The following is a 56,959-nucleotide window of genomic DNA, read 5'->3' as shown; positions in this document are numbered from 1 at the left end:
CGACATGCTGGCGTCCGTGCCGGCGGCCGTCGGCGCCCTGCGGGACCCCGAGGACCAGCGGCGGCTGCGCGGCTGGGCGTCGGCAGTCACCGAGCTGGTCGGCGAGCCCGGCGACCGGATGCTGCACTGGGACCTGCACTACGGCAACGTGCTCGCCGCCGAGCGCGAGCCGTGGCTGGCCATCCACCCCGAACCCCTCGTCGGCGACCCGGGCTTCGACCTGTGGCCGGCGCTGGACACCGGCTGGGAGAGACTCCACGTCGCCGGGGACGCTCCCCGGGCGGTGCGGCGCCGCTTCGACCTGCTGACCGAGGCGCTCGGGGTTCACCCGGGCTCTGCAGCAGATCCAGGCCCACGCGGACGCGGCCGGCGACATCGACTGGTTGGTCCAGACCGACTCCACCGTCGTCCGTGCCCACCAGCACGCCGCCGCGACCGGGCGAAAAAGGGGCAGTACTGGCAGGACGAACCGGATGATCACGCCCTCGGCCGATCCCGAGGCGGACTGACCACCAAAATCCACCTCGCTTGCGACGGCAAGGGCCGCCCGCTCGCAATCCTGCTGTCGCCAGGACAACGCCACGACAGCATCTGCGCACGCCCGCCCCTGGAACGGATCCGCGTTCCCCGCACCGGCCTGGGGCGACCACGCTGCCGGCCCGACCAGGTCATCGCGGACAAGGCTTACAGCTCTCGCGGCTTCCGCACCTACCTGCGCAAACGCGGTATCGCACACACCATCCCCGAGAAGAGGGACCAACAACGGCACCGGCACAACCGCGGCCGCTCCGGTGGCAGGCCGCCAGGGTTCGACCGCGATATCTACCGACGACGGAACATGGTCGAGCGCTGCTTCAACCGGCTCAAGGGCTTCCGCGGCATCGCCACCCGATACGAAAAGACCGCCACCTCCTACGAAGCGGCCGTCACTCTCGCGGCATTCCTGCTTTGGGCGAGATCCGTTTGAAGACGGACCCTAGCTCACTGCCTCACCCGGCTCCACCGTCCCTGTGCTGGTTGACAGGTCGCGCCACCCCGTAGTGATCGCGCAACGTCTGCCCCGTGTACTCGGTGCGGAAGAGACCGCGCTCCTGAAGGACCGGCACCACGTGGTCGACGAAAGACTCCAGTCCGGAGGGGAGCACCGGCGGCATGATGTTGAAGCCGTCCGCGGCATCGTTCTCGAACCAGTGTTGGATCGCGTCGGCCACCTGGTCCGGAGTGCCGGCGAAGCTGCGGTGACCGCGGCCGGCGCCCAGTCGCCCGATGAGCTGACGTACCGTCAGCCCCTCTCGGCGGGCCATGCCGACGATGAGTGCGTAGCGACCCTGTCCGCCCTCGATGTGCCGTTCGACGGTGAGGGTAGCGGGCAGCTCCTCGTCGAGCGGCAGTTCCTCGGGGGACACCTGGAGGATGTTGGCCAACTGCCGGATCGCGTGCTCGGGCTTGATCAAGCGTTCCAGCCGGGCGTCGAGCTCTTCGGCCTCGGCCTGCGTCGCGCCGATCGAGGGGACGATGCCGGGCAGGATCTTGACGGTCTCAGGGTCCCGACCGAATCGGGCGGCGCGCTTCTTCAGGTCGGCGTAGAACGCCTGCGCCTCATCGAGAGTCTGTTGCACCGTGAAGACGGCATCCGCGTGCCGTGCCGCGAAGTCCCTCCCGTCTTCGGAGGACCCGGCCTGCACCAGGAGCGGGTGGCCCTGCGGGCTGCGGGGAACGTTCAGTGCTCCGGCGACCTTGTAGTACGTGCCTTCGTGCGCCGGCGGATGGAGTCGGCTGTTGTCCCCCCAGACCCCCGCTTCCTTGTCTGCCAAGATCGCGTCGTCCTCCCAGCTGTCCCAGAGCTTGCGGGATACCTCCACGAACTCGTCGGCACGGGCGTATCGATCCTGATGCTGGGGAAGATCGTCCAGGCCGAAGTTACGCGCTGCGTGGAGAGTGGCCGTCGTCACGATGTTCCAACCGGCCCGACCACCGCTGATGTGGTCGAGCGAGGCGAATCGGCGGGCCAGGTTGTAGGGCTCGTTGTAGGTGGTCGAAGCGGTGGCGACCAAGCCGATGTGCTCGGTCACTCCGGCCATGACGGTCAGCAGCAGCGTCGGCTCCAGAGCGGCTGACGGCCGACGGCTGATGTCGCCCCACAGCCCGGGGTGGTCGGCGAGGAACAAGGAATCGAGCTTCCCCCGCTCGGCCACACGGGCCAGGTGCTTGTAGTACGCGATATCGGTGTCCGCCACCGGATCGCTCTCCGGCAACCGCCAAGCCGACTCGTGATGGCCGACACTACTCAAAAAGGCATTGAGGTGCAGTTTTCGGGTCACCGTCTCCCCCTTGGGAATTTCACAACGAATGATGACGGCACAGGCAAGGCCCGGCATGTGAAAGTGCTCGCTGAAAGACCAGTCCCTATCGAACTTCGGTCCGGTACGGAACCTCGAACAACAACCGTAGGTCGGAGAGTTCCGAGCGATACTCTTCGCAGCCGATCATCTCCCCGGCCTGCACATACTGCTTGGCGTACTTCTCATGTACTCCACGCAGCCGCATCAGATTTGCCAGCAGAGATTCCGCCCGCCCTGCGGTCTCCACGTCTTCCTGATGGCGGGAGATGGTGTGAGAGACACAGGCGCCCTCGATCAAGGTCTCCAGGTCCCAGGCCGGATAGTACATACCGTAGCGTGAATGCGCCCCGAAGCGGAATGCTTCACGCAGGTACCAGTTCCGGACGGTGACGATGCGCAGCGCGCGGCGATCCTCGAAAAGCGAGGGACTGCATGAGAGTTGGCAATGAGCTTTTTCCAGGACACGTCTCGCGTATGGCGTGTCGAACCGCAGCCTGCTTTTCGCATCCGACGGGATCCCCGGCAGCACCCGCTGTTGTTGCACCGCGGAACTGAGGTGTCTGCAGACGGCGTCATCTGCTGGTCCGTCGCTGGTGCGCTGGGTTTCGGCGGCCACGGCGTAGTCGTGCAGGATGCGGTAAAGGTAGTACTCCGGGAATCTTCCGATCTCCCAGCCGTATTCAGGCAGCCATTGTTCGAGGTCGTCCAGCGAAGTGATCAGGGGGTGGCCTACGGCGTAGCGAAAGGTGTTGATGATGTTGGCTTGAAGGTCCGATGCGGCTTCAGGCCACTGTGGTTCTCCGGTGAGGAAGTCCTCCGGCCCTCGCTCACGGGCGCTCTTCAGTAGTTTGCGTGCCTCTTCCCGTACCTCCGAGGGTGGCACGTCGAAGTCGAGGGAGAAGTGGTCGGCCAGTGTCGGCGTCACGTCGAAGTACGCGTCCGGGCTGGGGTAGACACAAACGTATCCGGCGTCGCTCTCCCCTGCACCGTCGTCCCCGGCAGAGGTCAGTCGTGCAGCGAGGGCCGCTGCGATGGCTTCGTGTGCTTCTGCGGTCGGGTGGCAATAGTCGAAGAAATCGGCCGGGGACAGCAGCTCCGCCAGGTCGATCACCTCGATGTCGAGCTGTGCGGCAAGAGCAGTGATCTTTCGTCTGTACTCACCTTTGATGCGATAGAGATTGCTGTCGCCCTCCACGGCACGGAGCGTATAGCTGCGCGCGAGCTCCTCTTCTTTCCTGCGGGTCAGCACACGGCTCAGGTTGTAGGAGGCGACGGCACCGGACACGCCCCGGTACTCGGCCAACTTCGTGAGTAAGGAAGCCGGTTCGTCCTCGGTTCCTTGCTGGTCGAGCAGGACAGCCAGGTTGTTCAGTGCGATCGGTGCGACACGGCCTTCCCCTCGGGCCAGCTCCCGGTACTTTTCGGCTGCTGCTGCGAAGCGTCCATCTTCGTGGTCGCGTATGGCGTCGATCAGCAGGCTCGACAGCTCGGTTGGCCCGGTGAGGCGGTCAGCCATCCGTGCTTCGAAACCCACGACTTTGTAGAACGCCGCGTTGCTCGCCATCATGGCGGCCGGGAACCGGGTGTTGGCAATGGGATTGATCGCGACGACGCGCGCCCCGCGACGGCGGGCCAGCCGGGCGATGGTCTCAAGATTCTTCCGGAAATCCTCCGATGTGGTGGCGACGGAGTGCCGTTCGTCCCTCTCGTCGAACTCACCTGAGTTCCTCTGCCGGATGCGGACCACCGGGCGGGGGCGGTGCCGGCCGGGCGCCCACCGGTCGAGGTCCTTCCAGGCTCTGTAGGCACCCTTGTAACGTGACTGGGCACCATCGGTGTTGCCCAGATAGAGGATCACCACGTCCCAGCGCCGACGTGCGAGCGTCCGCCGGAAGTACCGGGCCGCATCCGCGCTCGTGAAGCCGGGGACGGCGTGGTTCTCGATTCGATGTGCTGTGCCCAGCAGCGTGTGCAGTACGTACGGGTAAACAGCCTGCGGAGCCCCGATCCCCGCACTGCATGAATCGCCGAGAACAAGAATTCGCACGGCTTGTCTCCCTCCGCTCGCAGTGGAGTGGTGTGCGGAACTGCGCCCTCCTGGACGGGCGGGCTACTTCCGCAGCCGGGACAGCCAGGATTTGGGTCCCCTACGTCCCGTCTCCGCGTCTTCGTCCCGATCGGTGGTGCTGGCGGTGGTCAGCACGACTCGTAGCGCCTCTGCAGCGGTGGCGCTTGCCATCGACGGTCGCCTTTCCCTGTCCGCGGCCTGGGCGGGAGTGAAGGGCACGTGTACGAATCCACCACGGACGTGCGGAAATTCGGTGGCAATGAGGTGGGCGAGACCGTACGCGATGTGATTGCACAGGAAAGTGCCGGCGGTATGCGAGAGCGAGGCAGGTATGCCAGCCTCAAGGACTGCCGAGGTGCAAGTCTTCACCGGCAAGGAGGAGAAGTAGGCCGCGGGCCCGTCAGGAATGATGGGGCTGTCGATGGGCTGGTTGCCTTTGTTGTCCGGCCCCTGCGCGTCGTCGAGGTTGATCGCCACGCGTTCGATGGTGATATCCGGACGGCTGCCTCCTTGGCCGGTGGCAACGACCAGTTCGGGGTCAGCGCGAAGGATTTCCTTGCGCAAGGCCGCTATGGAATCACCGAATACACAGGGCAGTTGGACGACTTCCAGTTCCAGCCCTGGCGGGGGGTCGTCGGCAACCAGCCGGCAAGCCTCCCATGCGGAATTCAGCGAATTTCGGCCGAAGGGTTCAACTGCGGTCAGCAGAATGCGGGAAACGGTAGCCTCCGATGACTAGGAGGGAAAGTGTGTCCCATTTTATCGACCGATCGGAAGAGGAAACAAGGGTGTGACATCCCGCAACAGCAGAAACAACGTTGCCCGCATGCCGCCACAGGCCATGCGGGCAACGCATCGATACGGCTCAACAAACTCGACAGCAGTACGGCGCGGGCAGTCGCGTGTGAGATACACACCGGTCGGTGGCCTCAGGCGTCGTGCCGCAATCCACGTACCGAGGGGACCATGAGGGGGCACAGCGTAAGAAGGATCCACAGGAATCCGCCGACCAACGCCACACGAGAAGCTCCGAAGACGCTCGCCAGCGGAGCGGCGGAGAGTTGTCCCGCCGGGATGGCGATGAAGGACCCGAGATTGTCGTACGAGGAGATGCGCGAAATCATGTTCTTCGGGATCTGCTCCTGCAGCGTGGTCTCCCAGGCGATGCTGTAGAAACCGAGGCTCAGGCCCGCGATGAAAGCGGACGCGGCAAGCCAGTACACGTTCGCCACGAGCCCGAGTGCGATCAGGGGAAGGCCCACCAGCGCCGCACAGGTCTGCGCCACGGGCAACAGGCGTTTGAGAGTAATGCGGTACATCAGCACGGCCATGAGCAGAACGCCGACCGCCTTGACGCTGAGCACGAATCCCCAGGAGGTCTCGCCGATCCGCTCCTTGGCGATCAGTGGTCCCAGCACGGTCCAGATGCCGACCTGCACGTAGTTCGCCACGCCGAACGAAGCGACGATCGTCCACACCCAGGTCCGCGACCTGAATTCGGTCCAGCCCTCTCGCAGGGACACGAAGACACTGGCCTTGCGGGGCGGCGTGTTACCGGTCACCTTCAACCGGGCCATGCAGATCGCCGCGACGAAGTAGGTGGCGGCATCGAAGGAGATGGCCCAGCCACCGCCCGCAGTGGCCACGATCGTGGCCGCGGCTGTCGGCCCCAGTACCTTCGCGGCGTTCTTCGCCGACCCCAGTACGGAATTCGCCCGCTGGATCTGCGGCTTGGGAACGATATCCGGAACGATGCCGCGGAGCGCGGGATTCGTGAAGGCCGCCATCGTGCCGTTGAGGGCTTCCAGCACGATCAGCGAACCAAGGTCGTAGTTTCCCGAGATCAGCAGGAATGCAACGATCGCCTGCGTCAAGGCGGCGCCCAGGTTCGAGAGGAGGAGCACCAGACGCCGCGAGAACCGGTCACCGACTACGCCGCCGGCCAATGTGAAGACGATGAGCGGGATCGTGTTGGCGGTGAGAACGGCACCCATGTCACTGGCGCTGTTCGAGGCGTTGAGCACCGCGAGGGACAGCGCCACGGGAGTCATCGCGCTACCCAGCAGCGAGACAAGCCGACCGGTGAAGAACCACCTGAACGCCGGCAACCCGAATGGACTTCCGACTGCCTCGGCCGGCTCTTCGGCTGTGGTTTCGGTTTTCAGGCTCATTCCCTCATCCTGCTCGATACGGACGGAAACACGGTGGAGAGACGCACGAGCCTACAGCGCCAACTCACACGAGTCACAACGGTATTGACCGTTACATGGGCTGCATTTGACAAGGACGATGAGGTGCCTTCGGCTTGAAATCTTGCAGACCGTATGCCGTCAATACCGGCTTGACCGGTAGGACAGCAAAACCGACCGATGGTTCCACATATGGATCGGGCCCGGCAGGCGCCGGGCCCGTCCAATTCTTCTCACTTAGTGGTCGTAGCTCATGGGGCACCTCCTTCTTTGCCGATCGGGGGGTTGCTCACGGGCGCCGTGCATCTCCTGGAGCTCGCGGGGATCTCCGGGAGGCGACAACTCGCATGCCGTCACCAGCTGCACATCCCGCGCCCGTGAAGTTTGGGTGGCCTGTCGGCTATTGACGGAACGTGACGGGCAGGACGTCCAGGCTGCGCACCGTCGCCGTCCGCCGCCGTACAGGTGCGCCGGCCAGCCTGAGCGGCGCGGGCGCGTTCAGCAGTCCGATCACCAGTTGCTTCACCGCAAGCTGGCCGAACATCGTGCCGAGGCAGGCGTGCGGGCCCCAGCCGAATCCCAGGTGCTGGTTGGGAGAGCGGTCCAGCACGAGTTCATCCGCCCGCGGAAACTGCTCCGGGTCCCGGTTGGCGGCTGCCATGAGCGTGAGCACCGTCTGCCCCGGTTCGATCACCGTGTCGCGGATCGTGGTGCGCCTGGTCGCCACCCGGCTCGTGCCCTGGGCGGGGCCGTCGAAGCGAATCAGCTCGTCCACGCCGGTGTCCAGCAGGCTTTCGTTGCGCAGCTGCTCCAGCGCCTCGGGGTGCTGCAGGAGCGTGAGCGCCACATTGCCGGCGGTCGCATACACGGTTCCGAAGCTCGCGTTGAACGTCACGCTGGTTGTGTTGCGGATGTAATGCTCGGGGACCTTCGCCTTGGCTGCGTTCTCCCTGACGTCGTGCAGTGTGCCCGGACGGTCGTTGGTCTCGAACCAGGAGTCGACCAGAGCGTTGAAGTCCTTGCGGGCCTGGTCCCCGGCCTCGACCGTACTGGGCAGCAGGCCGGAGTCCATCCGGCGGGCGAGCGCGTCCGAGATCTGCACGTACGGTCCCAGTTCGGGCTCGTCGACACCGAGGAGTTCGGCCGTGATGGTCAGCGAGACCGGGGCGGCGACCTCGGTCATCCAGTTGAACTCCGCGCGGTCCGACAGGCGTTGGAAGATGTCCGCGATCTGGCGCTGCGAACGCCGCCCGATGCCGTCGAAGTCCTGTGCCCGCAAGGAGTTGATGAACAGGCCGCGCAGCGAGGTCTGGGCCGGCGGATCCAGGGACTGGATGCTCTGGCGGAACTCCGGAACGTCCTCCCCCACGCGGCGCCGGTCACGGGCGAACAGGCGGTAGTCCCGCAGCACTTCACGGCAGTCGCGGTAGCGGGTCAGCACCCACGACTCCATCTGTTCGTGCCAGAAGACGGGGGTGGTCTCCCGAAGGTGGGCGTAGAGAGCGTAGGGGGACGTCAGCGTGTCGGGGTCGAGAGGGTCGTAGCGAACCTTATGGGTCGTAGGGACGTGCAGAGGGGAATTCATGACTCCACCGCCTCGAAAGGGGCACTCTCATGGATCTTTTCCACGGCGGCCACCACCTCGTCGATGTACTCCTGGCACTCAAGTGGCGACATGCCTTTCACTGCCGCGCAGCCAACACCCGTGGTCGAGGCGTCCGCCATATCGCGCATGGGGCTCCCCTTCTCCAGGCGCATGATGACACTGTCCACACCCGGCAACTTCATTATTTCTTCGGGGCCAACCGTATTCAGTTTGCCTGGCGCGGTAGGAAGTATGGTCCAGCCGTGTGTGTATTCGGTCTCTTCGCGCCACCGCGGTATCGGGTCCCCGGTGATGACACGTGCACTGGCCTCATAGATATCCATTCCTATGACGCGTTCGGTCATCACGCCGACGATCCCACCACCCGGGCGACAGGCGAGTTCGCTGGCCACGAACTGCCCGGGCTCACCGAATGCTTCGAGGTGAAAGACGGCGGTCGTCAGTCCCAACGCGTGCACGGCCCCTAATGTCAGGTCGGCCGCTGCCTCGTATATCTCGCGATTGAGGGCGGGTGTCAGAGCGATCGAGCGAATGGGCTTGCCGTATTTCGTGCACAGCAGAGGCTCACTGTACCTGGAGACCATGAACGCGGAAAGCTCTCCGCCCTCGATAACCCCGTCGAAATGCCACTCGCGGCCCTCGACGAACTGCTCGACCATGGCCCGGCCGCCGTCGATGGAGCCGGCGGCCGCCACGAACTCGTCGACGTCCCGCACCACCTTCACCGACTTGCTCGCCCCTTCGGCAAGCGGCTTCACCACGAGCGGGAACTGCAATCCGGTCTGCGTGAGGCAGATTTCCGCTTCTGCTGCGGAGGCGAGACCGTTGCAGAGCACGTGCCAAGCGGCCGTCGGGACTCCCGCGTCATTCCACCTCTTCTTCTGTACTCCCTTGTCACGGCACGCGAGTGCCTGGGCGGGGGTGAGGGACCGGGCGCCGATCAGCTGGCCCAGGACCGCTGTGGCAACGACCGCCCACTCCGTTGTGGTGACCACCGCGCCGACCGGATCCATCGGTTCGAGGTGGTGAAGAGCCGACCACAGCGACTCCACCTTGCGATAGGAGTCCACCGCGCACATGCGCTCCACCCGGTCCGCCAGACCGACCGCCCTGTCGCGGTGCCCCGGCTCGTACAGCAGGGTTATCTCGTGCCCGTCGGCACGCAGCCCGCGGACGATCTCTGCCCGCGGTCCCACGAGTACGACATGCATAGATCTCCTCCGATGTGCATGTGCTGGGCTCAGTGCCGACCGACGACGGGAATCTCCACGGCGAAGAGCAACTGATTGCGTAGTCGAATCCATTGGCGCTCTTCGCTCGAATACATTTCTTCACGATACCAAGCGGTGACCTTCAAGACGCTGCCTTTTGGTTTTCGGTACCTGGGGAGGTCGCCCCAGTAATAGAGATGTCCCCCCGGTGCCTTGAGCCAGCGCAGGAACCTGGGCAACGGACTTTTAGGTCTACCGGAGTTAACGGCGGTCATCAAGTCCCGCAGGTATGTCACGTGCCGAGCTGCCCGCTCCTCATTCCATTGCGTCGAGCCGTACATGCTCTTGGTCCGCTCAATGTCTTCACCGCCCGGTCGGGCCTGAATGAGGCGGTCACGTATCGCTACGTCCTCGACGCCACCGAGCGGAAAGGTGACGAGTGGCTCCGGCACCAAGGCGTTTCCGGCGGCCCGCGCGTACTCGCGGTCGTGCGGGCTCATGAAGTCGTTGTACAGCCCGTAGACCTCACCGTCGCTGGTTTCGACCGTCCACAGGACTTTCGCAGCCAGTGGTGTGTCCCACCATCCCAGAATATTGGGGCGCCAGGCCCATCCTGCCAGCACCAGGGCCATGAGAGCCACACTGAAAGCCCATGGCCATACCCCGAAATGGATCGGATCGCCGGTGTGGGAAACGGAACAGGCCGCGGCTATCAGCACCACTCCGATCACGATGTTCTCCCAGAACAACAGACCCGACGTCAACGCGACCACACAGTTGAACGTGAGGGCGCCGGCAACGGCGAAGACGAAGAACTTCAGGTTCACGAACGCCAGCAGCCCAGCGAGCTCGACCAGCATGGTTCCGGAGTTCAGCAGCACGGTGACGCGACGCAGAACGCCGATGAGGCGTGCGACTCTGCATGCCGGAACGAAGCGCGCCCACCCCCAGGAGTACGCACTGGCCACCAAAAGATCGGTCCGGTTCTCCAGCATCCAGGACCAGGGGAAGCGTCCCAGTTTCGCTTTGCTCCAGGCGGCCGTGACGTAGTGGCTGAGGTACACGCTGCCCAGGAGCACCGCCAGCGTCGTATTCGACGTCGCAGGAGGTGTGGCGCCGAGCCAGGGCATCACTCCGGCGGCGAGCGAGTAGCAGAAGGTGGCCTTCACCATCCGGAGGCAGACGTTCGAGTGGTGCGTCCACCCACCCAGTCGCCCACACACCAGCACCACGGCGAGGACGGCCAGGCTCGGCCAGTGCAGCGCCGCCACGCCGGCGAAGAGCACCGCCAGCCTGTCCGCACGTTGCCAACCGAGGGTCCGGGCCGCGTCGTAGTCCAGGGTGAGGTACTTCCACAGGACGAGGGCCAATGCGACGGCCGGCACCAGCGCCAGGTCGCCGGTCGGCTCGGAACCAACAACGGAGCCGATCACGCTGAGAAGAGCGACCACGGCGCCCGCCTGGAGCGATTCCGCAGCCCGTGGTGGTGCCTCCGGATACGCACCGTTGAGAGCTACCGCGGGATAGCGTCCAGCGCCCAGCCGCACGGCACACCAGCCGATCAGCGGGGAGACGAGCCAGCGGTACAGGGTCAGGGTCAGGGCGAGTTCAACCGCGGTCCGCTCCGGGTCAGACAGCGGCATCGCGATCCATACGTCCGGGTCGGCCGGCGTCGTCGTCCGGTCGTCTCACATGAGGCATGGCGCCTCGCCTTCCTGGTAGGTGGTACGTGCGTGTGCGGATCGCTCCGGCTCCCACAGGTTTCAGCTGCGGACCGCCTGGTCCACGGGCAGGTCCATATCGGCGAACTCTCCGGCTTGCCGTCGGCTGTCCCTGCGATCCATCCAGGCGAGCAGGGGTGCCGTCATCGTCGTGGTGACCAGCGCAACGATGACCAGCACGGTGAACAGGGCGGGCGAGACAATGCCCGCCTGCAACCCGACGTTCAGGGCGATGAGTTGCATGAGTCCGCGCGCGTTGATCAACACTCCGATCCGTACGGCGATCGGCTGTTTCTCACCCATCAGCCGTGCCGTGCCCCAGCACGCCCCCCACTTGCCGACCACCGACGCCACCACGCACACCAAGGTGAAGGCGGCCAGTCGCCAGTCGGCGAGCAGCGCGAAACGGGTGTTCAGCCCGGAGTAAACGAAGAACAGCGGCAGGAAGACGATGCGTCCGAGCGGCATGATCTTCGCGAGCACCGTGTCGGCTGCCTCATTCCGCGGATAGACCATCCCGAGGCAGAAGGCACCGAACACCGCGTAGATTCCGATGCGGTCGGTGAACCACGCCGCGGCGAACAACGCCATCCCCGTGATCAGCACCCGCTGGTCCTCGTCGACCCTTGGGGTGGCGAGCGCCCTTGCCAACAAGCGCCGCCCGACCAGCCACAGCAGCAGGGCGAACAGCACACCGCCGACGACCGCAAGGGTCACAGGAGTGGCCGAACCAGCATTCATGCCCACGACGATCGCCAGGAGGATCCATGCGAGAACGTCGTCCAGGGCCCCACAAGCGAGCGCAAGTGACCCGAACCTTGTGCCGGCCAGCCTGCGTTCGGTGATGATCCTGGCCATCATGGGGAAGGCGGTGATCGCCAGGGCGACGCCGATGAACGCGGTCGAAACCCACGGGGAGACCCCCGGCTTGAGGATGCCGGCCCAGCTGTTGCCCAGCAGGCTCACACCCACTCCGAGGCCGAGGGGCACCAGGTTCCCGGCCAGCGAGATCGCGCCGACCGCTTTGGTCGATCCGCGCACATTGCGCAGGCTGAACTCGTGCCCCGCGCCGAACATGTAGATCACGAGGCCGATCTGGCCGCCGACGTAGAGCAACGGTCTGATGGCGTCGGGAAACAGTGCGCCCTGCAGCCCCGGCCAGAGCAGCCCCAGCAGCGAGGGCCCGAGCAGCACACCGGCGATCATCTCTCCGACGACCGGTGGCTGGCCGATCTTCACCGCCGCCCAGCAGACGAGTCGGCAGGCCGCCAAGATCACCACTACGGCCAGGAAGAACGCCGGTCCGGCTTCGGACGCACTCATGACCTACCTCCCTCCGTGTCGGTGGTCGCGGGCGTCGTCAGGCAGACCCTCATCGCGTGGCATGCTCGGCCACCGAGCTCTTCAGGAAGTCTTCGAGCGGGACGACATGGGCGTCGGGACGGCGCCAGTCGTTTTCGAGATCGCTCGCAAGGTGGCAGGTGGCGACGAGGTCGCCCGCGCGGTAATGGCGGATCACCGGGTGGAAGTCCGCCCCCTCGCTCGCGTGGAGGATGGTGCCGTCGAACGGCACCTTGTTCTCCGGCGTCGGGCCGTACTCCAGGGTCACCGCGAAAACGTCATCCGTGTCGGCGAATCCCCGGGCGCCCAGTTGGCGGACGGGTACCTCCTCGTAGTAGCGGGCCGGGCCCGAGGCCGGAACGGCCAAGACGTCGGCGAGGATTCCGAACTGCTGCCACAGACCGGAGGATCGGTTGATCCTGTCGAGAATCGCAGCGGCCAGGTCTTCCGTGCGCGGCACGACTTCTTGATGGGGCCACGGCACGCCGTGATGACGCTCCTGGAGGGTCCGGTGCAAGGCCCGTACGCCGTACCGGAATCCGTGGATGAAACCATTGGTGGAATTGCGGTAGTCGAGCTGCTGCGTCAGCGTTCCGGCGAAATACAGTCCTTCCACGTTGGCTGATTCATAGGCTCCGGTCAGTTCCGGGAAGCGGTCATTGATCGCGAGAGCCGGGCGGCAGCTCTCGTCGAAGGGCCCTGCGTCGAAGCGGAATCCGGTGCAGGCGATCACGCGGTCGTACGCGATGGGGCGAACACCGCGGGTGAACCGGAAGTCCACTTCGTAGCCCGCCGCCGTCTTTGCGATCCGTTCGATTCCTACGTTGAGCACCGCGTTCTGGGCCTTGAGCAGGTAGGTGTCCAGGAAGTTGTTGTTGACCGCACGGAGGTGCCCGACGAAATGGCTGTGCCAGGCCAGCCTGAGGGGATTCGGTCCCGCGACGTGGATGACCGCCGCGGACGCGATCAGGTTGTCGGCCGTCTCCAGAGCCGCATTTCCCTTGCCGATGATCAGGACACGCTGGTCGGTGAAGTCGTCGGGATCGACCGACACCGTCGCGTACTGGTCGGCGAGTTCGATCCCGGGAATGTCGGGCAACTTCGGAAGGCTCACGCCGGTCGCCACGATCACCCGTTGCGCCAAGTAGGTATCACCGTGGTCGTCGGTGACGGAGAACCCGTCCTGGTCGCGGGAGACGCGCGTGACCCGGCGGCCGGACTTCAGCCGAAGTCGGAGCTTGGTCGCGAAGTCGGACAGGTAGCGCACGAAGTCGTCCGCCTGCGGGAAGTAGCTCTCGCTGTATCGCGTGAACAGCAAATCGGGGTCATCGCTGAGCAAGGAGTTCCAGTCCACCCGGAGGTTGAGCTCCGGGTCGGAACTTCCGGTGTACCGCTTGTTGTTGGAGATCATCTGTCGATGCCGGGGGTACCTGCTGAAGAACCCGCCGGGTGCCGACCCCTCATCGAGGACCACGTACTCCTGTCCGCCACGCTGCAGGTGATGAGCCATCTGGAGCCCGGCGGGGCCGGCCCCTATAACCAGGTATTCGGTCGTGAGATGTCCCATGATCTCTTCTCCGAACTATCGAGGCATTCACCGGGGAATGCAGTAGTGGACAGCTTCGTGCTCTTCTTGTCCGCGTTGACGGGTCAGTGGTGCCGCACGCGAATCAGATAACTTTGCGCATCGGGCCGAAATTCACGACGCAGCGGATCGTGCAGTATTCGGTACAGGAGTCCGAACGGTGTCAGCACGAGGAAGTAGAAAAGGAACAGGACGCCTCTGCGCATATGCGTACCCCCAGGCCTCAGTAATGTTCACTGCCGTCAGTCGAGAGGAATTTCGGTACGCCAGTCGCCGTTCTCGTGCCAGGCCGGCTGTTCCTCCTTGCGCAGGAGGAACCCACCGATCGCGAGCATGTCGATGTCGGTGCGCATGAAGCATGTGACGGCGTCGGCCGGCGTGTTCACGATCGGTTCGCCCCGGACGTTGAAGGACGTGTTGACCAGCACTGGGCATCCGGTCCGTTCTTTGAAAGCGGACAGCAGGCGGTGGTAGGTGGGGTTGTCCTCCTCGGCCACCGTCTGGACTCGCGCCGACATGTCGACGTGCGTGACGGCCGGAAGGACCGACCGCGGGACGCGGAGCAGGTCGAGACCGGTGGCGTGCGCGGCCGACGGACTGCTGTCCACCCGCTTGCTGTGCTCGATGTCCGCCACCAACAGCATGTAGGGACTGTCCTGTGTGAGCCGGAAGTAGTCTCGGGCGTCCGACGCCAGAACCGAGGGAGCGAACGGACGGAACGACTCACGAAACTTGATCTTGAGGTTCATCGTGGTCTGCATGTCCGGGTCCCGCGGATCGCCCAGGATCGACCGGTTGCCCAGGGCCCGCGGACCGAACTCCATGCGCCCCTGGAACCACCCGACGACCCTTCCGCCTTCGAGCGCGGTGACGACTTCCCGGACCAGTGCGTCAGGCTCCGGCCGGGAGTACCGAAGCTCCTTCGCGTCGAGGTGGCCGCGGATCTCCTCGTCGTCGTATTCGGGCCCGAGCAGGGCACCCGCCATCCCGTCGCGTCCCGTACCGAGGTGCGCCCGGGAAGCGCCGCGTTCCATCGCGGCCGACAGCGCTGCGCCGAGCGCACCTCCCGCGTCGCCCGCAGCCGGCTGCACCCAGATCTCGTCGAACACCTTCTGCTCAGCGAGCTTCCCGTTGGCGACGCAGTTCAGGGCGACGCCACCCGCAAGGCACAACCGTCGCTCACCGGTCAGCCTGCGCACCGTGCGAGCCAGCCGGCCGACGACCTCTTCCGTGACCTGCTGGATCGAAGCCGCGAGGTCGAACTCCCGCTCCGTGAGCGGCCCTTCGGGGCTACGCCGGGGGCCGCGAAAGAGCTCCTCGAAACGGCGGCCGGTCATCACCTGGCCGTGCAGGTACGCGAAGTACCGCATGTTCAGCCGGAAGGATCCGTCCGGCTTGATATCGATGAGTTCCTTCCGGATCACGTCGGCGAAGCGCGGCTTGCCGTACGGCGCCAGCCCCATCAGCTTGTACTCGCCCGAGTCCACCTTGAACCCACAGAAATAGGTGAAGGCGGAGTACAGCAGACCCAGCGAGTGCGGGAAGCGTATCTCGGCGAGCTGTCGTAGTTGGCGGTCCCTCCCGTGCCACAGCGTCGTGGTCGCCCACTCCCCTACGCCGTCGACACACAGGACCGCAGCGGACTCGTAGGGACTGGGGAAGAACGCCGACGCGGCATGCGACTCGTGATGCCGGTGGCAGGAGAGGGCGGGAACCGGGCCGAGGCCGAGCCCGGCAAGCTCTTGCCGCACCGTGTCATCCGCCCGCCGTTTCCAGGAGAGCCAGGCCGGCAGCGCCTCTGAGAAGGCAGCGAAGCCATACGGAACGGCCGTGGCGAACGTCGCCAGAACCCTGCGGAACTTCAGCCGCGGGTCCTCGTAATAGGCGACCGTCGACACATCGTCGAGCTTCGCCCCGCTCTCCTGGAGGCAGTACTTCACGGCCTGAGCAGGAAACGACGGGTCGTGCCGACGCCGGCTGAATCGCTCCTCCTGAGCGGCCGCGATGACTTTCCCGTCCTCGACCAGAGCCGCTGCACTGTCGTGGTAGTAGGAGGAAATACCGAGTACCAAGTGGGGCATCTGACCGATTCCTTTACATGCGGCGAGATGATGACCGAGGCACTTCAGTACAGCGGATACATCGTGGCGTCGCCGCCGTCCTTCTTCTTCTTGCGCATCGACAACCTCTTCAGAAGGCCGCCGAGGATCGGAATCTTATGGAGGACCTTTGACATGACCAGCCTTCCCATGCGTTTGCCGAGGAGCCCGCTCCGGTGGTCGAGTCACCAAGCTGGGAATATACGAGTGGTGCGGTCATATATCGCACGACGCGTATCTCGAAGGCATCAGAACCAGATCAACAGGATCTGTGATGCCTGATCATTTGCTGCACATGGACGCTACTCAGAGCGGTTTTAGCTCGTCAAGCATCGTCCGGTCGAAGGCATTTGTCGGTCGCATGACGATGCCACGTGTCAGGGAATTCGCTCGCCCCGCAGCGATGCGTCATGTCCTGGAGGCGACCGGTTGCCGGCATGCAGCTGCCGCCGTTCTCCCGGCCGCCTTCAAGGATTCATACCGCGCGATGGACCATCGCAGAGCCTTGTTGCTCGGCTCTGTCGGCGAAGTGAAGCCATGCCTTGGCGCACTCCCTCGCCAAGTCGGCAACTGAATCGGCCTGGTGCGGCGGCACATTGGCGATCAAGCGGTCCCACTCTCGTTCACGGACGAAGTGGAGCTCAAGCAGCCTGAGCAGGAACCGGCCCGTCTCGGTCAACCGGAAGGAGGGGTCTTGGCGCAGGGTCTGATACCTCGCCAGGTAGTCGCCGACGGTGACGCCACGCTGGCGGGCGGGATGCGAGGGTGACACGGGTCGGCGGGGAAGCACGGCCGAACTACTGTCGACCGCCCCGCAATCATCAGCAGCGACCGTCGTGCTGGTCCTGCGCTTCCGCTCCGGCAGCCGCCTGACCCGGCCATCGCGACCGACCCTGGCCATGGTCTGAGGAATTTCCTCACTTGACCGCGCTCGCACCGCACCCACCGTCTTGGGCGACAGGCCGACGACGGCGGCAATCCTGCGGTCCGACCACTCCGCGTGGGTCCGCACGACCCGTGCGGCCGCGGCCGTGCGCTCAGCGAGAGTCAGCGGCAGACCGTGCGCGACGTTCGCCTGAACCGCCGCCACGAACGCCTCGTCCTCATCGCCGTCGAAGAACCGGACGTCGATCTGCTGGCGCCCCAGGAATTCGATCGCCATGAGCCGGTGGAGTCCATCGATCACCCGCATGGTGCCGCGATGCACCAGAATCGGCGGGAGACTGTCCACGGATTCGGCCAACGCCCTGGCATGGTCGGCGTTTATCCCGCCCTGCCTCAGTGTGTTGCCGATATTTAAGGAGCTCACCGGCACGGACTGCACAGTCTCCTGTACGTCGTCCCGTGCCGATGAAGCTGAATCCCTGTCGCATGCGTCGTGATTCCAGCGGTCCAAGAGTCCCCCTTCATCAACGATCCGTGCCGGCCGCTCACGCTCCGTGCTGCCGGACGGAGCACATCGGATGCTTCCTGACCTGCAAAGCCGTGCGTGTCAGGTCCCACTGGCAAGCACGGTCATGTTTCGAAACTAACCAATCACCCGACGACCGCGAGTCATTCGCCGACCATCAGTTGATCTACGACAAGTAAAGAACCGACCTTCGCGTAGGTAATTGCACACTCTCACGTGACCGGTCGACGACACGTGAGGCGGAAGGTTTGCTGGCTATATCGGACGCATGGGTCGAATGCAGGTGATGGGATATGGGGTTACCAGCTCGGTGATCACGATGCAGGTGGGGACGACAATCGGGTTCGGCAAAACCCACGAGAGCAGCCGTCGGGATTCCTCCACGTGCCGATCCCGCCTTGGCCGCGGTCGCGGCCGGCACGCGAGGGGACAACCGGGTACGAGCCCCTGCAACATACGGGCCGTCCAGCACCCCGGCCACCGCCGTGGCACGGCATTTCGCGACGGTCGATATTCGCCGTCACTGGTTCGGTGCGCGACCCCGTACGGCGGGTTCCGCCGAACATCTGCATGCGGGCGCCGTCTGCTCGCGGCGATGGCTCCCGCTCCTCCTTCCGCAGGCCCGCCGCGGACCACCTGCATGCGGGCCGTCAAACCACTGTCATGGCGCCCCGACAGCACCGCAGTTGCCCGAAGAGCAGCGGGTGACTCAGGATCAAGCTCACGGCGCCGGCGTACGACCCGAGCACGAGGCCGGCCCATCGGGCGACTTCGATGGAGAGTGCCTTGGAACTGGACAATCTCGATCACGCACTTCTTCGGGCCCTGCAGTTGGACGCCCGCCGCACCAACCGGGACCTCGCCGCGGCCGTCGGGGTGGCCCCCTCGACATCCCTTCAACGGCTCCGAGCTCTGCGACGCAGAGGCGTGATCCGCAGATTCACCGCCGAGCTCGATCTGACCGCGCTGGGCAGGCCCGTCCAGGCACTCGTGGCGGTCCACGTGTACCCGCCCTCCCGCGCCGTCCTTCAACCCTTCCGGGACTGGGTGCACACCGTCCCCGAAGTCATGGGGATCTTCATCACCACCGGCAGCGACGACTTCCTGCTCCATGTGGCGGTGGCGAACACCGACGAGCTCTACTCGTTCGTCGCTGACCGTCTGACCCGGCACAAAGAGGTGATGGAGGTGCGGACCCACATCATTTACGAGCACCTCACCAGGAGAGCCATCGACGCCTCACCGCCGGTCTCCCCTCCCCGTAACAGCGGACCGGCGTAAGGCACGGAATACCCGCCACGCACCCGTACCTACACCGGTACCTACACGCTCCGGTCAGCGCCGGAGGCGCTTGACGGAAAGCCCGAGCCACTGTTCCATTGAGATCGTTTCCCGCTGAGATCTCCATAGGGGAAACCTCGGTCTTCGCCTGAACGGTGGCCTTGAAAGGGTTCTGGCACGTTCTGGCGCTGCGTCGCACTCTCCCCCACTCCTCCCCCTCACCCCTCACCCCTCTTTCCCCGGCATCTCCTCTGCCCTTTCGTGCCCCTAAGGGGCCCATGTGTGGGCAACAGGTGCAGAAAAGAAGGCGACACATGACACAGCAGTCCGTCGATTTCGCCCTTGATTCCGCGGAAATCGAGAAGTTCCACCGCGACGGGTACATCGGTCCGTTCGACCTCTACGACGAGGGCGAGATGGAGCAGAACCTGCAGCGGCTCAGGCCCAAGCTCATCAACACCAAGACCTCCATCTACAGCCAGAAGCAGGCCGTCTCGGGCAGCACCAACCTGGCCAACTACGACCGGCACCTGGACGTCGACTTCCTCGCGGAGCACATCACCAGGCCGGAGATCGTCGACCGGGTGGCGAGCCTGCTCGGCCCGGACGTACTCTGCTGGCGCACCGAGTTCTTCCCCAAGTACCCGGGGGACGAAGGGACGGACTGGCACCAGGCGGACAACTTCTCGAACGTGGCCGGCTCCAAGCATCCACAGATCGTGTGGCCGGAGGATTCAGAATTCGGCGGCACCATCACGGTGTGGACTGCCTTCACCGAGGCCAGTGTCGATACCGGATGCCTGCAATTCGTTCCCGGGTCACACAAGACGATGCACTACGACGAGTCCAAGGTCATGACATACGACCCGGATTCCATCAACAAGGTCGAGAAGGACGGGATCAGGCGGGGCTTCTTCGGATACGACTACCGGCAGCTGCAGAAGGACCCGAATTGGTCCCCTGACGAATCCAAGGCCGTTTCCCAAGTCATGCGGCAAGGGCAGTTCATCATCTTCTGGTCGACGCTGATGCACGCCTCCCACCCGCACAGCGGTCTGACCGACCGCATGCGCCTTGGTTTTGCGTCCCGCTACCTGCCCACGCAGGTGCAGGTGTATCCGCATTCCGATGCGCTGCAGGAGTTCGGCGGCGCGGCCAGCCTCGACAAGTACGGCGCGGTCATGGTGTCCGGCAAGGACAGGTACCGGCACAACACGTTCGTGGACCACACGGTCAACGGCTACCGCTTCCCGGTCCGTTAGGAGGAGTGCCCATGTCTGAGATCGCGAACGACCAGCGGGTGGAGACCTGGCTGATCGGTGTGTGCCAGGAACTCGGGCTGAAGGTGACCACGGCCGAGGACGACTTCTTCGCAGCCGGAGGCACTTCGCTGAGCGCGGTGAAGCTGATCGACCGGGCCGAGGAGGTCTTCGGAGAAGACGCGTTGCCACCCGATGACCTGTTTGCCGAGAGCAGCATCCGCGCCGTCGCCTCGGTCATCCAGCGCAACCAGTCTCGGCCGGCGCCACTCACCGGCTCGTAGGTCCGCTGTGCAGTCTGACCACGATCGCTGGATCCTGACGTGCAAGCAGGCGTCCCGCTCCCCGAGCATCACCTTGATCTGCTTCCCGTACGCGGGCGGCAGCCCGGAGGTGTTCCGGAGTTGGGCAGAGGGATTGCGCGACAGCGTCGAGGTGATCACCGTGAGACTTCCCGGGCGGGGGCCCCGTATCAAGGAAGCGGTCTACGAAAGTTGGGGCCCCCTGCTCACGGACCTCTCCGCAGTGTTCTCTCCCTACCTTGAGCGGCCTCATGCCCTCTACGGTCACAGCTTCGGCGCACGTTTGGCGTACGAAGTTGCCCATCACGCCGGGGCCGAGCACCCCGGCCGGACACGACGCCTCTTCGTCTCCGGATGCCGCAGTCCAGATGCTCCGCAGGCTCGTCCCTATATGCATGATCTGCCGGACGACGCCTTCCGCGACGTTTTGCTGCACATGGGGGGCACCCCTCCTGAGCTTCTCGGCGACGACAGGCTCATGCGGCTGCTCCTGCCCGCAATACGGAGCGAGATCCGGCTCGCCGAGCTGTGGGGCGACCGGCACGGCACCGGGGTGGACGTACCCATCACGGCGGTGTACGGACGTACGGACCCGATCGACAACGAGCCGAGCATGGCCGGCTGGCGAGGCTTCAGCCGCCGCGGCTTCGAGCTGATCGAAGTTGCCGGTGGGCATTTCTTCCCTCTCACGCATCATCCGCAGCTGCTCGACACCCTCAACTCACGACTGGGAGCGTCTGGTGGACCAGCTGAGCTGTGGTGAGAAGGCGCTCTCACTTCACCGCAAGATCAATCGAACGACCGAGCCGTATCCGAGCGACAGGAGTCTCAAAGACCTCTTCGAACACTGCGCCGCACGCCACGCCGACGCCGTAGCCATCATTCACCGCGACCGGCAGGTCACCTACCGGTCGCTGAACCGGCTCGCCAACGCGATGGCTGCACGGTTGCTCGCGGAGGGTGCCCGCCCCCGAGACACCATCGGCGTGTGCATCGGTCGCTCGCCGGAGTTGATCGCCGCACTCCTGGCAGTGCTGAAGTGCGGGGCCGCCTATCTCCCCGTAGACGCCTCCTGGCCCGACGAACGACTGAGCGCAGTCCTCCGTCACTCCGGATGCCGACTGCTCATCACTGACCAGGCCGGGCTGCTCGCACGCCGCTTCCCGGACCAGCAGGTCGTTCCGACGGACATCGGGGAGACAAGGTCCACCGGCACCCACGGCAACCCCCCTACGCGCCCGGGCCCGGACGACCTCGCCTACATCAACTTCACATCGGGTTCGACCGGTCGCCCCAAGGGCGTGCCGATCCGCCACCGCAGTGTCGCCCGCCTGGTCTTCGGCGCCCGCTACGCCCGGCTGGACGAGCACAGCGTGGTGCTGCACGCGGCTCCGGTCTCCTTCGACGCAGCGACCTTCGAGATCTGGGGACCGCTGCTGCACGGAGGTACCTGTGTGCTCTACCCGTCGCCCTTCGTGCGTCTTTCCGAGCTGCGGAGGGTCCTGGCCGAGCACAGGGTCACGACGGTCTTCCTGACCACGGCGTTGTTCAACACCGTGGTCGATGAGGCCCCGGACACGCTGTCCCCTGTCCGGACCATCCTCACCGGCGGGGAAGCGCACTCCGTCACGCATATCGCCAAGGCACTAAAGCACTACGGAACCGACCGGCTCGTCAGCGTCTACGGCCCTACGGAGTGCACCACCTTCGCCACCTTCTACCCGGTGCGTGAGCTGCCCCCGGCCGGTTCGGCACTGCCCATCGGACTGCCCATTCAGAACACCCGCTTGTACGTGGTCGACAACGGGCGGCTGTGCGCGCCCGGTGAGGTCGGCGAAGTGTGGCTGGCCGGTCCCGGCCTCTCCCCCGGATATCTCGGCCAACCCGAATCGGTGCGGGACCGGTTCCTCGTATGCGACATCGACGGCACTCGCGAGCGTCTCTACCGTACGGGCGACCGGGGTCATCTGCTGGAAGACGGCAATGTGGTCTTCCAAGGACGGCTCGACCACCAGGTGAAGGTCAACGGCTTCCGCATCGAGCTCGGCGAGATCTCCCACCACCTCGACCAGGATCCGACCGTCAAGCAGAGTTATGTGACGGTGGCGGAGACCGTGGCCGGCGGGAAGATCCTGGTGGCATTCGTCGTGCCGGCAACGACACATTGCACGCCTTCCGCGGTCCGTGAAACGCTCATCTCACGGCTGCCCGAGTACATGGTTCCTTCCGCCGTGCACGTGTGCAGGTCGCTGCCTCTCACGGAAACCGGCAAGGTCGATCGCGCCGCCCTTTTGACCCTTCATCACCCTTCCGGAGCGTCATCGCCATGAGTCTCAGCAAGCGAGCCCGTCAGTACCAGGAGTGGCTCCACCAGCACGGCCTCGACCTGACCGTCGTCGAACTCCCGGAGTCGACGCACACGGCCGACGACGCGGCCCGGGCGCTGCGGTGCGAGAAGGCCCAGATCGTCAAGTCGCTGGTGTTCCACGCCGTGGCCACGGAGGAGCCGGTACTCGTCCTGGCCAGCGGTCCCAACCGGGTCAATGAGAAGGCCGTGGCCGCGGCGCTGGGAAGCGACATCACCAAAGCCGACGCCGACTTCGTCAAGACCAAAACCGGTTACACCATCGGCGGGGTGCCGCCGCTCGGGCACAAGGAGGAACTCGCACTCTTCGTGGACGAAGACCTCCTGCAATTCGGGGAAACGTGGGCGGCGGCGGGCACACCGCGTGCCGTCTTCAAGATCCCGATGAAGATCACCGACATCCTGCCGCCGCATACCGTGATCTCGGTCAAGTGAAGACCGACCGGACCGAACCCGGCCCCGACGCCTATCTCTCCGCTGACCACGCCGGATTCCGCAAACACGTCCGGGACCTACTGCATGGCGTGGTGTCCCCGCACGCCGATGAGTGGGAGAGCGCTCACCGCATTGCGCGGGACGGCTGGCTGGCACTGGGCGAGTCGGGCCTGCTGTCGCTGGAACACGACGGCGCCGACTTCCTGCGCAGCGCCATATTCCTGGAGGAACTCGGGAGGCTCGGTTACGGCGGCATACGCGCCTCCGTCGCAGTCCACGCCTATATGGCGGTGTCCTACCTGCACTTGTTCGGCACCCAAGAACAGCAGGAAAGGTACCTGCCTGCCGCACGCCAAGGACAACTGATCGCAGCCCTCGCCCTCACCGAGGACACTGCGGGTTCCGACCTACGCCGACTGAGCACCCGTGCGACCCCCGTGGACGGCGGCGGCTACCGCCTCACCGGCGAAAAGCTGTACGTCGCCAACGGCTCCCAGGCCGACTTCCTCATCACGCTGGCCACGACCCGCGAAACGCAGGACAACGGGGGGTTGGCAGGAGCGAGCCTGCTGGCGGTCGACGTGAACGCTTCCGGTGTCAGCAGCACACCAGAGCCGATGCTCGGGTGGCACAGCGCAGACATCTGCCGGGTGCGCTTCACGGATGTCGCCGTGCCCGCCGATCGGCTCGTGGGCCGACGCGACAAGGCACTGCTGCACCTCGTCCGCGCTCTCGACTTCGAACGGCTGGTGGCCGGGCTGCTCGCCGTCGGTGGAGTCCGCCACTGCCTCGGCCTGCTCAAGGACTTCGTACGCGAACACCAGGTCAAGGGCGCGCCGCTTGGCACACATCAGGCCGTGCGCCACCGGATCGCGGACCTGGAAAGCTCCTACGACCTGGTCCGCCACTACGGCTACCGAGCCGCCTGGCTGCACTCCCAAGGAAGGCTCGACACTCATACCGCTTCCGTCCTCAAACTCCAGGCAACCGAACTGGCCGTGACAGCCGCTCAGACGTGTCTGCAGTTCCACGGCGCACGAGGGTACGCAGCCGACGCGGCAGCGGCCCGGCTGTACCGTGACGCCATGGCCGGCCCCATCGCCGCGGGAGCGAGCGAACTGCTACGCGACCTGGTGTACGAGACGGCGTGAGACCTTCCCGGTAGCACCGGGCGGTGTGGTTGCGGTTGGCGATCTAAGCCGACTGGCCGATTGAGGCGTTACGTAGTTGGGATGTCACCGCGCAGCTGTGGCTCGGCGCCGAGGGCCAGGCGCCATGCTCACGCCTGCTCCGCAGGGGCGATCTCGTCGATCAGACCGCGAATCCGCTTCTCGATGTCGTCGCGGATGGGGCGGACGGCCTCGACGCCCTGCCCGGCCGGGTCGGTCAACTGCCGGTCGAGGTACCTCTTACCGGGGAAGACGGGGCAGGTGTCGCCGCAGCCCATCGTGATCACGACGTCGGATGCTTGCACGGCCTCGACAGTGAGCACCTTGGGCACCTCGGCCGAGACGTCTATGCCCACCTCGGCCATCGCTTCGACAACGGCGGGGTTCACGCTGTCCGCGGGGGCCGAGCCTGCGGAGCGCACCTGTACGCGGTCGCCCGCAAGGTGTGTGAGGAACGCGGCGGCCATCTGGGAGCGGCCGGCGTTGTGGACGCAGACGAACAGGACGGAGGGCAGGGCGGCGGCGTCAGACATGGGCGGGGTCTTCCTCGGGCACGAGTGCGGGAGTGGTGAAGAAGCGGCGCGCGTACAGCGCGACGTAGACGAGGCCGATCAGCACCGGCACTTCGATGAGCGGGCCGACTACGCCCGCCAGGGCCTGTCCAGACGTGGCGCCGAACGTGGCGATGGCTACCGCGATGGCCAGCTCGAAGTTGTTGCCTGCGGCGGTGAACGCGAGGGTCGTCGCGCGCGGGTAGTTGAGTCCGGCGGCGCGACCGACCGCCATGGAGCCGGCCCACATGAAGGCGAAGTACACGAGCAGCGGCAGCGCGATGCGGACGACGTCGAGCGGCTGCGAGGTGATCGCGTCACCTTGCAGCGCGAACAGCACCACGATCGTGAACAGCAGTCCGTACAGCGCGAACGGCCCGATCCTGGGAATCAGCTTCGCCTCGTACCAGGCGCGCCGCCTGGCCTTCTCGCCGATCCGACGCGTGAGGTATCCGGCAGCGAGCGGGATACCGAGGAAGAGCAGCACGCTTCGGGCGATCTCCCACACGGACACGTCCCCAAGCTCTCGGCTCCGCTCGTGCAGGGGAGACCCCCACCCGCCGGCCTGCTCAAGGCCGAGCCACCCGGGCAGGACCGACAGGTAGAACCACCCCAGGGCCGAGAACGCGATCACCTGGAACACCGAGTTCAGCGCCACCAGGACGGCAGCGGCCTCGCGGTCTCCACACGCCAAGTCGTTCCAGATGATCACCATGGCGATGCAGCGCGCCAGCCCCACGATGATCAGGCCCGTGCGGTACTCGGGCAGGTCCGGCAGGAACAGCCACGCCAACGCGAACATGAGTGCCGGGCCGACGATTCAGTTCAGCAGCAGCGAGGGCAGCAGCAGGCGGCGGTCGCGGGTGACGGTGTCGAGCCGGTCGTAGCGCACCTTGGCCAGTACCGGGTACATCATCACGAGCAGGCCGAGCGCAATCGGCAGAGATACCCCGGTCACGGTGACTTTGGCGAGAGCGTCCCCCAGGCCGGGAACGATACGCCCGAGGCCGAGGCCGAACGCCATCGCGGCGAGGATCCACACGGCGAGGTACCGGTCAAGGAACGACAGGCGTCCGGCGACCGCCTTGTCAGGTGCGGCGGTCACCCGGTCACCTCGGCAGTCTCTGCGGCGACGGGCAGCGGCTCGCCGGCGGGGCGCGTCAGGATGCCCGCGAGGCGGTCGGTCATCTCGGGCAGCAGCCAGTAGTAGACCCACGTGCCGCGCCGCTCGCAATCGATGAGTCCGGCCTGCCGAAGCAACTTGAGGTGATGCGAGATCGTCGGCTGCGACAAGTCGAACGCAGGGGTCAGGTCGCAGACGCAGACCTCGCCACCGGCACGCGAGGCGATCATCGACAGCAGACGCAGCCGCACCGGGTCGCCCAGCGCCTTGAACACCTTCGCCAGTTCTACGGACTGGCCCTCATCGAGGGGCGCGGTCAGCAGCCCCGGGCAGCACGCACCCGTCTCGTCGGTCCGGCCGAGCACCACGAGCTCTTGTTTCGACATTTCTCTATGTTGACAGTCATCTATTCAAGGCGCAAGCTTGCATCGAAGAATATCAATGTAGGCCGATCGGAGTCACGTCATGTCCCGTGCACAGCTCGCCCTGCGCGTCAGCGACCTCGAAGCGTCGATCACCTTCTACGCGAAGCTGTTCGGCACCGAACCGGCCAAGCGACGCGAGGGCTACGCCAACTTCGCCATCACCGAGCCGCCCCTCAAGCTCGTACTGATCGAGGGCGAGCCCGGACAGGAAACCCGCCTCGACCACCTCGGCGTGGAAGTCGAGTCCACCGACCAGGTAGAGGCGGCCACGACCCGACTCAAGGACGCGGGCCTTGCCACGTTCGAAGAGAACGACACCTCGTGCTGTTATGCCCTACAGGACAAGGTGTGGGTACACGGCCCCGGCAAGGAGCCATGGGAGGTCTACGTCGTCAAGGCCGACGCCGACACGCTCGGCAAGAGCGCCGATCCCCACGTGACCGGTGGCGGCTGCTGCACGAGCGAGCCGGCCGAGGCCACCCCCGCAGCGGCATGCGCCTGCGGAAGCTGACGCCCGCATCCCATATCGTTCAGCAGCAGTTGCGACCAGAAGGCAGCGGGCCAAAGGCACCGCGCTACAAGCGTCGCGAGCGGTCGTACCCCGTCCGTGCCCTTCAGCCCGGTCAACACCGGTCACCAGGGGCACGAGAGGACACCGTCAGACGATGAAGGAAAGCATCAATTTAGGTCAGCGGCTCGCTGAGGACCCAGCAGGCGGATACCGGCACCACGCTGCGGCAGTGGCCGCTCAACGCAGGCGACCGGTACGGCTGTACGACCGGAGGCAGTCGCGACGAACCAGGCCGTACGCGCGTCACCAGTCGGTCATCAGCAGGTGGTTGACCAGCAGGGCGGTAGCCGCCTGAGCGGCCAGCCAGCCGCGGCGGTCGCGGGCCGGCAGCAGCGCGGCGGTCGCCGGCAGCCACCACGTGAAGGGCAGCCAGATGCGTTCGGCCTCCGCCTTGCTCATGCCGGACAGGTCGGCGGCCAGCATGGCGAGCAGGAAGGCGCAGGGCAGCACGACGGCCGCCACCTCCTGCGGGTCGGCGCGCCGCCGCCACTGCCGGAGGGCGCCGGGTGCGGCCGCCAGCGCCCGGCGCAGCCCCGCCGCGGCGGCCACGCCCGCGGGCGCCAGCACCGCGCCCAGATTCCCCCAGATCCAGTACGCGTACGGGCGCACCCCGCCGTACCCCTGGAAGTAGCGGACCCTGAGCAGGCCGTACGCCTGCCACCAGCTGAAGCCCAGGAGGGTGAAGACGAGGACGACGGCGGCGCAGGCGGGCAGGACGTAGAGCAGCGGCCGGGCCCTGCGGGTGCAGAGCAGTACGGCGAGGACCGGGATCGCCAGCAGGATCAGCCCGTACGACAGGTAGACCGCCGCGCCGAGCAGGAGGCCGCTGGCCGAGGCGGCAACTGCCGTCCGCCACCCGCGAGGCCGGGTGGCGGCGAGGGCAAGCAGGGCCAGTGCCCAGGCGGCGACCGCCGTGAAGTAGCCGTCGGCGGACACCCCGACCCAGACCGCGCCCGGGGCCAGGGCGAGGAAGGGCGCGGCCGCCCGCGCCCGGCCTTCCCCGGCCAGCAGGCGCAGGGTCACCAGCACGGCGGCCGCTGCCGAACTGCCCACGGTGATGCAGAAGATCCCGCCCCAGGCGCCGCCGCCCAGGCCGATCCGGTCGAGCCCCACGAAGGTCAGCACGGCCCCGATCGGGTGACCTGCGATGTGAGTCCCCCAGTTGGAGGGCGAGTTGATGAGGATGTGGCCGGTGAAGTCGTGCACGGTGCTGCTGAAGTGCTGGAACCGGTCGACCCCGCGGAGGTACTCACCGGGTCGGGTCAACCGGCCCGCGACGCCGCGCTGCCAGCCGTCGACCAGAGCCAACGACCACGTCCACGCCATGGCCGCCGCCCAGACGGCCCACGGCATCGCCCGCCACCACAGCCGCTCGGCCAGTCGGGGGCCGTAGCCGACGGCCAGGACGGCCACGGCCACCGCGGCCGGGGTGCCGGGGCCCAGGTGCGGACCCCAGTCGGCCATCAGCGGCGGCCAGCCCACGTGCAGGGACGGGCTGCGGCTCAGCAGATACGCCCCGACGCTCGCGACCACCGCGAAGAGCGCGAGGACGGCGCCGCCGGCGGCGAGGTCGAGGCGGCGGCCGCTGCCGGGGTCCGGGCAACCGCTGTCCGGGGCGGCGGGCTCGTGCAAGCAGGGCCGGGGGCGCATGGGTGGCGTGGCGGGCACACCCTCACCGTAGGCTCCGCACGGGTCGGGGGCCCGGATCGGCCCGCCGACGTCAGGCTCTCGTCATGAGCCGGTGCCTCCGAAAGCGCTTCGGAACTGACGGGTGTCTGCGGTGCGCCCGTGATCCTCAGGCAGGTAGTGGCGTCCAGGCGTGGGCGGCCGTGACAGCAAGTCGCCCAAGACTTGGACGTCCCTGTTCCGTAAGGGGTTCAGGTGTTCCACGCCGGCCTTGCCGCGGCTGGGATGGGAGGCATGAGATCACGCTTGTTCCCGCCGGTGTTCAAGGGCAGGTTGCACGACGCCCGCACGGCGACCTCGATCGGGCGGTGGCTCGGCCTCGCCTTCATGGTGTGCTTGGTGACCGGTCTGATCAGCCATGCGTGGCAGCATCCGCCCGGGTGGCTCGCCGATGGCCTGCCGAGCCGCCCGGCGTGGGGCTACCGGCTTACGCAGGGGCTGCACGTCGCCTCGGGCATCGCGGCGATTCCACTGCTGCTGGCGAAGCTGTGGACGGTGTACCCGCGGCTCTTCGTCTGGCCACCGGTGCGGTCGGTGCGGCACGCCCTGGAGCGGTTGTCGGTGGCCGTGCTGGTGGCCGCGGCGGTCTTCGAAGTGGCCACCGGCCTGCTGAACACCGCGCAGTGGTATCCGTGGCCGTTCTCCTTCGTGCCGGTGCACTACGCCGTGGCCTGGCTGGTGGCCGGATCGCTCGTACTGCACCTCGCGGTCAAAGCCCCCGAGATCCGGGCCCACTGGAGTCGGCGGTCAGCGGGCACCCTGGCCCGGCCTGAGGAGGACGGGCCCAGCCGGCGCTCGCTGCTGGCCGCGGTGGCAGGGGCGGTCGGTGCGGTCACCGTGACCACCGTGGGCCAGTCCTTCACCCCGCTGAAGGACCTCACCCTGCTCGCACCCCGCCATCCGGACCACGGCCCGCAGGGTCTGCCGGTCAACCGCACCGCTGCCGCGGCCGGGGTCGGGCTGATTCCGGCCGAGCGCTACCGCCTGACGGTCGCCGGGCCGCAGCCCTACACGCTGACGCTGGATGAGCTGCGGGGTCTGCCGCAGCACGAGGTGGAGCTGCCGATCGCCTGCGTGGAGGGGTGGAGCAAGTCGGCGCGCTGGACGGGCGTGCGGGTCATGGACCTCCTGGAACGTGCGGGCGCTCCGCCGCACGCCCGCGTACGCGTGGTCTCGCTGCAGACGCGGGGCGGCTACCGGGTCTCCGAGATGGGGCATGCGCACGCCCACGATTCACTGACCCTGCTCGCGCTGCGCCTCAACGGCGAGGAACTCTCCCCCGATCACGGCTACCCGGTCCGTCTGATCGCCCCGAACCGGCCCGGCGTGCTGCAGACCAAGTGGGTCGGCCGACTGGAGGTGCTGTCATGAGGGTGAGCGTGGCGCGGGTGCTCACGGGGGCGGCCGGTCTGACGCTGATGGGCGTCGGCGCCTCCCTGCTGTTGGACGTGCCCGACCTGACGGGTGTTCTGGTCTGGCTCGGCGGGGCGGCGGTGCTGCACGACGCGCTGATCGCGCCGTTGGTGCTGCTCATCGGACTGGTGCTGGTCCGCGGCGGTACGCGAAGGCCGGTCCGGGGAGCTCTGCTGGTGGCGGGCGCGCTGACGGCGGTCGCCCTGCCGGTGCTGCTACGCCCGGGGAAACCGGCCAACTCCTCGGTCCTGCCGCTGGACTATCCGCGCAACTGGCTGCTCACGCTGGTGGCGGTGGCGACGGTCACGGCCCTCGTACTGGCCGCGCGCGGGATCTGCCGCAGCCGTGGGCGGCCACGTTCGTAGGTGCGTCCGCGCTCCCGCCTGCGGGCCGTCCTACGGGGGTCCTAGCGGTGACGGCCGCACAGTCAGGTGGCGCTCGGCCTGCGGCGGGAAGGCTTACGAACCCCTGACGCTCCCGCGTCGTACGGTCGCCGGGCGGGCCCGTGGCCGTACGGTCGGTGGCATGTTGATCCTGGTTACCGGAGGTGCGGGCTTCATCGGTTCGCACGTCGTCACCGCCCTCACCGGCGCCGGGCACGAGGTGCGCGTACTCGACGCGCTGCTGCCTGCCGCCCACCGCACGCTCCCGCCGATCCCCGACGGGGTGGACTGGCGGCATGCGGACGTCCGCGACGCGGCGGCCGTGGCCGGGGCCGTGCAGGGTGTGGACGCCGTCTGCCATCAGGCGGCGATGGTCGGGCTCGGCAAGGACTTCGCCGACGCCCCCGCCTACGTGGGCTGCAACGACCTGGGTACCGCGGTGCTGCTGGCCGGCATGGCCGAGGCCGGGGTGCGGCGGCTGGTGCTGGCGAGTTCGATGGTGGTCTACGGAGAAGGACGCTATGAGTGCCGCTGTCACGGTGTCGTACGGCCGGGGCCGCGCACGGTGGCCGACCTGGAGGCAGGGCACTTCGAACCGCCCTGCCCGACGTGCGGTGAGCCGCTCGCCCCCGGGCTGGTGGCTGAGGACGCCCCACTCGATCCGCGTAACGTCTACGCCAGCACCAAACTCGCGCAGGAGCACCTCGCCTTCGCGTGGGCGCGCGCCGTCGGCGGGCGGGTGGCCGCATTGCGCTACCACAACGTGTACGGGCCCGGGATGCCGCGCGACACACCGTACGCCGGGGTTGCCTCGCTGTTCCGGTCCGCGCTGGAACGCGGTGAGGCACCGCGTGTGTTCGAGGACGGTGGCCAGCGGCGGGACTTCGTCCATGTACGGGACGTATCCGGGGCCAACCTCGCGGCTCTGGACGGTCTGACCGGTCTGCCGGAGGGCGCCACGCGGGCGTACAACGTCGGAAGCGGCGAGCCGCACACGGTGGGTGAGATGGCCGCCGCCCTGGCCGAGGCGCACGGCGGGCGGACGCCGGTCGTCACGGGCGAGTACCGGCTCGGCGACGTCCGCCACATCACCGCCTCCTCGCGCAGGCTGCGCGACGAACTGGGCTGGAAGCCGGAGGTCGCCTTCGAGGAGGGAATGGCGGAGTTCGCGACGGCCTCGCTGCGCGCCGGCTGACCCTTTCCCTCCGGCTCCAGGGCTCTCCCCCGCTACCGGGTTGCGGAGAGTTTCGCGCTGGTGGCAGCGAATTCGCGGCCCAGTTCGGCGAGCTCGGCCGTGGGTGCGGCCGCGGGCGGGGGAAACTGCCCTGGTCAGGGCGAGTTCGGTGCCGTGGCGGGTGACACGGCGAGCCTTGGGGTTCAAGGCGAGGGGGCCGGCGCGCAGCCGGGACTCGGGCGGTGCCCTCTGGGCTGCGGCCAGTGCTCCGGCACGGCGCGGCACCGACTGCATCCTGAGCACGAGTTCGCGGGGGCTGAAGGGTTGGGTGATGTAGTCGTCCGCCCCGACCCCCAGGCCGAGGATGCGGTCCTCCTCGTGCCGCGCGCCGTGAGCATGCCCCCGGGATCGGGCCGTTCTCGCGGATGCGGCGGCAGACCTCCAGCCCGTCCATGCCGGCAGCCTCAGGTCCAGCAACACCAGGTCGGGCGGCTGGGCGACGGCGCCGGCCGCGGGGGCGGGACCGTCGGCAGCCACGTCGACGGCGAAGCCCGCCCGGTCCAGGTAGGCGGTGACGACCTCGGAGACGGTGGGTCGTCGTCCACGACGAGTATGCGTTTCACGGCGCCGAGTCTCACACCGGCGTTCGGCCGTCGGTGGGAGCGGCGGCGGACGTCAGCGATCCGTAAGACCATCAAATCCCTTTCGCCCGTTTCGCGTCCGTAGGGTGAGTGGAGTGATCGAAACATCCCCCTCTTCGCCTGCTCCTGTGGACGTGGTGCTGCCCTGCCTCGACGAGGCCGCGGCCCTGCCGTGGGTGCTGGACCGCATCCCCTCGGGCTGGCGCGCGATCGTCGTCGACAACGGCTCCACCGACAGCTCCGCGGACATCGCCCGTGGCCTCGGCGCCCATGTCGTCCGCGAGCCGCGGCGCGGCTTCGGCGCCGCCTGTCACGCGGGCCTGACCGCCGCCACGGCCGACGTCGTCTGCTTCTGCGACTGCGACGCCTCCCTCGACCCCGCGCTCTTGCCCTCCGTCGCCGGGCCCGTCCTCGATGGCGCCGCCGACCTCGTACTGGGCCGCCGCAGACCCGTCACACGCCGTGCCTGGCCACTGCACGCCCGCCTGGCCAATCTGGAACTGGCCCGCCTGATCCGCCAACGCACCGGCCTGCGGCTGCACGACCTCGGTCCCATGCGTGCCGCCCGCCGCGAGTCCCTGCTCGCCCTTGACCTGACCGACCGGCGCTCCGGCTACCCACTGCAGATGGTGGTCCGCGCCGCCGACGCAGGCTGGCGGGTGGCGGAGACGGAGGTACCGTACCGCCCGCGCACGGGCCGCTCGAAGGTCACCGGCACCTGGCTCGGCACCTGGCACGCAGTTCGGGACATGCGTGCCGTCCTCGCCGAGCGGCCCGCCGCTGCCCCGGTGTCCGCGGCGACCACCCCGGGAACCGGAAGATGAGCGCCCGGCCCCCGGCCACCGGGCCCGCCACCCTGCTGGTCATCGCCAAGGAACCCGTCCCGGGGCGGGTCAAAACGCGACTCACCCCGCCCTACACGCACCAGGAGGCAGCCGCTCTGGCCGAGGCCGCCCTCGCCGACACCCTGCACACGGCGCTCAAGGCCCCCGTCCGGCGTCGCGTCCTTGTTCTCGACGGTGTTCCCGGCTCCTGGCTGCCGCCCGGCTTCGATCTTGTGTCCCAGGGCTCCGGCGGCCTGGACGAGCGGATCGCTGCCGCCTTCGGCCACTGCGACCGCGGACCGGCCCTCCTGGTCGGCATGGACACCCCTCAACTGACCACGGAACTCTTTACGGGTGTCGGACGCGACGGCCACGACGCCTGGTTCGGGCCGGCCGCGGACGGTGGGTTCTGGGCGCTGGGTTTCGCAGACCCGGCGCGCGCCGCGGCCCTCGTACGGGGCGTGCCGATGTCCACCGACCGCACCGGGGCGATGCAGCGGTGCCGACTCGTCGAGGCCGGGCTGCGCGTAAGCAACCTGCCGGTGCTGCGCGATGTGGACACCGCCGCCGACGCCGTTGCGGTCGCCGCCTGCTGCCCGCCCGGCTCGCGCTTCGCCGCAACCCTGAACTCGCTCGCAAAGGAGGGGCGGTGAGCGGCATGGCAAGCGGTACGGACCTTGCCCTCGCCGAGTGGACCACGGCCGGTCCGGGCAAGCCGTGGACGGACGACCCCTACGCCCATGCCCTGCGCACCGGCCGTGGCCCGCTCTTCTTGCGCCGCCTGTCACCACCGGCCCATCCGGACGGCACCGGGAAGGAAGAGGACCTGCTGCCGCTGGACGTCGAGCGCTGGTGCGCCGCCCCCGACGCCGCCGACACCGGCGTTCTGCACCGCTGCACCGGCCCCGTTCTCGACGTCGGCTGCGGACCGGGACGTCTGGTGGCCGGCCTGACCGCCCGGGGCATGCGGGCGCTGGGCGTGGACGTCAGCCCGGCCGCAGTGGCCCGGACCAGACAACACGGAGGTGCTGCCGTGCGCCGGTCCGTCTTCGACCGCCTGCCGGGGGAAGGCCGCTGGGGCACCGTTTTGCTGATGGACGGCAACGTCGGCATCGGTGGCGACCCGGTCGCTCTGCTCGTCCGCCTCCGCGCCGTGGTCGCGCCCGGCGGGCGTCTGCTGGCCGAGGCCGCCCCGCACGACGTGGACGAGCACCTCACCGTCCGCGTCGAGGACGCCCACGGTCGGCACGGCCGTCCCTTTGCCTGGGCCCGCCTCGGCACCACCGCCCTGCTGTCTGCCGCCGAGGCCGCGGGGTGGGTCCTGACCGGCCGCTGGACGGCCGAGGGCCGGCCGTTCGTGGAACTGCACCGCCCGCAGCCCGGACATCACGAACACCCCACGGCCACCGGAGGGCCCGAACACCCATGAGCGCAAGTCGCTCCACGCCATGCCCCCGGCCGCCCGCTGGCCGGATACGCCGTCGCCTGGACGCTGTTCGCTGCCGCGATATGGGCCGTAAGCAACGGCCCGGCGGCGCGCCGCGACCGCACTGGCCCTGACCGGAGCGGCCGCCGTGCCGCTGTCGACGCTCGCCGCACGGCCCCACACCATGTTCTGGCGCTGCCGGGCGCCCTGTCCGGGCATCACAGTCCGGTCCGCGTGCTACGCACGATATCGGCGGCGGTCACCCTGGTCGTGCTCGCCTACCTGCCGTACATCGCCGCGTCCGGCACGGCCGTCCTCGGCTACCTGCCCGGCTACCTCCGGGAGGAGGGCTACGAATCCAGTGCCTTGCACCGCTTCGCCCTGCTCCGGCTGCTGCTGCTGCTGCTGCCAGACACCACCACAGAAGTGACCGCCGTCGTGCTGCTCATACTGACCGCCCTCCGTGTGGTGGCGCGGCGACCCGGCCCGCCACTGGCGCGGTGCCCTGGTGCTGACCGGCACCGCCCTGCTGCTGGTCTCACCCAGCTACCCCTGGCACTCGCTGCTCGTCGTCGGCCTCGTCGCGCTCGACGGCCGCTCGGAGTGGCTGACGGTCACCCTCGCCGGCACCGTCCGCTCCGCTCTGTTCACGCTCCCAGCCGGCATGGTCGGCCCGGAGCACCGGTCAGTCGCGCGCCACCGTCAGATCGAGGAAGTGCGTGGCGCAGGAGATGCATGGATCGTGGTTGCGGATCGTGCGCTCGCACAGGGCGGTCGGAAACGTGCACCTGCTCCCATACGTGGACGTGCCGAGCCTGCTCCCGCACGCCGAGTGGACCATCTGCCACGGCGGCCAGAACACCATCATCGAGTCCCTGCTATACGGCGTACCACTGTTGGTGTTCCCAGGCCCGATCTTCGAACGGCGCTTCAACGCGCGCAAGGTGGTGCAGACAGGGGCAGACTTCATGGGTGAACGGGAGAACTTCACGGTGGGATGGCTCACCACGTCCATGAAGGCACAGCAGCAAGCCAGTGCGGCTGCGCATCGACTGGGAGACCGGATCCGCTCCCACACAGGGGCGGCCGGGGCTGTCGAAGCCATGACCAATGCCTGGCGCCTGTAGATACGCTGTGTCAGCACTGCACCCGACCGGCCGGCCTTTCGGCAGACGATCTCAACAAGCCGCACAATCCACCCGGTTTAATCACCAAACAGACTGTCCTGGACGTATCGAACGGTATTCGTCTTCGGGTAGAACAGGCCCAGCAGCATAAAGGTCCTGGGGTGGGCCGCGATGTTTCCGACGAAGAAGTGGACGGCACGGTCGGGGGTGAAGATCAGCTCGTACCAGCGTTCCCGCAGCTTGTCATGCAGGGCGCGCTCGCCGCACCTGTGCAAGAACGTGCGGTACGACGCACCGGCCTCCCAGTCCTTCAGCGCCATGTTGTGCGTAGGGCAGTCGGCATCCCTGCAGCGGAACCGATAACGGAATTCCAGAGGCACCCACTCAAGCGGTGCCAAGTCCTGTTCCAAGAGATCGAGTTGGTCAGCCAATGCAGCCTTGGACGCAGACCAGGGCTCGGCGGCCGTCAGCCGAAAGCTGAAGTGCAGCTTCGAGCGCCAGCCATCTGCATGCCCTTCTCCCTCACCCGTACGAAGAGTGCGCAGGTCGGCACCCATTGTCAGGGGTCCGAGCTGGGTCCCCGGTTCGCCCTGACGATCACCATCAAGGTCGAGAACTTTCCCGGTTTCGCCGACGGCATCCAGGTCTCCGGCCTCGTGGACGCCATCAGCGCCCAGGCCTCACGCTTCGGTGCCGTGGACGGCCTCCGGCCCCGTGGCCCCGCAGCCCTGAGAGGGGGAACATGGGAGTGAGGTCAGCCGCGGGCAGCGGGCCCGCACCCGCGCGGTGCGGGAGGTGAATTTCGATGATGTTCTGGCACGGCCACTACGGCGTGAGCGCTTGGGGCTGGCTGGCGATGTCAGTCAGCATGATCCTCCTCTTCGCGCTGCTCATCCTCATCGTTGTGCTCATCGTTCGCGCACTGAGTCGACCAGGCCCCCTCCACGACGGGCACACCGACCCTCGCGGCAGCCCCGGCCCCGGCCCCGGCCCCGAACAGATCCTCGCGGAGCGGTACGCACGCGGGGAGATCGACGAGGAGGAGTACCACCGTCGACTGACCACCCTCCGCGGGCCCCCGCCCTGGACCCGGGGAAGGCGTAGGGACCAGCCGTGAGGAGAACGGCGGCGGGGCAGCGTGTGCCCTTCGCTGCACCGACGAGCCGGTACCCAACTTCACGTGGCAACGACAGCCACGCGTTCCTGCGGGCCAAACGTCCCGGGCCGATACCGCGACCGAGGCGGTGAATGCGCTCTGTGGCACTGACAGCGGACCACGTCAGCCATTCGCAGACACAACCGCAGCGGGCCTGCCACCCCGCTCTTGAGTCGTTACGGCGGGCACGAGAAAGCTTGGTCAGAGCCCATGCCATACCTCTTCCAGCGGCAGCTCGGCACCGTCCGCCAGGTCATGGCTCCCTCCACGATCCTCCAAATGATCGGACACAGCTGCGAGGAGATCGCTGAGAAGAATCCGGAGTTCGCGGGCACAAGGAGAACCTGCAGCACATGCTCGCCTCCATCCCCCTGACCGAGGACGAACGCGCCGCGGTCGACCCACGGCCAAACCGTCATCGACGCACTCCTCGACCGGCTTACCGACATCCCCACGCACGCAGGCCCCACACCACAGGAACTCGGCCTCCCCACCACCGTCACCATGCGGCCCATCGTGGAGGTCCGCCAAGGCCAACAGGAATGAGCCCTTACTGAGCCGACGCCGCCTGATCCTGACGCATGACATCGCCGATGACGGAGGCGACGTAGGGAAGGTTCCAGTACGTCGAGTGGGTCCACATGCCGGTGCTGGCCTGGTGGCCGACGGGAAGGTCCACTGGAGCGGTGCCGTCGTGCAGTCGGAACACCTTGGAAGCGGCGAAGGCCAGAACGTCCAGCGGCTCCCAGAGATTGGTCCAGCGGTTCAGGGAAGCCGGCAGGTGTACAGGCATGTTGCCTCCGTAGGGAGTCAGTTGCCCCCCTCTGGGATCGCACACATGGAAGAAGGCCGCCTGAGAACCGAACGTGACAAGGGACTCGGTCCACAGGGGCACGGTGGCGGTGGCCATTAGCCGCCTCACCCGACGGCACGTTCACCGTCACCTCACCGGCCTTCACCAAGCCGGTGAAGGCCGAGATGCAAAAGAACAGCTTCGGCGAGGGCAACGGCAAGATCCGCTGCGGCATCAAACCGGGAACCTACCCGGTCGATCTCGGCGGCCACCACGAGCACAAGAGTCTGACAGGCAACCGAGCCCACCTGACGATCACCGTCAAGGACGGCGGCCAGTACTGCAAAGAAGCCTCCCCGCCATCCAGCAAGGTGACGGGCACGAAGGTCGCTGTCGCACGCGGCGGCTTGGTCGTCTGCGCGAGCGCCCTTTTCATCCTCGCCAGGAGGCGCCGTACCACCTGAACGGCTCCCGGAGCCTCACGAGCGGCCCGCCGTATCTCTATCGATCATGAGTCGGTTCTGATCGAACAGGGTGCCTGGCTGGGTGGATGCATGAAGGCAGGGCCCCCGGTGCAACACCAGGGTTGTTGAGCACGTGGGTTTTCCAGTCCACCGTATTCAGACTGCTGGCGACGGTACGGATCAGTACCTCGCCGGCTCCTGGAGTGGTCGTCAACCGGCCACGGTTGAGGGTTCCGCTTGCCCATACCCCACAACCGCCACATTCCACACCCGCCTCGATGCAGCCCGCACCGGACGGTGCTGGACCATCTCCCGGCAGAGCAGCGAGCGTTCGTGATCGAGCAGAGCACTCGGGTCCGTCGGGGACTTGGCCCGGCACGAGCGGACGCAACCGTGTTCCTCACGGCCATGCGTGAGTACGCCAAGTTCTGATACGGCCGCCGCCCCCGGCCCCCGATCCGGTCCATGACCGCGTCGGGGGCGTCTCAAGAGCCCGACCCGCTCGGCGCCGGCGCAAGCATCCTCTCCAACGCGCGCGAGGCCGTATCGCGCCTGTCACCCAAGAGCCGCGCCCTCCTGGCCGACGCGGCGTGCCGCTACGGAGGCTTCTTCGATCTGTCCGACGTCGGCGAGGAGTTCAGGCCGCCCCCGTCCAGGACAGCGAACCCTTGGACCGCGGGTTCGTGCGGTTGACCGCCAAGATGCCCGCCCAGTCCGAGCTCGACGAGGAGCACGGTCTCGCGGCCAAGGAACTCGCGGACCAAATGGTCGCCGGCCAGGTCTCTTACACGCTCCAGCGCGAGGCTTCCTGATCGTGAACCAGCACCGTTGGGTGTATGACCGCGAACCGCTCGGCGACGGCCAGCACGGTATCAAGCCCGGCGTAACTGAGTCGGAGCAGGTCCCACGCACGCTCCAGGTCCTTCTCCGTGCTCAGCTGAAGCTCCAGGTCGCCCGGTGCCGTGGTGGCCAGCCCCGTTGCGTTCCGGGTGGTGAAGCCGGGTCTACCGCGTGGTGAGCAGATCGCCGCGTTGGATGGCCTCGTGCAGCACGTGGGTGATCTCCTCGGGCAGCAGGTTCACGTCGGCGATGGTCTCGGTGTTGAGGGGGAGCTCGTCGAGGAGGTACTCCCCACGGTCGTCCCGCTGGAACTCGGGGCCGGTCTTGTCGTCGAAGTTCCACTGCGTGATGTGGGCGAGGTAGAAGTACTCGGTTTCACCCTCGGGGTTCTCAAGCTGGTGGAGCAGGCGCACGATCTGGGCCTCGCCTGCGATCTCCTCGCGGACCTCGCGCAGGAGCGCATCCTCGCGGCTGGCGTCGCTGTCCTCGACGCCGCCGCCGATGATCACCCAGTAGGGGTCGATGCCGGGGCGGATGCGCTTCATCAGGAGCAGGGTGTTGTCCGGGGTGATCAGGATGGCGCGGACGCGTTGCTTCATCGGGTAGGTCTCCTTCGGGTTTGGGTTGTGCGAGGTGGTCAGTGGAAGAGCCAGCCGCCGTCGATGTGCAACGACTGGCCGGTGATGAACGATGCGGACGGGGCGGCGAGGAAGGCGATGGCGGCGGCGACGTCGTCGGGCTGGCCTCGGCGGGGGACGCACTGGCGGGAGATCTGGTCTTCGGGGCGTGCGCGGTGGCGAGCGGGCAGGGTGTTCTCGGCGCCGACTTGGATAGCTCCCGGAAGGACAGTGTTCACGCAGATGCCGTGGGGGCCAAGTTCCCTTGCCAGGGACCGGGTGAGGCCGATGAGGCCGGCCTTGGCGGTGCTGTAGGCGGTCAGTCCGGGACGTCCTGCACGGGCGTTGACGCTGGAAACGTTGATGATGCGGCCCCACTGGCGGCCGATCATCGCTGGGGTGACGGCATGGCTCATCCGGTAGTGGAGGGTGAGGTTTACGTCGAGCGCGCGGTTCCAGGAGGCCTCGTCGGTTTCGTCCCAGGTCATGCGCGGGTAGACGCCGGCGTTGTTGACCAGGATGTCCACCGGGCCGACCTCGCTGGTCACCTGGCTGACCATCAGTCCGGCAGCGTCCGGCGCGGTGAGGTCGGCGCTCACTTCGATTCCGTCTGCGCCGAGCCGGCGTATCTCGTCGAGGGCGGTGCGGGCCTGGTCGATCTGGGCGTAGTGGCCGATCGCGACGGTGGCGCCGGCGGCGGCGAGTGCGCGGGTGGTGGCCGCGCCGATTCCGGTCGCTGCGCCGGTGACGAGGGCGACGCGGCCCTGCAGGGGGCGGGATGTCAGGGACGGGGCGAGCAGAGGGGTGGTCACGGGTACTCCACGGTCAGGAGGTCGCTGAGCGGGTCGGCGTGCGTGAAGGGGGTGGGGTCTGTCAGGTGCTGGGCCTGGGCGAGTTTGGCCATCAGGAGGAACAGGTCGTTGGGGGTGAGCAGGTGGGGTGGAATGACGCCGAGGATGCGGAGGGTGAGGAAGGGGCGGAGGGCTTGGAGCTGGCGGCCCGTGGGCAGGCCGGCAGCGGTGCCGAGGTCGGTGGTGAGGCGGGCGAGGAGCCGGGTGAGGGCGGTGTGGCGGCCGGGGCCGGTGGGCCACTTGTGGTGCAGGTCCAATCGGCGGTGCCGCGTGGACAGTTCAGCGTGCTCGATGGTGGGGGTGGCGGCTTGGGGCAGGTGGAGGGGCAGCGTCCGGCGGTAGACGTCAGGCTGGTGGGTGGGTACGAGCCAGCCTCCGAGGGCGAGGAGGTACCACAGGAGGTTGGCGATCTCGCCGGCGAGGGTGTTGCGTCCGGCGTGCTCGAAGTCCAGCCAGCAGGCGCCCGCGGCGCTGGCGGCGATGTTGGGCTCGGTCGGGTCGCCCTGAGTGATGGCGGAGGTCCACTGGCCGTCGGAGTGAAGCGCGCTGCGCGCGGCGTTGATCGCGGCGGGCACGTCCAGGAGGAACGCGGTGTCGTTGACGGTGGCGGTGTAGCCGGTGAGCGCCCCGAGGGGAGTTCGCTGGCCGGTGTGTCTGTCGGTGAGGGTGAGGCTGGGATCTTGGTACCAGGTGTCGAGACGGCCGCCGGGGCGGATGCGGTCGGTGTAGAGGGCGGGCACGCAGGCCGAAAGGGCTGTGGTTCGGCCGGTCGCCGTGGCCGCGGTGATCAGGTCGTCGCAGACGGCGTCGATCAGGTCGCCGACGTCTGCGGTTGGGGCCTGCCCTCGGTCGGCGAGGGCGATGAGGTCGCCCAGCATGAGTCGGCAGCGGCCGGAGGCGAAGACGTTCTCGTAGGCGATGACGTCGGTGTCGGCGTCCAGTCGGGTGCGTTGCAGGAGGGTGGGGACTACGAATTGACCGGCGATCTGGCGCCAGCCGCGTTCTTCCGAGTCCGCCTTCGAGGTGGGGAGGCTCTTGCGGAAGGGTCCGGGTGCGGTCGCGGTGTTCATGCGGTCGCCTCGGCGGCCGGCATGGTGGCCATCCAGCGCTCCAGGACAAGCTGAGCGAGGTCCTGGGCAGCGGTGCGGTCGGTGCGTGCCTTGCGCAACAGACCATCGTGCTGGTCACTTTCCGCGGGTGTGAGGGCTGCCAGGGCGTCGGTGTCAGCGGCCTGCTCGGTGCCGTCGAAGCGGAGGAGGACCTTGGCCAGCAGGGCGGTTACCTTGAACAGGGCGCGCTGGTCCGGTGCGCCCTTGAGGAGCTGGCGGCGGATCTCGACGGCCGCCTGCACTCCGGCTTCCAGGCTCGCGGCGACGTCGTCGGCGAGCGGCGGGGCGGGGATTGTCAGGCCCGGGCGGGCCCACAGCGGGAGCAGCGAGCCGGTGCCGAGGAGGGTCATCACGTGCAGCAGGCGCGAGGTGACCGCGCCGGCGCGGCACTCGGCCTGGCTCAGGACGGTCAGGCCGAGTTTGACCTCGCCGAGATCGCTTTGTACCTCGGTCAGGGCCTGGCGCAGTTCGGTGGTGCGGTCGGGCTCGGCGATGACGAAGACGTCCAGGTCGCTCCAGCCGTGCTGGTACTTGCCGCAGGCGCCGCTGCCGGTGACGGCGAGCAGGTCGATCAACGGCTCGGACCCCTTCGTGGTGCGCTCCAGCAGGGCGGTCAGGAACCGCTCCAGCGCGACGGGCAGCCCGAGAGCATTGACCGGGGTTGTGGCCGGAGTGACAGAGGGCCAGGCGGCATGCAGCGCAATCCCGTCGAGTTGGCGCTCCAGCGCCAGGCGGGTGCCGTTGTTGTCGACCACGGTGTCGGCGATCGTGACTATCTCCTGTGCGCCCCGGGATGCCTTCACCGTGTCCCTGAGGGTCACATCGGCGGGGCCGGCCGTCCCTCGGCGGGCCCGCAGCTCGGCCGCGGTGTCGATGTAGGCGACCGACAGCTGGTCGCCTAGCATCCTGCGCAGCTCGCTGGTGACGTCGAACTCGTGGAGGGACTCCAGGGTGAGGCGGTCGAGGAAGTGGTGCGCGGCAGCGTAGCGGTCCAGGCCGTCCAGGAGGAGTTCAGCGCGGACGACGGGAGCGAGGGCGTAAGGGTCGGCGATGCCGGCGCGGTGGGCGGCGTCGTCGATCAGGTAGCCGATCTTGAGACGGGCGTGTGAGTGGCGGGTGCGCAGGTACTCCCCCGCGGTGCTCTTGCCGCTCTCGGACATCCCACCCAGCGCCACGACGCGGACACCGGGCAGGCAGCCAGCCGGTACGAGAGCGGTGTGCGGGTGCAGGAGGCGGCGCAGGTCGTGCTGGACCGCGACGACGGAGCGATCCTTGACGACGATGACGCCGTCGAAGCGGCTCTCGCCGACCAGGCGGTGGATCTGGTGGTGCAGGTGGCGCTGGTAGTCAGCGTAGGTGGGGGTCACGCTCGCCTCGTGGGACAGTGCGCGCGCGGTACCGATCGCCGGGTCTTCATGGTGGAGCAGGACGATCCCGTGCTCGCCGGCCTCGGCGGCCTTCACGTCCCGGGCATACGGCTCCAGTAAGTCGCGGGCCCGGTCGGCGGCTTGCTCGGGGGTAAGGTTCTCGCGCACCGCGGCAGTCGCGGCAACGGACGCCTCCAACATCGGCATGCCCCGGTCCATCAGCCGCAACCCCGCCGTCCTGGCACGCAAGTGGTGGGAGCGCTGGAGGTAGGAGACGGCCAGGACCTCGGCGACCTCCTGCATCGGCCCGGTCTCGAACCACCACCGGCTCGTGTCGTTCTTCTTGATCGCCTCCCACCGGGCGTCGTGTGCGTCCAGCGGCCCGCTCGACGCAGCGGCCGGACCGATCCGGCGTGTGAGGACTCCGAGCTGCTTTGTCTTGCCGGTGTTGTCCGCGCCACTCAGCGCGAGGGTGGTCACCGCGTCATCGCCCATGCTGGGCCCCCGATCGTGTGACGAGCCTGCCCGGTGCCGACTGGCCCGGAGAGGTGAGTACACCCAACCCCCGTTCTTGGAACCAGCGTTCGCGTGTCATGCGGGGGTCATGCGGCCCTCCGCGTTCCGGCACCCACGAAGGTCCTCAGATGCTGAGATAGAGGGGTGGACGCGCTCCCCCAACACCCGCTCGCTATCGCCCGGGACCTGCACGGCCTGTCCCAGAGCGGCCTCGCCGAGAAAATCCGGCAGGCGGCGCGTCGCCGCGACCGCAGGGCCGGCACGACCAAGCAGCAGGTGTCGGTGTGGGAGCGCCCCGGGGGCCGTGTGCCCGATGCCTGGTTTCAGCAGCTGATCGCCGACGTCTTCGGCGTCGGCCACGACCATGTGACCGTACTGGGCTGGCCGTACTGGCTGCCCGGGAATGAGGCGCCCGCAGCCCTGGGTACAGGGGCGACGGTCGCCGCACTCAGAGAGGCCCAACGCCGCGCCATGCTCAACCGCCGCACCCTTGTCGGACTCGCACCCGCTGCTCTAGCGGCGCTCGCACGGGCACGTGCGGTGGTGGAGTCCACGCTGACCAGGGACAAGTCCGCTTGCCCGCGGCGGGCGGCCTCGATCTATTCCACGATTGGCCCAGTGTGTCACTGTTCAAATGGGCCACATGTCTGGGTCACTAGCTGCATAGGCTCGACATCAATGCGGCTGAGACCACGAGCGACCGCTGTAGGGGATCCCGAGTCGACATTGGTGCCTGCTTTGGTTTTCCGGCTCGTACCTCCTGGTCGGCCGGACTGAGTGAGAGGACAAAGATCTGCTGTGAAGGCGTGCGGAGTGTCCGGGGCCGAGAAGGAAGTCGCCCTGCTGGAGTTGCCCGAACCGTCATCTCCCGGGCCCGGTCAGATCCTGGTGGCGGTTGAGGCGGCCGGGGTCGGCCCGTGGGACGAACTGCTCAACGGTGCTGGTTGGGACGTGGGGCTGCGCCCCCCGGCGGCGCTGGGTGTGGAGGGCGCGGGCAAGGTGCTGGCGGTCGGCGCGGGTGTCACCGGGTTTGCCGTAGGCGACCGGGTGCTCGCACACGAGGCTCCGCTGCCCGGGGGAAGCGGCTTCTGGGCCGAACGCGTTCTGATCAACGCGGATCACGCGGCAGCCTGCCCATCGGGGCTGGACGCCGTGCACGCGGCGGCGCTGCCGGTCAACGGACTCACCGCTTGGCAGGCCCTGGAGAAGCTGGACCTCAGCCGAGGACAGCGGCTCCTGATCACCAACGGAGGCGGGGCCACCGGAGCCCTGGCCATCCAGCTCGCCGCGGCCAAGGGCACCGAGGTGTCCACGACCGCGTCTGCTGCCGCCGCAGAGCGCCTGCTCGGTCTGGGAGCGATGGAGGTTGTCGACTACCACGACCCGAACTGGTCGGCCAAGGTACGCGGTGGGTTCGACGCCGCCCTCACCATCGCCACCAGCACGGCGGACGCCGTCCTGCCTTTGGTGCGGGACGGCGGCCGACTGTGCTCCCTGACCTCGGACGCGCCTCCGGAGGAACGAGGCATTACGAGCTGGGACCTCTACGTCGAGCCCAACGCCGCGCAGCTTGTCCAGCTGGCGGAGCAGGCTGCCGCGGGAACCTTGAAACTCGCACCGGAACCCCTGCCGCTGAGCGAGGGACCGGCTGCGTTCGCCCGGGTGGTTACCGGACGGGCCGGCGGTAAGAAGATTGTGCTCACCCGAGCATGACCCGACCGGGCACCGCCTCATCCCGATGCTGAGCCACCGTGCCCGCCGGGCGCGATCGAGACATCGTCGGGCTGAGGGTGGGCGACCGAGGAGGTACTGGCGAGGTTTGCTCACGCCGGGGCCGCGCCGCGGCCGCCACGGCTGGACTTAACCCACACCGCTAACAACGGTTAACACAATGAGCCGAGTTGTCGATGGGTGATCAGGCAGCAGGCGAGCTTGAGGAGCCCTTCGTGTGTGTCAGCCCGTTGTTCCCATCGGATCCGCAGACGTCGAAAGCCGTGCAGCCACGCGAAACTCCGCTCGATCACCCAGCGGTAGGTGCCCAGTCCGGTGCCGTGGCGAGTGCCGCGCCGGGCGATCGCAGGCACGATGCCTCGATCGCGGACCTGGTCGCGGTAAATGTCGTGGTCGTAGCCGCGGTCGGCGAAGAGCGAGTCGGGCTTGCGGTGCGGACGGCCACCCGGCCGCGGACCGGCGGGATCGCGTCGAGCAGAGGCAGGAGCTGGGTGACGTCGTTGCGGTTGCCGCCGGTCGGCCGGCGACGGAAAGGGCCCTGACGTGCGAGGAGTCGACCACGCAGCGGGACCAGTCCAGGCGTGAGGCCGCATTCAGCTCAGCCAGCAGGGCCTCGTGGAGCCGCTGCCAGACACCGGCCTTGTTCCAGTCCCGCAGCCGCCGCCAGCAGGTCATGCCCGAGCCGGGGCCTAGCTAGTGACTTGAGTCAGAGGTTCGTCGTTGGTTGGGTATGAGTCGTCCGGGGCCGAAGATTCCTCCGTTGTCGGTAACTGATGCCCAGCGGGCTGTGCTTGAGGGGTGGGTGCGTCGGCGTAGGACTGCTCAGGCACTGGCTCAGCGGTCGCGGATCGTGCTGGAGTGCGCCGAGGGGCATTCGATCACGGAGGTGTCGCGACGCCTGGGCATCGTCCCGGATACGGTCCGCACCTGGCGGCGGCGTTTCCTGGAGCGTGGTCTGGACGGCCTGTGCGACGAGCCACGGCCGGGTGTTCCGCGGAAGATCACGGATGCGGACGTGGAGCGGGTGATCGTCAAGACACTTGAGGAGACACCGAAGAACGCGACCCATTGGTCGACCAGGTCGATGGCTGCGGCCACGGGAATGTCTCAGTCGGCGATCTCACCGATCTGGCGGGCCTTTGCCCTGGCCCCGCACCGCACGCAGACGTTCAAGCTGTCCACGGACCCACTGTTCATCGACAAGGTCCGCGACATGGTCGGACTTTACCTCGATCCGCCAGAGAAGGCCCTGGTCCTGTGCGTGGATGAGAAATCGCAGATCCAGGCCCTGGACCGGTCCCAGCCGGTCCTGCCGATGGTGCCCGGCGTTCCCGAACGCCGCAGTCACGACTATGTCCGGGCAGGCACCACCACCTTGTTCGCCGCCTTGGAGGTGGCGACCGGGAAGGTCATTGGCTCCCTCCACCGCCGGCACCGGGCCGTGGAGTTCAAGAAGTTCTTGGCCAAGCTCGACAAGGAGGTCCCTGCCGACCACGGCGTGCATGTGATTCTCGGCAACTACGTGACGCACAAGACGCCCGCGGTCAAGAAGTGGCTGCTGGCCCACCCGCGCTTCCACCTGCACTTCACGCCCACGAGCTCGTCCTGGCTGAACCTGGTGGAACGGTGGTTCGCCGAACTCACGCAGAAGAAACTCAAGCGCGGCGTCCACCGTTCCGTCCAGGCACTCGAACGCGACATTCGGGCATGGCTGACCGACTGGAACGAGAACCCGCGACCGTTCGTCTGGACGAAAACAGCCAACGAGATCCTCAACAAAGTCGCCGCCTACTGCCACCGAATCTCTGACTCAGGTCACTAGGGGTCTCAAGTTTTTCGCTGGTCAGCATCCTGCATGGCCTTGAGTGACGTGAGGCACCAGGGTCGCAGGCGGAGGTGCCGCGTCCGGCACGTGATGAATCAGCCTGACGGCAGGTCGTCTGCGGGACAGCACCTCTTGCCAGCTCGGACCTCGTGATCAGCGGGAGAGAGAACCTGCCCGGGTGATCAACCGTGTGTCCCCCGCTCAGGCCGCCGGAGGCTCGGCAGCAAGGCCGTCAGGACGACCGGTCCTGTTCGCGTTGGAGCAGTTCTTCCGCCTGGATGGGCCAGGGCTGGAGGCAGCGAGGGCGAGGCGGTCGGCGACGAACAGGCTCGGCTTCGCAGTACTGCGTTGCTCGGAGTGGATGCTCGGGGTGCTCCCGACACGAGGATCTGGCCGTGGCGTCGAGTGTGGTGGTGCGGTTCGCGGCCGATCAGTTGCGGTCCTGGGCGGAGCGCGCAGCGCCCGGTCCGACGCTTCACGGGATGAACTTCACCTCTGGGAAGGCCGTGCTCGGGCCGTCGAGCAGATGCGTCCGGCGGTGCCGCAGGTGCAGGTCGAAGAACGCGAGCGGGTATGCCTGTTGGATCCGTACCGCCTGGGCCGGGTCGAGAGTGCCGATCATGTCCTGGATCTGCTGGGTGGTCATGCCGAGGATCTTGCCCGCTTGCGGGATCAGCGTCGCCTCGTCGCCGTACGACTTGTGGATGGCCCCGTCGACCTGGATGTTCAGCCGCCAACCGCGAAGGTGTGTCCAGAACTCGGCGACGTCCGGCATTGCGGCCCGGGTAAACGAAGCGGTCATCATCATGAACGGCCGGTCCAGGTCGGTGGTGATGGTCGGCTGCATCGGACCGTCGATGCTGAGCCCGGCGCCAACGCGCTGGTCGGCGAGCATGGTGAGCGCGGTGGCGGTGCCACCCTTCGACCAGCCGAACGCGCCGATGCACCTCGGGTCGAGGGCACCGAGCAGGCCCTGAGGCAGTGGCCTGCCGTCGACGTCGGGGTTGTGCCCGCCGGCAAGGCTTTCGACGGCGTCGAGCACGAACCGGAGGTCCGTGGCGAAGTCCCGGGGACCCAGGAACGGCGGGACCTCTGCCGGCACGGTGAGTCGGCCGTCGGGGAACTCGCTGAACGCGTCGTATGTGTGGTCGACGGTGACCACGGCGTAGCCGTGGCTGGCGAGTTCCTGGACCATGATGGTGTGGTCGCCGCGATGGCTGCCCGAGCCATGTGAGTACACGAGGACGGGCAGGCGGTGCCCCGTTCGGTGTACGGGTGCGCCGATGTGTGCGGCGGTGAGCGGGCCGAGGGCGGGATCGAGGGGGAAGCCGGCGTCCGCCAGAAGCGCCCGCAGCGCCCCCTGGGTCATCCAGGGGGCACGCGGCAGGTCCTTCGTCTTGCAAGCGGGGTACCAGACGCTGGCCATCAACTCGCGATGATGCCCCGGGCCGGCCACAGGATCCGGACGCGAGGTGTCGACGAGGTGGAGCGGCACCGTGCCCACCGGGTGCGGCCCAGTGGGTCTGGGCAGCGTGAGTTGCACTGGAGCGGGGGCGGTGGGAGCCGCCCACGCCTGGCGCGCTGTGCTGATCGGCACGGCGGCCCCGACCCCCGCGGCCAGTGCGGCTGCGAGCAAGCGGCGGCGCGTCAGGTCCGTCTTGGTGACCGGTGTGTTGGTCACGTGTCCTCCCCAGGTTTGTTGGATGGTGTTCGGTTCGCTGGACGTCGGCGGGAGTCGGTCACGGCCCCCGTGGTTTGCAGGAGTCCAGATCAGGACTCCTGGGCTGGGCTGCCTTGCTCGATCTGGTGGATGAGTCGCTTGAGCTGGGTGACCTCGTCCTGCAGGGCGCGGTCGCCTGCCGGAGTGAGGGAGAGCCAGGTACGGGCGCGTTTGCCTTCGTAGCCCTTTTCGATGTCGATCAGTCCGGCCTTCTCCAGGACGGCCAGATGCTGGCTGAGATTCCCGGCTGTCAGGCCGAGGGCCGTGCGCAGGAAGCCGAACTCGACTCGGCGCGCTTGGTGGGCCACGGTGAGGATGCCGAGGCGGACGCGCTGGTGGACGATGTCGTCCAGGCCGGTGACGGGGTGTTGCTCGGGCTGATCGGTCATGAGGCGTCGCGCTGACGGGACAGCTCGGCCAGAGCGAAACCGAGCGCGCCGAGTAGGAGCAGTACGCCGGGTACGCCGTAGCGGGGTACGGCGGACCAGGGCGACGTGAAGGGGATACCCGCCCAGCCGGTGGTGAGCGGCACCAGTTCGATTGCCAGATACACCGCGGTGAGCAGCAGCAGGATGCGGCTGCGTTCCACCCAGGACAGCACCAGCAGCGGCAGCCCGACGGCTGTGGCGTTCCCGGTGAGTCGCTCGAGGAACCTCGTCACCCCGGAGGTGGGGTCGAGGTTCAGTCCCCAGAAGTCGAGTTGTTCGCCGGACTGTGGCGTCCCGTGGCGGAAGCTCCAGATCTCGGTGGCGGTCACCAGACCGACCAGCGCGATCCCGGTGAGGATGTACGGCCGGACCGGGGTGCCGACTCCGCGGTTGCGGGAGCGGCGAATGTAGAAGAGCGCCGTCGCGGAGTAGGCGAGGGCGAGTCCGATGGGCCAGTAGACCGGCGAGCCCTGTGTGACCTGCGTGACCAGGGTGCAGCCGGTGCCTGCCGCAGGGGCGGTCGCCGGGCAGGGCACGGTCTCAACTCTGAAGGTGAAGCGGCCGACCAGGATCCCGCCCAGCGTGAGCACGCCCAGCAGCAGAAGGGGAAACCACGCGCCGCGCTGCGCGGAGCGAACTCGACGGGTCAAGTCATCAAGGCCGGCAAGGACTTCGCGGGGAGTGCCCGACGAGGGCACTGATGCGTCTGTCATGCCGTCAGCTTTGCATTACAAACTAGTTCTGGCAAGAAACCAGCGTGCACTCCAAGGTCAGGGCCTGAGAAACGGGCGGTCCGAGGTCGACATCCACATCCCCGACCTGTACGAACTGCGCGCCTCCGGCCCCGTTCCGAGGCAGCTCCCCACCGACTGACCCGAACGGCAGGTCAGTACTGCCAGGCGAGGCGCAGTACGGCCGGGGCCACACCTCACCTCGGTGGCGATTCGCGCTAGTCCGCCTACGCAACACCGAAGCTCTGGTGAAAGAGATCGTTCGCGGCGCGGATATCAGCCGTCGAGCGGATGCGGACCTCCAGATCGCCGCCGCCATGGTGGCCGAGCCCACTCAGGTCGCGGGTGAAACCGGGCCGCAGCTCGATCTCCTTCGGGTTCAGCGGCAGGGTCACCACCAAAGCGCGCTTCTGCACGACGACCCAAGCGAAGCCCTTGAGCGTGCGATAGGACAGGCACGTCTGCAGGGAGACCCGCTGCACGTCGCCGAGATCAAGCAACGCCGAGTCCAGCTCCCCGAACAGCCTCAGCATTGCCGGCGAGGCGCCCGACAGGTGGTCGACCTCGCTCACCCCTGCTGCCAGCTGCCTCCGCTGGCGCATAGTGGACGGTCGGCTGCCGTGCCGGGAGTGACTGGCGGAGGACTCCTCCAGTGTGAGCGTGAACAGCGCGCCGCCGTCATAGGAGTGGTAGCGCACCAGGTCCATCGACTGCCCCAACCGACGGACGGCATGCCGGTCGTAGCGAGTGAAGTCGGAGGCTATGCAGATCATGCGTGGCCGGCTCCAGTCGATGGCCTCGGCCACCTCGTCACTCAGCACACGCTGGACTAGCGCCTGGAAGTCGTAGGGGTGGTCGAGGAGCCAGTCCAGGTAGAACAGCGCCTGGTTCATGACGCTCGGGCCAGTGTCCTTTTTGTACTCAATGATCACGGGCGAGCCGGTCTCGTCCAGGCCGAGCGAGTCAATGCGACCGCCGTGGCCATCTCCGGTGGGGAACTCAGTGGCCAAGAACCGCACACCGAGCATGGCCTCCATGTTGCGCTCGACCAGCACCTGCAGGTCGCTCTCCAGCGCTACCGGCGCCCCGGCCACCTCGGTAGCACAGCCCGTCTCCACTCGAAACAGCTTCAGATCCACAGCCCCCCTCGACTCAGCGATCAATCGGACCAGGACCTTCTCAAGTCGCCGTTCCGGCAGGCAACCAATCGCGAACCTAATCAATGCAGGGGCCTGCCGATCCGAAGCGGGCATGCGAGTGAGCTGCAGATTTCCTGGTCGCTGAGTCGATGGCCACTCGTCCAGAAACGGAATCCGGGCGTCGCCCAGTCAGGCGTAGGGGCGCACCCTCGCGCCCGTGGTGGCGTTCACACCGGTGTCAGCACCGCCTCGACTCTGGAACGGACCATGAGCGCCATCGACCCCGCCTCTCGAATCCGCCCTGATTGGTGGACCGACGAAACCTTCCTCCAGCTGTGTGCCCTGGAAGATCAGGCCCTTCCAGACCGGGGGCTGTCCCAGGCGGAGCGTGAGCACCCAACTCAGCCCGTGCTGCATAGCCTCCTGCGGGCGATGTGGTCACTGGGGAAGACCGGTGGTCGCTCAGAAAAAGACGCCGGCCTGGAGCGCGTACAGGAGGCGCTACGGGAAGTTGAAGCACACGCTGAGCGCGCAGCTCAGGCAGCCCGCCTGACGCTCAGCCGCCTCGTCAGCCGAAACGAAGACGATGAGCTGGCTGCGACGGACCGGGAATGCGAGAGGAACGACCCGAACTGGGGCCCGCCTGAGACACATCTGACGGAGGCCAGCTTCACCGTGCGCCTGCCTGGCTACTCAGGCGACACTGTCAGCGCAACGATCGGCGTCGATGGCAATGGAGCCATGACGGTGGCGGGCAGCGGGCCGCTTGCGATCACCAACGCGCTCGGAAGGCTCGATGCACGTGCCGTGATCAACGCGATCGAAAACCTGGTAGACCGCCAGCTCACCGCTCCTATCCCGTGCGAGGGCAACCAGCCGTCGCCGAGCTGACACACCCACGACCGGACGCCACAGGCTGCCGAAAGCGGCTGCGTTCGCGCCGACCCGGATGTTCACCCCGCCCCACGCGGGCCAGGACGACGTGATCGCTGGCTGGATCGCGCGCCCCATCGGACAGCCCCTGGATGCATTGACCCGCGTGAACAATCTTGCGAGTCAATGCACCTAGTTCGATTAGATGGACGAGGTCGGGGCTGCCCAGGACACTTCCTGGCCGGATGCGGTCACGGCACGGCGGGCGAGGACGTGGAGACCTCCACCGAAGACGCCGGCGAGGACGTCGAACACCGCACGGAGGAGCAGGGCCAAGACATCGAAGACCCCGCGGATCGGGAAGCGACCGACATCGAGAACGGCGGCAGCCATGGTGGTGGCGGCGGTCGTACAGGGGGTGGCGGTCACGGGCACTACGTCATCATCGACAAGGTGAAGTATCCCGAGACCGCCCAGCACATCGATGAGGCCCAATCCGGAATCTCCTGGCGCGGCGATGAGCGACGCGAACAACAGCAGCCCTCGGATTTGACGATCGACCGCGGCGGCGCCGGTGACAATCGCAAGGCGTCTTTGAGCGGGATACCGACACGAGGCGCTGAGAAACTGGACCGGGACGAGTACCCGCCGGCGATGTTCAAGGAAGGCGGCCTCGGCGCCTCAGTCAAGTACATTGATAGGAGTGACAACCGTGGGGCCGGCAGCTCGATGAAGAACCAGCTCACGGGCCTCGACAACGGCGAGCACGTGACGGTAGTGACCGCATGACCACACCCTTCGATCCCCAGTACCTCGCCGCGCTCACCGCACGAGCCCGCTACCCCCTGGGACCACCCCTTACCGTGAAACTGGATCGCTCCGACGGGGCCTTCGGCGAGCTGGCCGCGCTACTGACGCGCCACAACGGCCTCACCGCTTTCAATGCCGGCCTGCAGGTCTTCCGTGCCGGCACCGAGGGCCTGGGGCCGGACTTGCAGACCTGGAACCATCCGCAAACCTGGAAGCACACTTACGCGGGCCTGGCCGATGGGTTGCTGTGCTTTGCCCAGGACCTCTTCGGCGTCCAGTTCGCTCTCGACAACGAGGGACACGTGGTGCGCTTCGACCCGGAATTCGCCGAACGCACCATCCTTGGTAACAGCCTGGAAGACTGGGCACAGTGGCTCCTGGTCGACCCCGACGTGCACGGCGCCCACGCCTTCGCCACCACCTGGCAGGACCGCCACGGCGCCCTCACACACGACCAACGCCTGATCCCACTGCGCTTCTTCGCCCTCGGTGGTACTTACGAGGACGACAACCTCGCCGTCAAGGAAGCCGCGCAGTGCATGCGCATCCGCGGCCCCCTCGCGCAGACCCTGTACTCGCTACCGGACGGAGCCCACTTCCAGATGACATCCACCCCACCCCCCAGCGACCCCGACCTGCTCTCCCACCACGAACTCGAAGTCTTCGCCGACTACTCCACCCTGCTGATCCAGGACGACGACGCACGCCTGGGCGAACCCGAACCTTCCTGGTTCGAAACACTGGTTGAGAATGGGATCAACACCGCCCCTGGCATCATCGGAATCGGAGCCGCCCGCCCCTTCGACGTTCCCGTCACCGTAGACGTGCGCCGCACGCCGCCATCCGATGACGACACAGAACTGCAGCACGCCGAGCACGTCACCCAGGCTAGCCTCGCGCTCCCCTCCGGACGCCTGCTGATCTCCATGCAGGACTTCGACGACGCGCTACCACGCATCCCCCTCACCCCAGGCACCTACACCGTGCGCATTTACTCCCACGGCCTGCAGACCATCTCCGAGGACGGGTTGGACGGCGAGGACCGATACCACGTAGTGCTATGGCCCACGGACGAAGACCACCCCGCCCAGGTCCTCAAGCGCTACCCCGAACCCCTTCCCGGCGGCTGAAACCCCCCGCCGAACATCACGCTTCTCCGGAAACACCTCCGGCCTCCGACCCCACCGTCGTCGGTCCTTGCCGTGCTCGGTCCCGTGCTGGCACCAACAGCCCAACCACGGAACCCTGTTGGAGTGCCCACGGGGCGGTGGAAACCGAAGGGCCACTGTCAGTACCCGGTGGTAGGAAGCTGGGATGACCCAGACACCTGTCTTCGAAGACCTGCTCGCCCTGGTCCAGGACCGCTCCGCCGTCCTACGTACCAGCGTCGCCGGCTCCCCCGATCTGGATGTCCGCGTCCCCAGCTGCCCCGACTGGTCGCTCCGCGACCTCGTCAAGCACCTTACCCAGGTGCACCGGTTCTGGGCGGCGGCGGTCGTAGCCGGCCCCAGCGAGAAGCCCCCGACCGTGGCACCGGCCGATGACACGCTGTCAGCCGACCTACTGGCCGGTTCGGCCGCAGCCACCCAGGAGCTGATCACCGCCCTGCGAACCGCAGGTCCCGCGTCGGGCTGCTGGACTTGGTGGGGTGACTCCGACGTCCCGATGACGAGCGGTGCCGTGGCTCGCCATCAGGTCCGGGAGGCCGCTGTCCACGCCTTCGACGCCCAGCTGGCTACCGGCACTCCCCTGCCCATCCCTGCGGTTGTCGCACTCGACGGCATTGCCGAGTTCATCGGCGTCGGCCACGTCACCGCTGGCCCCTGGCCGCACGAGCCGGTCCGCATCGGTCTGCACGCCGCCGAGGGCGAGTCGTGGCTGGTTGACCTGACGGCGTCGGGCCCACACCTCATTGATGGCCAACATGAGACGGCCGCCGACCTGCACGGATCGGTGAGCAACCTGTTGCTCACCTTGCACGGCCGCCTCCCACTGGACAGCCTACGAAGCGAGGGTGACCGCGCCATCTTGGAAAACTTCCTGCGCTGGCCGGACCTGGGTTGACCCACAGCTTGAGAGCCCCCTACTGGGCGGGTCTACGCTCTGACCTGCGGCCCCCGCCAGCAAGATCACGAACTACAGCTGGAGTACTACGCCGGCTGGGCGGAGTGTGGTGTCCCGCAAGGTGGGGCCGGGTGTGTCGTGTTTCTCTCTGAGGCACAGCTCTATGACAACAATCGCGACAGGAGGTAGAGCAGGGCGTTCAGGTCGAACACCTGCGGCCGATCGACCATGAGATCGCCACCGGAGTGTGGCCGGACATGACCGAGCACGGCTGGGAACGCTACGCGTGGCCGTCGATCCATCAGTGGGGGATGGCCGCCGACATCCTCGTCATCGCCGGGCCGATCTGGCTGGGTGACAACAGCTCGGTGACCAAGTTGGTCATCGAGCGGCTCTACGCCTGCTCAGGCCGGCTCAACGGCGCCGGTCAGTACGCCTACTACGGGCGTGTGGGCGGCTGCCTCATCACCGGCAACGAGGACGGCGTCAAGCACTGCGCCATGAATGTCCTGTACAGCCTGCAGCACCTGGGATACACGATCCCGCCGCAGGCGGACGCGGGCTGGATCGGAGAGGGCCGGGCCAGGCCCGTCCTATCTCGACCCCGGCTCCGGCGGTCCCGCCAATGACTTCACCAACAGGAACGCCACGTTCATGACCTGGAACCTGTTGCATCTGGCCCGGTTGCTCAAGGACACCGGTGGAATTCCGGCGCACGGTACCAGCGGTCGCAGTGGGGCGCCGGGTGCCGTTTCGGCTTTGAGAATCCCGAATATCGCTAAGTCAGCAAAGAAAGGCTGAAGATGACCGTCGAGACTGTCCCCACTGTGCCTACCTGGGCTGCGCCAATCCGCCCGAGCCAACCGCACCCGGCATGCACGGGCCGGCGCCCCGCTATTGTCCGCACCCCGAGCACAACGCCCTTGGTGCGTTCAGGTAGTTCCGCGCCAAGCGGCAGCAGCGAAAGGAAGACAAGCGCGCGGCAGCCGCGGCCAAGACGGCGGCCACGGAGGATGCGATGGGAGCCGAGGCGCCAGTCGCCGAGCAGTCCTTGCCCGCCGCCTCCAGGCACGCACCTGCTGCCGCGACTGTCAGGCGAGGGCGGCACGCCCGATGGCCTCCAGTCCCTTTCCCTGCACGTCTCCGATGAGGATCCGTGTCCCCTGAGCGGTGCGGGCGACGGCGTACGGGTCCCCGCCGGTCTGCGCTTCGGCCTCGGCGGCGAGACAGACCGACGCAATGCACAGCGGGCCGAGGTGCTCCGGTGGGGGCCGCGGCAGCACGCCCTGGGTCGCCTCCGCCACCGACCTGAGTTGGGTCGGTTCACGCTCGTGCCGCTCGCGGCGGTACGCGAAGAACGTCACGATCGCTGAGACCGACGTCGGGTGGAACCAGAATGTCGACCACTGTGGCGATCAGGATGAGCAGAAGTGGTACCGCCACCAGAGCATGGCTCGCCCGCCACAGCCGGCGATGGGCCCCAGGGAGTCGCCGGAGGTCCATTCCTCCTGCATACACCGGGCGGCCTGGCCTTCTCGACGCCATGCCAGCCGCCGCCCCGTCAATCCGGGCTTCTGCCTTCCTTCTTCCGGGGTCGCGCGAAGGGCCGTCGAGGCCGCCGGCACGGATGCCAGCGGGATGTCTGCGAGGAGTTTCGGGGGCAGGGAGTCGTCCGAACTGATTCGGCCGGATCCGGTTGCCTTGGGGGTGCGGTTGCGGTTGCGGTTGCGGTTGCGGTTGCGGTTGCGAGCAGTGCAGCGCTGACGAGTGTGGCGAGCAAGTCGATGTCGGAGCCCGCTTCGAGCCGGACTGTGACCCATGCAGACGCCGCGGGCAGTTCCAGGGCGCTGGAGTTCCGCAGAGCCGGACGCAGCTTGTTGATCATGTCGTGTGTCAGATGAACATCTACCTTGTTGTCCCCATGGAAATGGACGATTTCCCGGGTGCCGGCACAGAGGCAATGCCGTGCTCCGCAGCCCGCACTCCCCCGCGAGAGTGCCGACCAATCAGCCAGCCGTGCGTTCGCTTGTTCGGCCAGGTTCATGGCTCCAGCTTGCCCGCTCCCTACCGGGAGGCATAGGGGTGGCGGCGACATGGTCTAGATGTGCTGTCCGGGGACGTTGGTGACAGGCGACACGCCTTTCAGGGCGCTTGAAGAAGGTGAGGGCCTTCTGGCTCGGTGGGGATTGCGACATCT

General features: G+C 67.4%; 50 protein-coding genes and 6 pseudogenes (1 of these 56 cut by a window edge). 27 read left to right on the top strand and 29 right to left on the bottom strand.

Going from position 1 to position 56,959, the window contains the following annotated elements:
• Window positions 1-343: pseudogene (locus tag IG62_RS48535) on the top strand (aminoglycoside phosphotransferase family protein) (its annotated part extends 470 nt beyond the left edge of the window); the annotation flags it as partial.
• A pseudogene (locus IG62_RS48530) lies at window positions 330-967 on the top strand (IS5 family transposase); the annotation flags it as partial. The pseudogenes IG62_RS48535 and IG62_RS48530, both read left to right, overlap by 14 nt.
• A 22-nt stretch (window positions 968-989) precedes the next feature.
• Here the strand turns inward: IG62_RS48530 and IG62_RS0111535 are convergent.
• The 11 genes from IG62_RS0111535 to IG62_RS0111480 form a co-directional block, all read right to left on the bottom strand.
• Complete coding sequence (locus IG62_RS0111535) at window positions 990-2,321, bottom strand: LLM class flavin-dependent oxidoreductase (protein ID WP_051797931.1); 1,332 nt, start codon at window positions 2,319-2,321, stop codon at window positions 990-992.
• 85 nt (window positions 2,322-2,406) lie between these two features.
• Window positions 2,407-4,389 carry a GDSL-type esterase/lipase family protein gene (locus IG62_RS0111530; RefSeq protein ID WP_107052951.1) on the bottom strand — a complete coding sequence of 661 codons (1,983 nt, stop codon included), beginning with the start codon at window positions 4,387-4,389 and terminating at the stop codon, window positions 2,407-2,409.
• 63 nt (window positions 4,390-4,452) lie between these two features.
• Complete coding sequence (gene pcp / locus IG62_RS0111525) at window positions 4,453-5,121, bottom strand: pyroglutamyl-peptidase I (protein WP_051797929.1); 669 nt, start codon at window positions 5,119-5,121, stop codon at window positions 4,453-4,455.
• A gap of 218 nt (window positions 5,122-5,339) precedes the next feature.
• On the bottom strand, window positions 5,340-6,581 hold the full coding sequence (locus IG62_RS0111520; RefSeq protein WP_078871945.1) for an MFS transporter: 1,242 nt from the start codon (window positions 6,579-6,581) through the stop codon (window positions 5,340-5,342).
• A 418-nt stretch (window positions 6,582-6,999) separates the two neighbouring features.
• Window positions 7,000-8,184 carry a cytochrome P450 gene (locus IG62_RS0111515; protein WP_030800649.1) on the bottom strand — a complete coding sequence of 395 codons (1,185 nt, stop codon included), beginning with the start codon at window positions 8,182-8,184 and terminating at the stop codon, window positions 7,000-7,002.
• Window positions 8,181-9,416, bottom strand: coding sequence for an ATP-grasp domain-containing protein (locus IG62_RS0111510; RefSeq protein WP_030800647.1), 1,236 nt, complete (start codon window positions 9,414-9,416; stop codon window positions 8,181-8,183). The genes IG62_RS0111515 and IG62_RS0111510 overlap by 4 nt, the downstream gene beginning before the upstream one ends.
• Window positions 9,417-9,445: 29 nt before the next feature.
• Window positions 9,446-11,059 carry a hypothetical protein gene (locus tag IG62_RS0111505; RefSeq protein ID WP_051797926.1) on the bottom strand — a complete coding sequence of 538 codons (1,614 nt, stop codon included), beginning with the start codon at window positions 11,057-11,059 and terminating at the stop codon, window positions 9,446-9,448.
• A 120-nt stretch (window positions 11,060-11,179) separates the two neighbouring features.
• The gene (locus IG62_RS0111500) at window positions 11,180-12,460 is read right to left on the bottom strand and encodes a cation:proton antiporter (protein WP_030800642.1); all 1,281 of its coding nucleotides are present in this window, start codon (window positions 12,458-12,460) and stop codon (window positions 11,180-11,182) included.
• 49 nt (window positions 12,461-12,509) lie between these two features.
• Window positions 12,510-14,045: an NAD(P)-binding domain-containing protein gene (locus IG62_RS0111495; RefSeq protein ID WP_030800640.1), complete on the bottom strand. Its 1,536-nt coding sequence runs from the start codon at window positions 14,043-14,045 to the stop codon at window positions 12,510-12,512.
• Between the two features lie 260 nt (window positions 14,046-14,305).
• Window positions 14,306-16,144: a carbamoyltransferase gene (locus tag IG62_RS0111490; RefSeq protein WP_030800638.1), complete on the bottom strand. Its 1,839-nt coding sequence runs from the start codon at window positions 16,142-16,144 to the stop codon at window positions 14,306-14,308.
• Window positions 16,145-16,637: 493 nt separating this feature from the next.
• On the bottom strand, window positions 16,638-17,477 hold the full coding sequence (locus tag IG62_RS0111480) for a ParB/RepB/Spo0J family partition protein (protein WP_037838178.1): 840 nt from the start codon (window positions 17,475-17,477) through the stop codon (window positions 16,638-16,640).
• An 882-nt stretch (window positions 17,478-18,359) separates the two neighbouring features.
• Here IG62_RS0111480 and IG62_RS0111475 point away from each other — a divergent pair.
• From IG62_RS0111475 to IG62_RS0111445, 7 genes are all read left to right on the top strand, one after another.
• Window positions 18,360-18,854, top strand: coding sequence for an Lrp/AsnC family transcriptional regulator (locus IG62_RS0111475; protein ID WP_199812453.1), 495 nt, complete (start codon window positions 18,360-18,362; stop codon window positions 18,852-18,854).
• 314 nt (window positions 18,855-19,168) lie between these two features.
• Window positions 19,169-20,116: a chlorinating enzyme gene (locus IG62_RS0111470; protein WP_030800631.1), complete on the top strand. Its 948-nt coding sequence runs from the start codon at window positions 19,169-19,171 to the stop codon at window positions 20,114-20,116.
• Between the two features lie 11 nt (window positions 20,117-20,127).
• Entirely contained in the window at window positions 20,128-20,397 is a 270-nt protein-coding gene (locus IG62_RS0111465; protein WP_030800629.1) for a phosphopantetheine-binding protein, read from the top strand.
• Between the two features lie 7 nt (window positions 20,398-20,404).
• Window positions 20,405-21,178: a thioesterase II family protein gene (locus IG62_RS0111460; protein WP_030800627.1), complete on the top strand. Its 774-nt coding sequence runs from the start codon at window positions 20,405-20,407 to the stop codon at window positions 21,176-21,178.
• Window positions 21,156-22,745 (top strand): amino acid adenylation domain-containing protein, encoded by a 1,590-nt coding sequence (locus IG62_RS0111455; protein WP_030800623.1) that lies wholly within the window; start codon window positions 21,156-21,158, stop codon window positions 22,743-22,745. Before IG62_RS0111460 ends, IG62_RS0111455 begins: the two co-directional genes overlap by 23 nt.
• Window positions 22,742-23,215 (top strand): YbaK/EbsC family protein, encoded by a 474-nt coding sequence (locus IG62_RS0111450; RefSeq protein ID WP_030800621.1) that lies wholly within the window; start codon window positions 22,742-22,744, stop codon window positions 23,213-23,215. Before IG62_RS0111455 ends, IG62_RS0111450 begins: the two co-directional genes overlap by 4 nt.
• A complete protein-coding gene (locus IG62_RS0111445; RefSeq protein WP_051797922.1) occupies window positions 23,212-24,366 on the top strand; it encodes an acyl-CoA dehydrogenase family protein in 1,155 nt (384 codons plus the stop codon). Before IG62_RS0111450 ends, IG62_RS0111445 begins: the two co-directional genes overlap by 4 nt.
• A gap of 128 nt (window positions 24,367-24,494) precedes the next feature.
• Here IG62_RS0111445 and IG62_RS0111440 read toward each other — a convergent pair whose 3' ends face one another.
• The 3 genes and pseudogenes from IG62_RS0111440 to IG62_RS0111430 form a co-directional block, all read right to left on the bottom strand.
• Window positions 24,495-24,917 carry an arsenate reductase ArsC gene (locus IG62_RS0111440; protein ID WP_030800617.1) on the bottom strand — a complete coding sequence of 141 codons (423 nt, stop codon included), beginning with the start codon at window positions 24,915-24,917 and terminating at the stop codon, window positions 24,495-24,497.
• A pseudogene (gene arsB / locus IG62_RS41690) lies at window positions 24,910-25,959 on the bottom strand (ACR3 family arsenite efflux transporter). The gene IG62_RS0111440 and the pseudogene arsB overlap by 8 nt, the downstream one beginning before the upstream one ends.
• A 77-nt stretch (window positions 25,960-26,036) precedes the next feature.
• A complete protein-coding gene (locus IG62_RS0111430) occupies window positions 26,037-26,444 on the bottom strand; it encodes an ArsR/SmtB family transcription factor (protein WP_030800615.1) in 408 nt (135 codons plus the stop codon).
• Between the two features lie 79 nt (window positions 26,445-26,523).
• Here IG62_RS0111430 and IG62_RS0111425 point away from each other — a divergent pair, with 79 nt between their 5' ends.
• Window positions 26,524-26,994: an ArsI/CadI family heavy metal resistance metalloenzyme gene (locus IG62_RS0111425; protein ID WP_030800612.1), complete on the top strand. Its 471-nt coding sequence runs from the start codon at window positions 26,524-26,526 to the stop codon at window positions 26,992-26,994.
• Between the two features lie 303 nt (window positions 26,995-27,297).
• On the opposite strand, the gene IG62_RS0111420 is transcribed toward IG62_RS0111425, so the two are convergent.
• Window positions 27,298-28,704 carry a hypothetical protein gene (locus IG62_RS0111420; protein ID WP_030800610.1) on the bottom strand — a complete coding sequence of 469 codons (1,407 nt, stop codon included), beginning with the start codon at window positions 28,702-28,704 and terminating at the stop codon, window positions 27,298-27,300.
• 270 nt (window positions 28,705-28,974) lie between these two features.
• Between IG62_RS0111420 and IG62_RS0111415 the strand changes: the two genes are divergently transcribed.
• From IG62_RS0111415 to IG62_RS0111405, 3 genes are all read left to right on the top strand, one after another.
• Window positions 28,975-30,111: a molybdopterin-dependent oxidoreductase gene (locus IG62_RS0111415; RefSeq protein WP_420711061.1), complete on the top strand. Its 1,137-nt coding sequence runs from the start codon at window positions 28,975-28,977 to the stop codon at window positions 30,109-30,111.
• A complete protein-coding gene (locus tag IG62_RS0111410) occupies window positions 30,108-30,518 on the top strand; it encodes a hypothetical protein (protein WP_030800605.1) in 411 nt (136 codons plus the stop codon). The genes IG62_RS0111415 and IG62_RS0111410 overlap by 4 nt, the downstream gene beginning before the upstream one ends.
• Window positions 30,519-30,678: 160 nt before the next feature.
• Window positions 30,679-31,731 carry an NAD-dependent epimerase/dehydratase family protein gene (locus IG62_RS0111405; protein WP_030800602.1) on the top strand — a complete coding sequence of 351 codons (1,053 nt, stop codon included), beginning with the start codon at window positions 30,679-30,681 and terminating at the stop codon, window positions 31,729-31,731.
• A 333-nt stretch (window positions 31,732-32,064) separates the two neighbouring features.
• Here IG62_RS0111405 and IG62_RS50060 read toward each other — a convergent pair.
• A pseudogene (locus IG62_RS50060) lies at window positions 32,065-32,247 on the bottom strand (DNA-binding response regulator); the annotation flags it as partial.
• A 199-nt stretch (window positions 32,248-32,446) separates the two neighbouring features.
• Here IG62_RS50060 and IG62_RS0111400 point away from each other — a divergent pair.
• The 4 genes from IG62_RS0111400 (at window position 32,447) to IG62_RS0111385 (ending at window position 35,728) form a co-directional block, all read left to right on the top strand.
• The gene (locus IG62_RS0111400) at window positions 32,447-33,175 is read left to right on the top strand and encodes a glycosyltransferase family 2 protein (protein ID WP_037838162.1); all 729 of its coding nucleotides are present in this window, start codon (window positions 32,447-32,449) and stop codon (window positions 33,173-33,175) included.
• Window positions 33,172-33,828: a TIGR04282 family arsenosugar biosynthesis glycosyltransferase gene (locus tag IG62_RS0111395; protein WP_030800599.1), complete on the top strand. Its 657-nt coding sequence runs from the start codon at window positions 33,172-33,174 to the stop codon at window positions 33,826-33,828. Before IG62_RS0111400 ends, IG62_RS0111395 begins: the two co-directional genes overlap by 4 nt.
• A gap of 5 nt (window positions 33,829-33,833) precedes the next feature.
• On the top strand, window positions 33,834-34,604 hold the full coding sequence (locus IG62_RS41685; protein ID WP_051797951.1) for a class I SAM-dependent methyltransferase: 771 nt from the start codon (window positions 33,834-33,836) through the stop codon (window positions 34,602-34,604).
• A gap of 752 nt (window positions 34,605-35,356) precedes the next feature.
• A complete protein-coding gene (locus tag IG62_RS0111385; RefSeq protein ID WP_234326411.1) occupies window positions 35,357-35,728 on the top strand; it encodes a glycosyltransferase in 372 nt (123 codons plus the stop codon).
• A 77-nt stretch (window positions 35,729-35,805) separates the two neighbouring features.
• On the opposite strand, the gene IG62_RS0111380 is transcribed toward IG62_RS0111385, so the two are convergent.
• On the bottom strand, window positions 35,806-36,285 hold the full coding sequence (locus tag IG62_RS0111380) for a hypothetical protein (RefSeq protein WP_199812451.1): 480 nt from the start codon (window positions 36,283-36,285) through the stop codon (window positions 35,806-35,808).
• A gap of 248 nt (window positions 36,286-36,533) precedes the next feature.
• On the opposite strand from IG62_RS0111380, the gene IG62_RS0111370 reads away from it, so the two are divergent.
• Window positions 36,534-36,845 carry an SHOCT domain-containing protein gene (locus tag IG62_RS0111370; protein ID WP_030800571.1) on the top strand — a complete coding sequence of 104 codons (312 nt, stop codon included), beginning with the start codon at window positions 36,534-36,536 and terminating at the stop codon, window positions 36,843-36,845.
• A gap of 589 nt (window positions 36,846-37,434) precedes the next feature.
• Here IG62_RS0111370 and IG62_RS0111360 read toward each other — a convergent pair.
• A complete protein-coding gene (locus IG62_RS0111360) occupies window positions 37,435-37,794 on the bottom strand; it encodes a hypothetical protein (protein WP_158795030.1) in 360 nt (119 codons plus the stop codon).
• Between the two features lie 56 nt (window positions 37,795-37,850).
• Between IG62_RS0111360 and IG62_RS0111355 the strand changes: the two genes are divergently transcribed.
• Both IG62_RS0111355 and IG62_RS48515 read left to right on the top strand, forming a co-directional pair.
• Complete coding sequence (locus tag IG62_RS0111355) at window positions 37,851-38,141, top strand: hypothetical protein (RefSeq protein WP_158795029.1); 291 nt, start codon at window positions 37,851-37,853, stop codon at window positions 38,139-38,141.
• Window positions 38,142-38,809: 668 nt separating this feature from the next.
• The gene (locus tag IG62_RS48515; RefSeq protein WP_234326409.1) at window positions 38,810-38,953 is read left to right on the top strand and encodes a hypothetical protein; all 144 of its coding nucleotides are present in this window, start codon (window positions 38,810-38,812) and stop codon (window positions 38,951-38,953) included.
• 192 nt (window positions 38,954-39,145) lie between these two features.
• On the opposite strand, the gene IG62_RS0111345 is transcribed toward IG62_RS48515, so the two are convergent.
• From IG62_RS0111345 to IG62_RS41675, 4 genes are read right to left on the bottom strand one after another with little or no spacing between them, the layout of a single operon-like run.
• On the bottom strand, window positions 39,146-39,580 hold the full coding sequence (locus tag IG62_RS0111345; protein WP_030800542.1) for an NUDIX hydrolase: 435 nt from the start codon (window positions 39,578-39,580) through the stop codon (window positions 39,146-39,148).
• Window positions 39,581-39,618: 38 nt separating this feature from the next.
• Complete coding sequence (locus IG62_RS0111340) at window positions 39,619-40,410, bottom strand: SDR family NAD(P)-dependent oxidoreductase (RefSeq protein WP_051797919.1); 792 nt, start codon at window positions 40,408-40,410, stop codon at window positions 39,619-39,621.
• Complete coding sequence (locus IG62_RS0111335; RefSeq protein ID WP_030800531.1) at window positions 40,407-41,519, bottom strand: hypothetical protein; 1,113 nt, start codon at window positions 41,517-41,519, stop codon at window positions 40,407-40,409. The genes IG62_RS0111340 and IG62_RS0111335 overlap by 4 nt, the downstream gene beginning before the upstream one ends.
• Window positions 41,516-43,420 (bottom strand): hypothetical protein, encoded by a 1,905-nt coding sequence (locus tag IG62_RS41675; protein WP_030800527.1) that lies wholly within the window; start codon window positions 43,418-43,420, stop codon window positions 41,516-41,518. Before IG62_RS41675 ends, IG62_RS0111335 begins: the two co-directional genes overlap by 4 nt.
• Before the next feature lie 834 nt (window positions 43,421-44,254).
• Between IG62_RS41675 and IG62_RS0111320 the strand changes: the two genes are divergently transcribed.
• Window positions 44,255-45,154 carry an NADP-dependent oxidoreductase gene (locus IG62_RS0111320; RefSeq protein ID WP_030800522.1) on the top strand — a complete coding sequence of 300 codons (900 nt, stop codon included), beginning with the start codon at window positions 44,255-44,257 and terminating at the stop codon, window positions 45,152-45,154.
• A gap of 170 nt (window positions 45,155-45,324) precedes the next feature.
• On the opposite strand, the pseudogene IG62_RS44505 reads toward IG62_RS0111320, so the two are convergent.
• Window positions 45,325-45,865 (bottom strand): annotated as a pseudogene (locus IG62_RS44505) (transposase); the annotation flags it as partial.
• Window positions 45,866-45,902: 37 nt separating this feature from the next.
• On the opposite strand from IG62_RS44505, the gene IG62_RS0111315 reads away from it, so the two are divergent.
• On the top strand, window positions 45,903-46,994 hold the full coding sequence (locus IG62_RS0111315; protein WP_030800520.1) for an IS630 family transposase: 1,092 nt from the start codon (window positions 45,903-45,905) through the stop codon (window positions 46,992-46,994).
• A 478-nt stretch (window positions 46,995-47,472) separates the two neighbouring features.
• On the opposite strand, the gene IG62_RS0111310 is transcribed toward IG62_RS0111315, so the two are convergent.
• From IG62_RS0111310 to IG62_RS0111295, 4 genes are all read right to left on the bottom strand, one after another.
• Window positions 47,473-48,678, bottom strand: a complete 1,206-nt coding sequence (locus IG62_RS0111310; RefSeq protein WP_030800517.1) for an alpha/beta hydrolase family protein — start codon at window positions 48,676-48,678, stop codon at window positions 47,473-47,475.
• 89 nt (window positions 48,679-48,767) lie between these two features.
• Window positions 48,768-49,106: a winged helix-turn-helix domain-containing protein gene (locus IG62_RS0111305; protein ID WP_030800515.1), complete on the bottom strand. Its 339-nt coding sequence runs from the start codon at window positions 49,104-49,106 to the stop codon at window positions 48,768-48,770.
• Window positions 49,103-49,858: a hypothetical protein gene (locus IG62_RS43185; protein ID WP_158795028.1), complete on the bottom strand. Its 756-nt coding sequence runs from the start codon at window positions 49,856-49,858 to the stop codon at window positions 49,103-49,105. The genes IG62_RS0111305 and IG62_RS43185 overlap by 4 nt, the downstream gene beginning before the upstream one ends.
• 245 nt (window positions 49,859-50,103) lie before the next feature.
• Entirely contained in the window at window positions 50,104-51,015 is a 912-nt protein-coding gene (locus tag IG62_RS0111295; protein ID WP_030800510.1) for a DUF5655 domain-containing protein, read from the bottom strand.
• A 267-nt stretch (window positions 51,016-51,282) separates the two neighbouring features.
• On the opposite strand from IG62_RS0111295, the gene IG62_RS0111290 reads away from it, so the two are divergent.
• The 5 genes and pseudogenes from IG62_RS0111290 to IG62_RS41665 all read left to right on the top strand — a co-directional run.
• A complete protein-coding gene (locus tag IG62_RS0111290; protein WP_030800507.1) occupies window positions 51,283-51,906 on the top strand; it encodes a hypothetical protein in 624 nt (207 codons plus the stop codon).
• Window positions 51,907-52,161: 255 nt separating this feature from the next.
• Complete coding sequence (locus tag IG62_RS43180; protein ID WP_051797918.1) at window positions 52,162-52,677, top strand: NucA/NucB deoxyribonuclease domain-containing protein; 516 nt, start codon at window positions 52,162-52,164, stop codon at window positions 52,675-52,677.
• The gene (locus IG62_RS47765; RefSeq protein ID WP_199812450.1) at window positions 52,674-53,828 is read left to right on the top strand and encodes an SMI1/KNR4 family protein; all 1,155 of its coding nucleotides are present in this window, start codon (window positions 52,674-52,676) and stop codon (window positions 53,826-53,828) included. The genes IG62_RS43180 and IG62_RS47765 overlap by 4 nt, the downstream gene beginning before the upstream one ends.
• Window positions 53,829-54,012: 184 nt before the next feature.
• Window positions 54,013-54,762, top strand: a complete 750-nt coding sequence (locus IG62_RS0111275) for a maleylpyruvate isomerase family mycothiol-dependent enzyme (protein ID WP_030800501.1) — start codon at window positions 54,013-54,015, stop codon at window positions 54,760-54,762.
• Window positions 54,763-54,977: 215 nt separating this feature from the next.
• Window positions 54,978-55,544, top strand: a pseudogene (locus tag IG62_RS41665) (flavodoxin family protein); the annotation flags it as partial.
• Between the two features lie 309 nt (window positions 55,545-55,853).
• Here the strand turns inward: IG62_RS41665 and IG62_RS0111265 are convergent.
• Together IG62_RS0111265 and IG62_RS47170 are read right to left on the bottom strand one after the other, a co-directional pair.
• Window positions 55,854-56,126: a hypothetical protein gene (locus tag IG62_RS0111265; RefSeq protein ID WP_030800498.1), complete on the bottom strand. Its 273-nt coding sequence runs from the start codon at window positions 56,124-56,126 to the stop codon at window positions 55,854-55,856.
• Between the two features lie 197 nt (window positions 56,127-56,323).
• A complete protein-coding gene (locus IG62_RS47170; RefSeq protein WP_158795027.1) occupies window positions 56,324-56,806 on the bottom strand; it encodes a luciferase family protein in 483 nt (160 codons plus the stop codon).
• Window positions 56,807-56,959 lie beyond the last annotated feature (153 nt).

It is taken from the genome of Streptomyces sp. NRRL S-337 (assembly GCF_000720175.1).
Lineage (GTDB): Bacteria > Actinomycetota > Actinomycetes > Streptomycetales > Streptomycetaceae > Streptomyces > Streptomyces siderophoricus.
The sequence above is the reverse complement of the archived record's forward strand: the minus strand, read 5'-3'. Positions and strand labels throughout refer to the sequence as shown.

Bases quoted from the DNA above. Each gene is read 5' to 3' on its own strand.
- IG62_RS0111520 (WP_078871945.1), bottom strand. From the start codon at position 6,581: ATGAGCCTGAAAACCGAAACCACAGCCGAAGAGCCGGCCGAGGCAGTC.
- IG62_RS0111515 (WP_030800649.1), bottom strand. From the start codon at position 8,184: ATGAATTCCCCTCTGCACGTCCCTACGACCCATAAGGTTCGCTACGAC.
- IG62_RS0111510 (WP_030800647.1), bottom strand. From the start codon at position 9,416: ATGCATGTCGTACTCGTGGGACCGCGGGCAGAGATCGTCCGCGGGCTG.
- IG62_RS0111505 (WP_051797926.1), bottom strand. From the start codon at position 11,059: ATGCCGCTGTCTGACCCGGAGCGGACCGCGGTTGAACTCGCCCTGACC.
- IG62_RS0111500 (WP_030800642.1), bottom strand. From the start codon at position 12,460: ATGAGTGCGTCCGAAGCCGGACCGGCGTTCTTCCTGGCCGTAGTGGTG.
- IG62_RS0111495 (WP_030800640.1), bottom strand. From the start codon at position 14,045: ATGGGACATCTCACGACCGAATACCTGGTTATAGGGGCCGGCCCCGCC.
- IG62_RS0111490 (WP_030800638.1), bottom strand. From the start codon at position 16,144: ATGCCCCACTTGGTACTCGGTATTTCCTCCTACTACCACGACAGTGCA.
- IG62_RS0111470 (WP_030800631.1), top strand. From the start codon at position 19,169: ATGACACAGCAGTCCGTCGATTTCGCCCTTGATTCCGCGGAAATCGAG.
- IG62_RS0111465 (WP_030800629.1), top strand. From the start codon at position 20,128: ATGTCTGAGATCGCGAACGACCAGCGGGTGGAGACCTGGCTGATCGGT.
- IG62_RS0111450 (WP_030800621.1), top strand. From the start codon at position 22,742: ATGAGTCTCAGCAAGCGAGCCCGTCAGTACCAGGAGTGGCTCCACCAG.
- IG62_RS0111440 (WP_030800617.1), bottom strand. From the start codon at position 24,917: ATGTCTGACGCCGCCGCCCTGCCCTCCGTCCTGTTCGTCTGCGTCCAC.
- IG62_RS0111430 (WP_030800615.1), bottom strand. From the start codon at position 26,444: ATGTCGAAACAAGAGCTCGTGGTGCTCGGCCGGACCGACGAGACGGGT.
- IG62_RS0111425 (WP_030800612.1), top strand. From the start codon at position 26,524: ATGTCCCGTGCACAGCTCGCCCTGCGCGTCAGCGACCTCGAAGCGTCG.
- IG62_RS0111420 (WP_030800610.1), bottom strand. From the start codon at position 28,704: ATGCGCCCCCGGCCCTGCTTGCACGAGCCCGCCGCCCCGGACAGCGGT.
- IG62_RS0111415 (WP_420711061.1), top strand. From the start codon at position 28,975: ATGAGATCACGCTTGTTCCCGCCGGTGTTCAAGGGCAGGTTGCACGAC.
- IG62_RS0111410 (WP_030800605.1), top strand. From the start codon at position 30,108: ATGAGGGTGAGCGTGGCGCGGGTGCTCACGGGGGCGGCCGGTCTGACG.
- IG62_RS0111405 (WP_030800602.1), top strand. From the start codon at position 30,679: ATGTTGATCCTGGTTACCGGAGGTGCGGGCTTCATCGGTTCGCACGTC.
- IG62_RS0111395 (WP_030800599.1), top strand. From the start codon at position 33,172: ATGAGCGCCCGGCCCCCGGCCACCGGGCCCGCCACCCTGCTGGTCATC.
- IG62_RS41685 (WP_051797951.1), top strand. From the start codon at position 33,834: ATGGCAAGCGGTACGGACCTTGCCCTCGCCGAGTGGACCACGGCCGGT.
- IG62_RS0111380 (WP_199812451.1), bottom strand. From the start codon at position 36,285: ATGGGTGCCGACCTGCGCACTCTTCGTACGGGTGAGGGAGAAGGGCAT.
- IG62_RS0111370 (WP_030800571.1), top strand. From the start codon at position 36,534: ATGATGTTCTGGCACGGCCACTACGGCGTGAGCGCTTGGGGCTGGCTG.
- IG62_RS0111360 (WP_158795030.1), bottom strand. From the start codon at position 37,794: ATGGCCACCGCCACCGTGCCCCTGTGGACCGAGTCCCTTGTCACGTTC.
- IG62_RS0111345 (WP_030800542.1), bottom strand. From the start codon at position 39,580: ATGAAGCAACGCGTCCGCGCCATCCTGATCACCCCGGACAACACCCTG.
- IG62_RS0111335 (WP_030800531.1), bottom strand. From the start codon at position 41,519: ATGAACACCGCGACCGCACCCGGACCCTTCCGCAAGAGCCTCCCCACC.
- IG62_RS41675 (WP_030800527.1), bottom strand. From the start codon at position 43,420: ATGGGCGATGACGCGGTGACCACCCTCGCGCTGAGTGGCGCGGACAAC.
- IG62_RS0111315 (WP_030800520.1), top strand. From the start codon at position 45,903: ATGAGTCGTCCGGGGCCGAAGATTCCTCCGTTGTCGGTAACTGATGCC.
- IG62_RS0111305 (WP_030800515.1), bottom strand. From the start codon at position 49,106: ATGACCGATCAGCCCGAGCAACACCCCGTCACCGGCCTGGACGACATC.
- IG62_RS43185 (WP_158795028.1), bottom strand. From the start codon at position 49,858: ATGACAGACGCATCAGTGCCCTCGTCGGGCACTCCCCGCGAAGTCCTT.
- IG62_RS0111290 (WP_030800507.1), top strand. From the start codon at position 51,283: ATGAGCGCCATCGACCCCGCCTCTCGAATCCGCCCTGATTGGTGGACC.
- IG62_RS47765 (WP_199812450.1), top strand. From the start codon at position 52,674: ATGACCACACCCTTCGATCCCCAGTACCTCGCCGCGCTCACCGCACGA.
- IG62_RS0111275 (WP_030800501.1), top strand. From the start codon at position 54,013: ATGACCCAGACACCTGTCTTCGAAGACCTGCTCGCCCTGGTCCAGGAC.
- IG62_RS47170 (WP_158795027.1), bottom strand. From the start codon at position 56,806: ATGAACCTGGCCGAACAAGCGAACGCACGGCTGGCTGATTGGTCGGCA.